Below are 57671 nucleotides of genomic sequence, written 5' to 3' on the forward strand. Positions count from 1 at the left end.
TGGACAACCGTCCATCGCGCCACCGCCGTATCCGCTTACGTTCTTCCCGCTGCGAGTCGCCGGTGCACCGGCGGCCGCCCACCAGGGAGATCGGGGGTGCGTACATTGCGGATCGGACTGCTCACCGACGGCGGTTATCCGTACACGACCGGCGAGTCCAGGCTGTGGTGCGACCGGCTCGTGCGCGGGCTCGCGCGGCACGAGTTCGACATATACGCGCTGAGCCGCTCGGCGGCGCAGGAGGAACGCGGCTGGGTGGCCCTGCCGCCCCAGGTCCGCCGGGTGCGTACGGCCCCACTGTGGGCGGCGCAGGACGGGGGCCGCTTCCGTACGCGCTCCCAGCCGCCCCGCCGCCTCGGCCGCCGCGAACGGGACCGGTTCGCCACCTGTCTGCGCGAGCTGGCGGGAGCGATCTGCATGGCCGGCCCGGGCGGGGCGGACGGCGACGGCGGGCAGCCGGGCGCGCCGACGACCCCGGCCCGCGAGGGGCTGCCGGCAGGTGTCCCCGGGCAGCGGCCGGGCGGCAGCGGGCCGGACAAGGGCGCCGAGGCGCCCGGGCCCGCCGGTCGTGCCGGCGACCCGGACGCGCTGACGGTCGCCTTCGACGCGGCCGCGGCGGGCGGGTCCGTGGCGGGCGGGCCCGACGGCGCCCCCGCGGGCGGCCCGTCGCGGTTCGCGGACGCGCTGTACGGACTGGCAGACCTGGCCAGGGAGTGCGGCGGGCTGTCCGGCGCACTGCGCTCCGAGACGGCCGTACGGGTCCTGGAGGCCGCCTGCCGCACCCCCGGCGCGAGCCGCGCGGTGCAGGCCGCTCGCGTCCCCGACTACCTGGCCTTCGCCGACCTGCTGGAGCGCGCCCTGCGTCCGCTCTCGCTCGACTGGTACGACGCGGCGGGCCTGGGCGACGTCGACCTCTGCCACGCGGCCGGAGGCGGCTGCGCCGCCCTCCCGGGACTGCTGGCCAAACGCTTCTTCGGAGTCCCGCTCCTGGTCACCGAGTACGGGGTGCAGCTGCGCGCGCACTACCTCGCGGCGGGCGACGCGCGCGTGCCGGTCCGGGCGCTGACGGCCGCGTTCCACCGGCGGCTCGCCGCCGAGGTGTACGAGCGGGCCGCGCTCATCACCCCCGGCAACACCCACACCCGCCGCTGGCAGGAGAAGTGCGGCGCCGACCGCGCCAAGCTGCGCACGGTGTACCCGGGCATGGCCGCCGACCGCTTCCAGACGGTCGGCGAGGACACCGGCGGGGGCGACCCGGCCACCCTGGTCTGGGTCGGCCGCGTCGACCCGACCAAGGACCTCATCGCCCTGCTGCACGCCTTCGCGGAGATCCGCCGCGCGGAGCCGGACGCGAGGCTGCGGATCTTCTACGCGGCGCAGGCACCGGGGACCGCCCCCGGCACGCACGCGTACGGCCCGGTGTCGATGCCGTACGGCGACGCGCCGGGTGCGGGGCGCGGTGCGCCGGGGCCGGGCGGGCGTGCCGGCGGCGCTTCGGCTCGCGGCCAGGTGTTCGGTACGGCGGACTTCGACGGGCCCGGCGCGGGCCGTTCCGGCGGAGGCCGTTCCGGTGGAGGCCGTTCCGGTGGTGCGGGCTCGGTGTACGCGGGCGGTCCGGGGCACGGGCCGGGGGCGCCGGGGGCTGGGCGCGCGGGCGGTACGGGGTATGGCGTCGGCGGCGCGGAGAGCGCGTCCGGATCCGGGTACAGGTACCGATCCGGGTTCGGGTCCGGCTCGGGATGCGCGGGCGCTGATCATGGCGTGGGCGGTTCTGGGTCCAGGGGTGACGCGTACGCGTTCGGCGGTTCCGGATATCCGGGCGGTGCGTACGGCACCGGCGGTTCCGGATACGCCGGTGGCGCGTACGGCTTCGGTGGCGCCGGATACGCCGGTGGGGCGTACGCCTTCGGCGCCGGATACCAGGGCGGCGCCGACGGCTTGGGCGCTCCCGGCTCCTCCTTCTCCTCCCTCGCGCCCGAGTCGGCCGCCTATCTCTCCCACTGCCGGGCTCTGGCGGCCCAGCTCTTCCCGGACGAGGCCGTGGACGCGCACGCGGTCGGGGACAACCCGGTCTCCTTCGAGGAGATCGGCGGCCCCGGCGCCCCCGAACTGGCCGACGCGTACGCGTCCGGCAGCGTGGTCGTGCTCTCCAGCGTCGTCGAGGGCTTCCCGGTCAGCCTGGTCGAGGCGATGTTCTGCGGCCGGGCCACGGTGTCGACGGACGCGGGCGCGGTGGTCGAGGTCATCGGCGGCACGGGGCTCGTGGTGCCGCCGCGCAACCCCCGTGCGCTGGCCGACGCGTGCGTGGCGCTGCTGCGCGACCCCGAACGGCGTGAGCGGCTCGGCGCCGCCGCCCGGGCCCGCGCGCTCGAACTCTTCACCGTCGAGCAGAACCTCGCGGCATTTCGCGGCATTTACCTGGAGCTGATGTCCCACTCCCCGGTGCACCGGGAGACCCTGGACGAGAACGGCGCCCCGGTACCGTTCGCCCACCCGGCCGAGGCCCATGTCAGGGGCAGCTGGGCGGCCTTGGCCGCCCCGTCCACGGCGGCCGGGTACGCCCCGAGCTGGGCGGACGCGGGGGCGCGGGGCGAGGCCCGTACGACCGGCCCGGTCGCGGGTCCGGATGTGGCGGACACGCGCGCGTACGGCGGGGGAGCGCCGGGCGCGGACGCGGACCGCACGACCGCCGGGGCGGCGGACCCGGCCCTGACGGAACCGGGCGTGCGCGGCGGCGGAGTGCGGAGCGAGGGCGCGGCCCGTGCGACCGGCCGGCTGGCGGACCTGGCGGACACGGCGGTGGCGGACCGCACGACCGGCCGGGCGGCTGACCTGGCGGACACGGCGGTGGCGGCGCGTGCGACCGGCCACGCGGCGGACCTCGCGGACACGGCCGTGATGGGCCCCGGCGGGTTCGCCGGACCCGGTCGTCGTCCAACTGGCCACTCCAGCCCCTTCCGTACCGCACCTGGGCACTCGGCCCCAGCCGCCTCCGACCCGCCCGGCCTCGGCCGCTCCGGCTCCGCCCACGCAGAGGAGGCGACCCGATGACCCTCCCGCCGACGACCCGGCCCACGGACGGCCCCGCCGACAACGACATCCCGCGCGCCCCGGAGAGCGCGGGCGCCTGGGACATCCGCTCCGAGGCCCTGCTGTCCGACCCGCTCCCGAAGCGCCCCACCGGCGTACGGGGCCAGCGCCTCCCGGTCCAGCGCCCCGACTCGGGGTCGCTGGCGGGGAGTTCGGCGGACGCGGACGGGGCGGGTTCGGCAGGCGGCGGGAGGCCCGGGAACAGGACGAGCCCGCCAGACAGCGCGGGCCCGACGGCCGGTGCGGCGGACAGGCCGGGCCCGAGTCCGGCGGGCGGAGTGAGCCGGACGGCCGAGCCGACGGACAGCGCCGGCCCGACGGCCGCGCGCCCCGCCGCGAACTCCGCCCGCCCCGCCCCCGGTTCCTCCTGGGGCGACGCCCCGGCCACCCACGAGCCCCCCGCCCCGGCCCGGGGGCCCGCGGCCCCGGACCAGCCCTCCGCGACGGCCGCCCGCCCCCGCCGCAGGGGCCCCGCCGACCCCGTCAAGGCGTTGATGCACCGGCACCGGGAGCTGTGCGAGCGGGCCGTCGACCCGTTGGAGATCGCCGCCGGGCTGGAGGCGCACGGCGTGACCGACCGGACCGCCGCGCGCTTCCGCCACCGCGACGTGTTCTCGCTCGCCGAGGAGCTCTACGCGCGCGTGCCGCGCGGCACCGAACCGCCGCGCCACGACCTGGAGCCCGCGCCCCAGCCCGCCGGGCGCCTGTTCCGGGTGCTGCGCGCGCTGCTGCCCGGCGCCCTGTGCGCGCTCACCGTGACGGCGGCCCGGCTCACCGTCGGCGGCGCCCGCCTCGCGGTGATCGCCGCCGGGGCCGCCGCCGTGGGCGCCGCCCTCGCGTACGCCGTCCGCCGCGGCCCCCTGCGCACCGGCCGTGGCGCCGGGCTGCCGTGGACGCTCTGGCTCGCCGGCTACGCCGTCGCGGGCAACGGCCTGCTGGACGCGCTGGTCGCGGGCGGCCCGGACGGCGCCCCCGGCACCCCGGACGGCTGGGCCGCCGACCCGGCGGCAGCGGTCGGCCTCACCCTGGCGCTGGCCCCCGCCACCTGGTGCGCCCGCCTCTTCGCCGTACGCGCCCGGCGCGGCCTCGCCACCAGCCGTGGCCTGGAGGAGTTCGCCGACCGCTCCCGCCCGCTGCTGCTCGGCGCGGTCGCGGTGTTCCTGGGCGCCCTCACCGCAGTCCTGCTGACCGGCCGACTCGTGTACGGGCACGGCTCGTTCGCCTCGGCCGCCGCTCCCGGCGCCCTGCTCTTCCTGGCCCGGCTGCTCACCCTGCACGGCTTCGCCCCGGCCGCCATCGCCGGACTGCGCGCGGCCGCCTGCGCCGAGGCGGCCGCCCTCGCCCTGGTGCTCGCCGGCCGGCTGCCGGGCTGCGCCGCCCTCGCCCGCCCGGTGACCGCCGTGGTCGAGGCGGGCGGCGCGGGAGCCGTCCCGGCCGGTGTCTGCGGCGCCGCCGCCCTCGCCCTGCTCACCCGGGCCACCGCGGTCCTCGCCCGCGCCTCGGCCCACTCCGTACGCCCACCGACCCCCGAACAGCACTACACGCATTGACGCGCGTTGATGCCCGAAGGAGAACGAGACACATGACCGCCCTGCCCCCGGCCTGCTGCCGACCGCACGGAAAGGCCGCGCGATGAGGGTGCTACTGCTCGGTGCCAACGGATATCTGGGCCGTTTCGTCGCCGACCGCCTGCTCGCCGACCCGGCCGTCCAGCTCACCGCGCTCGGGCGCGGCGACGACGCCGACGTACGGTTCGACTTGGCCTCCGGCAGCCCGGGAGCCCTCACCCGCTTCCTGGACGCCGTCCACCCCGGGGTCGTGATCAACTGCGCCGGCGCCACCCGCGGCGGCGCCCGCGAGCTGACCCGGCACAACACGGTCGCCGTCGCCACCGTCTGCGAGGCGCTGCGCCGCAGCGGCTGCGGCGCCCGCCTCGTCCAGCTCGGCTGCGCCTCCGAATACGGGCCCTCCCAGCCGGGCTCGTCCACCGCCGAGGACGCGGTGCCCCGCCCCGGCGGCCCGTACGGCGTGAGCAAGCTCGCCGGGACCGAACTGGTCCTCGGCTCCGGCCTGGACGCCATCGTGCTGCGGGTCTTCTCTCCCGTCGGGCCCGGCACCCCCGCCGGATCCCCGCTCGGCCGTCTCGCCGAGGCGATGCGCCGGGCCATGCAGTCCGGCGACGGGGAGCTGAAGCTGGCCGGGCTCGGGGTGCAGCGCGACTTCGTCGACGTCCGCGACGTGGCCCGCGCCGTGCACGCCGCCTCCCTGTCGGCCGCCCAGGGCGTCGTCAACATCGGCACCGGCCGCTCGGTGAAGCTGCGCGACGCGGCCGCCGTGCTCGCCCGGGTCGCCGGGTACGGCGGCGCGCTGCACGAGCTGGACGCCGGTCCCGGCCTGCGACCGGGTGTCATCGGTGCCCCCCGCCCGTCCGCCGACGCCGTGATGGAACATCTGGCGGCGCCCCCGGCCCCGTACCCCGACGGGTGCGGCAGCTGGCAGCAGGCCGACGTCCGCACCGCGCGCGACAGGCTCGGCTGGCGGCCCCGGATCAACCTGGAGGAGTCGCTGGCCGACATCTGGATGGAGGCGGCGTGCCGCATCTGACCACCACCGGAGCCACGCGCGCGGCGACCTCGGGGCGGCGGCTCGGCTTCGGCGTCCCCGGCTGTGCGCACCCGCTGCTCGCCCCGGTCGAGTGGGCCGAGCTGACCCGCCCGGGCACCCCGCTGCACTGGGCGGTACTGAACGTCGCCGACGGGCCGGGCTGCCGGCCGGACCCGCACTGTCTGGAGGCCGCCGGAAAGCTGCGCAACGCGGGCATCCGGGTCCTCGGCCACCTCGACACCGCGTACGGGACCCGCCCCTTCGGGGAGCAGATCTCCGACGCCCAGCGCTTCCTGGACTGGTACCGCGTCGACGGCTTCCTGCTGGACCGCTGTCCCACGGACCGGGACGCGCTGCCCGAGGTGCGGCGCACGACGGCGACCCTGCGGGCCCTGCGCGAGGGCGCCCACCTGGTCCTCGGCCACGGCGCCCACCCCTACCCCGGCTACGCGGAGACCGCCGACCAACTGGTCACCTTCACCGGCCCGTGGAGCGAGTACCGCTGGTCCCAGGTGGCCGAATGGACCGCGGACCACCCGGCGGAGCGCTTCTGCCACTTCGTCCACGGCGTACCCCGTGGCCATCTCGACGAGGCCCTGCGGATCGCCCGCTGGCAGGGCGCGGGGACGATCTACTTCACCGACCGCGGCGACGCCGGGGGACAGATAAACCCCTTCGAGACACTGCCCGGCTACTGGGACGAAATCGTCTCGCGGATCGGACCAGGTATCTCGGAATGAGAAGTGGCGTGGCAGTGTTACGGGAAGAACAACCGTACTGACATACCGACCGACGGAGATTCCGTGTCGCTGCCACCCTTGGTCGAGCCGGCTGCCGAGCTCACCGTAGACGAGGTCCGCAGGTACTCGCGCCACCTGATCATTCCCGATGTCGGGATGGACGGGCAGAAGCGGCTGAAGAACGCCAAGGTGCTGTGCGTGGGCGCCGGCGGCCTCGGCTCGCCGGCCCTGATGTACCTGGCCGCCGCCGGTGTCGGCACGCTCGGCATCGTCGAGTTCGACGAGGTCGACGAGTCGAACCTGCAGCGCCAGATCATCCACAGCCAGGCCGACATCGGCCGCTCCAAGGCCGAGTCCGCCAAGGACTCGGTGCTGGGGATCAACCCGTACGTGAACGTGGTCCTGCACGAAGAGCGGCTCGAGGCCGAGAACGTGATGGACATCTTCAGCCAGTACGACCTGATCGTCGACGGTACGGACAACTTCGCCACCCGCTACCTCGTCAACGACGCGTGCGTGCTGCTCAACAAGCCGTACGTATGGGGCTCGATCTACCGCTTCGACGGCCAGGCCTCGGTCTTCTGGTCCGAGCACGGCCCCTGCTACCGCTGCCTCTACCCGGAGCCCCCGCCGCCGGGCATGGTCCCCTCCTGCGCCGAGGGCGGCGTGCTCGGCGTGCTCTGCGCGTCCATCGGCTCCATCCAGGTCAACGAGGCCATCAAGCTCCTCGCGGGCATCGGCGAGCCGCTGGTCGGCCGACTGATGATCTACGACGCCCTGGAGATGCAGTACCGCCAGGTGAAGGTCCGCAAGGACCCGAACTGCGCGGTCTGCGGTGAGAACCCGACCGTCACCGAGCTCATCGACTACGAGGCCTTCTGCGGCGTCGTGTCCGAGGAGGCCCAGGAGGCGGCGCTCGGCTCGACCATCACTCCCAAGCAGCTCAAGGAGTGGATCGACGCCGACGAGAAGATCGAGATCATCGACGTCCGCGAGCCGAACGAGTACGAGATCGTCTCCATCCCGGGCGCCAAGCTGATCCCGAAGAATGAGTTCCTGATGGGCAACGCCCTCCAGGACCTGCCGCAGGACAAGCGCATCGTGCTGCACTGCAAGACGGGCGTCCGCTCGGCCGAGGTGCTCGCGGTCCTGAAGTCCGCGGGCTTCGCGGACGCGGTCCACGTCGGCGGCGGTGTGATCGGCTGGGTCCACCAGATCGAGCCGGAGAAGCCCGTCTACTGATCCAGGTGCCGGTCCCGGGCCGTAGGACATTTGTCCTGCCGGACCCGGGACGGTCATCTCTGCCGTGCCCGGTGCCCCCTGAGCGAAGCTCTCTGTTGTCAGCGAGAGAGCGCACGCGAAGGGGGCACTGTGATGAGCGCGGTGGCAGTCGAGAACCAGGTCCGCACGGCCGGAGCCGAGGCCCGGACGGAGACCGCGCCGCCGGCCCCGAGCGCCGCCCGCCCGGAGATCAAGGGCCTGCCCACCTGGTACTTCCCGCTGGTCGGCTGCTTCGCCGGGGTCTTCGACATCGCCCGCGCGTACCCGGTCGTCTACTGGGCGATCCCGGTCGTCGCCGTCGTGAACATCGCCCTCACCCTCACCGTGCTCAGGGCGCGGATGCGCTACATGCGGGCGCTCTGGAAGAACAAGCGCACCCGGGTGCTCGCTCTCGGCCTGCTCGCCCTGCGCTTCGCGGTCCGCTTCGGCCTCAGCCTCGGCGGCCTCGCGATGGGCGCGGCGAGCGGCAGCCTGGTCGTCGGCGTGGTGATGGCGGTACTGGGGACGGCGATGGCCTGGGGCGACCAGTGGCTGATCCTGCGCACCCTCAGGCGCGCCCAGGCCTGACGGCCGCCCGGCCCGGGCGAGGCCAGGCCGCGCCCGCTCGGCTAGGACGAGCAGACGGTTCCGTTCGCCGGGACCTTGCCCTCCAGCAGATACGCGTCGACGGTCCGCGTCACACAGGTGTTGCCCTCGCTGTACGCGCCATGGCCCTCGCCCTTGTTGGTCAGCAGCACCCCCACGCCCGCGCCCAGCTTGTCCGCCATCCGCTTCGCGCCCTCGTACGGCGTCGCCGGGTCGCCGGTGGTGCCCACGACCAGGACCGGGCCCGCTCCCGGAGCGCTCGCCTCCGGCACATCCCGCTCGCCCGGCACCGGCCAGTCGGCACACCAGCCCGCGAGGTCCCAGGCCAGGAACTCCCCGAAGACCGGCGATATCCTCCGGAACTCCGGCAGCAGCGCCCGCGCCTGCGCGGCGGTCGGCCGGGCCTTGCTGTCGTCGCACGAGATCGCCCGCTGCGAGTGGCTCTGCGTGCCGTAGTGCCCGCTCTTGGAGCGGTCGTTGTACGAGTCGGCCATCGCGAGCAGCAGATTGCCGGTGCCGCGCTCCTGGACCTCGCCGAGCGCCTGGGTGAGGTAGGGCCAGCTCTCCTTCGAGTACAGGGGCATGACGATGCCGGTCAGCGCGAGCGTCTGGGTGAGCTTGCGGCCGCCCGCCGTGGGCAGCGGCCGCTCGTCCAGGCGCCCCAGGAGCTTGGCGATCTGCTCGGTGCCCTGCTTCGGGTCCTGGCCGGTCGACTTCAGATAGTCCTCCAGCGCCCGCTGGAAACCGGTGGCCTGGTTGCGGGCGTGGCCCACCGAGTCGGCGGTCGGGTCGACCACCGCGTCCAGCACGGTCCGCCCCACCTGGTGCGGGAACAAGTGGGCGTAGGTGCTGCCCAGTTCGGTTCCGTACGATATTCCGAAGTAGTTGAGCTTCGCGTCGCCGAGGACCTGGCGGAGCAGGTCCATGTCCCGGGCCGCGTTGCTCGTCCCCACATACGGCAGGACCTTCCCGGAGCGGCTGCGGCAGCCCGCCGCGACGGCGGCGCCGTCCTTGAGGAAGGCCGCCTCCTCGGCCGCGGTGTCCGGGGTGGCGTCGATCCGCCGCTCGGCCTCCGCCTGTTCCTTGTCGTCCCGGCAGACCACGCCGGCGCTCTTGGCGACGCCGCGCGGGTCGAAACCGACCAGGTCGTAGCGGGAGTTGAGGGAGGTGAAGGTCTTCGCGGCGCGCGGCAGGATCTCGACGCCCGAGCCGCCGGGGCCGCCGAAGTTGAAGAGCAGCGAGCCGATCCGCTTGTCCTTCTCGCGCGCCTGCTTGCGCACGAGCGCGAGGGAGATGGTGTCACCGGCCGGTTTCGCGTAGTCCAGCGGCACCTTGACCTCGGCGCACTGCCAGCCAGGGCTCTGGCACGAACTCCACCGCGGCCGCTGCCCGGTGAGCACGGCCGGAAGCGCCCGGGCCTTGTCGTCCGCACTAGCCGTCGGCGCGGCGGAGGCCTTGGTGGGGGGCGGGGAGCTCGCGTCCGAGGACTTCCCGCCGGAGTCGCAGCCCGCCAGGAGCCCGGCCGCCAGCACGGCGACGGCGGCCAGCGCTCCTGCCCGTACACGTACAAGTCTGTTCATGGACGCCCCCCACAGGCCCCGCCGCGCACCGGCCGTCAGGCCCGTGCGACCAGCGGGATTCGGATCTGCGAATCAAGTCCCCTCATCGTAGGCGGACCCACTGACAACGGCCCGGCGGGCCCTGTGCACGGGCGCCGGGGCTACTGGCAGACCGTTCCGGCCGCGGGCGTCCTGCCGTCGAGCAGGTACGTGTTCACCGCGTCCTGCACGCACTTGCTGCCGCTGTTGTACGCGCCGTGCCCCTGCCCCTTGTACGTCAGCTCCACCCCGACGCCCGACCCGAGCTTCTCCGCCATGTGCTTGGCGCCCTCGTACGGCGTGGCGGGGTCGCCGGTGTTGCCGACGACCACGATCGGCGCCGCGCCCGGGGCGCTGACGTCCGGCGTGCTCCACTGCCCGGGCACCGGCCAGGCGGTGCAGCTGAGCAGACCCCAGCCGAGGAAGTCGCCGAAGACGGGGGACGCCTTGCGGAACTCGGGCAGCTTGGCCTTCGTTTGGTCCAGTGAGAAGCGGTCCTTGAAATCAGCACAGTTGATGGCGGTGTTGGCCGCCTGGATGTTGCTGTACGTGCCGTCCTTGGCCCGGCCGTTCATCGCGTCGGACAGGGCGAGGAGCAGGGCGCCGTTCCCGCCCTGCGCCTCGTCCACGCCCTGCTCCAAAAGCTGCCAGTACTCCTTGGAGTAGAGGGCCTGGGCGATGCCGTTGGTCGCCTCGGTCTGGGTGAGCATGCGGGTGCCGCTGCCGGGGATGGGCTGCTTGTCGAGGTCGGCGCGGAGTTTGACGATGCCGGCCTCGACCTCCTTCACGTCCGCCCCGGCCAGCTGGCACTTGTCGCCCCGGTTCACGCAGTCCTGGGCGAAGTTGTCGAGGGCGAGCTGGAAGCCCTTGGCCTGGCCGAGCGCGCCCTGTTCGGAGGTGCTGGTGGGGTCGACGACGGCGTCGAAGACGGCCCGGCCGACGTTCTGGGGGAACAGATGGGCGTACACCCCGCCCAGTTCGGTCCCGTAGGAGATGCCGAAGTAGTACAGCTTGTCGTCACCCAGGACCTGGCGCATCAGGTCCATGTCGCGCGCGGCGCTGGTCGTGCCGACATGGGGCAGGACCCGTCCCGAGTTGGACTGGCAGGTCGCCGCGAACGACTTCATGTTGGAGGTGAGGGACTGCTCCTCGGCCGCGTCGTCGGGCGTGAAGTCCAGGGCGAAGTAGCGGTCGAGCTGGCTGTCGCTCTCGCACTGCACGGGTGCGCTGGAGCCCACCCCGCGCGGGTCGAAGCTCACCAGGTCGTAGCGCTCCCTGAGCTTGTCGTAGTCGCCCGCGGCGGCGGGCAGGGTGGTCACCCCGGAGCCGCCGGGCCCGCCGAAGTTGAAGATCAGCGACCCGATGCGCCGGTTCTTGTCGCGGGCCTCGGCCCGGATGAGCGCGAGTTCGGCCGACCCGGCCTTCGGGTTGTCGTAGTCCAGGGGCACGCGCAGGGTGGCGCACTTCCACTCGCCCCCGCCGGGCGGCGGCGAGGGCGCCTCCCCGGTGCCCTCCGCCTGGGAGGGCGCGCCGCACTTCTTCCAGCTCAGCTTCTGGGAGGCGAGCGACGAGGCCTTGGCCGGGGACGACTCCTTGGTCCCGCTGTCGGAGCACCCGGTGGCGGCGAGCAGCAGGGCGGCGGTGGCGAGAGCGGCGGCGCGCGACGCGGCGGGGTTCTCCATGCTCCCCATCGTGGGCCCGTCAGCCGCGCCCCGCGCGAAACCGCAGGCCATGCGGGTGGCAGCGGGCGGGGCGCGGGCCGCTCAGAGCTCGCCCCTGCGGGTCAGGTAGTTGAAGCACAGCCACCCCGGCAGCACCGGAAGCCAGAAGGTGAGCAGCCGGTAGAGCAGCACGGCGGAGGCCGCCGTCTCGGCCGGCAGGCCCGCGATGGTCAGCGCCGTGGAGAGCGCCAGCTCGACCGCGCCGACACCGCCGGGCGTCGGGGCCGCCGAGCCCAGCGCGTTGGCGGTGAGGAAGACCACCGCGACGCTCGCGTAGCTGAGCGTGTTGGCGCCGGATCCGAACGCCCGGATGGACGCGTCCAGGCACATCACGAAGGCGCCGGTGATCAGCAGTATGCCGCCGATGCCGGTGAGCAGCTTCTGGGGGCGCTGGAGCACGTCCAGCATGCGCGGCACCACTCCGGCGAACAGCGACCGGACCCGGGTGACGACGAACTTCCGCAGGAAGGGGATGGCGGTGACCACCAGGATCAGCACCGCCGCCGTCAGCAGCCCGGCGATCACGGTCCGGGACGGCGACAGGTCCGGCGTCTTCTCGGTGCCCGTCACATAGCCGAAGACCAGCAGCAGCGAGATGTGCGAGGCGAGGCCGAACAGCTGGGAGGCGCCCACGCTCGCCACCGCCAGGCCCGGGCGGACCCCGGCGCGCTGGAGGAACCGGGTGTTGAGGGCGACGCCGCCGACCGCCGCGGGGGCGACCAGCTTCACGAACGAGCCCGCCACCTGCGCGATCACGGCCCGCCCGAACGGCACCTTCTCGGGTACGAAGCCCAGCAGGCTCGCCGCCGCCGCCGGATAGGAGAGCGCGGAGAAGAGCACGGCCGCCGCCACCCAGCCCCACTGCGCGTTCGCGACGAGATCGCCGAACTTGATGTGGGTGATCTGCACCAGCAGGTAGTACGCGGCGATCGCACCGGCGACGAACGTCAGCAGCGTCTTGACCTTGATGCGCTCCAGGCGCACCGGCTCCACCGGCGCCTGCGGCCGGATCAGCAGCACCTGGGCGCGGATCTGGGTGAGCAGATCGTCCTCGCGCGCGTTCTCCAGCGCCTCGTCGATGGCCTCCTTCTCGGCCTTCTTCTCGGCCCGCACGGCCTTGTTCTCGGCCCGTCCGGCCTTGCGCTCCTCCCCGGCGGCCGGGGGCGGCTCGACGGGGCTCGACACCTCGGCCTCGCGCTGGCGGGCCAGCGCCGCCTCGGCGGCCCGGGCCTCCTTGGCCGCGAGCGAGGCCTCGATGACGGCCTCGCGCTCGCGCTGCGCCTGCTCGCGCGCCAGGCGCCGCAGCGTCGCGCGCGTGGAGCGGCTCAGCGCGATCGGCTGGAGCAGCGGCAGACTGTCGGCCACGGTGTCCGGGCCCAGTACCTCGACGGCGGCGGCGACCGCGCGCTCGGCGCCGACCCGCAGCCCCAGGGTGACCAGCAGCTGGGCGATGTCCATCCGCAGCACCACGTCGCCGGCCGCGATCTCGCCGCCGCGCAGATCGGTGAGGATCACCGTGCCGGAACGATCCACCAGGATCGCGTCCCCCGCCAGCCGGCGGTGGGCGATGCGCCGCGACTGGAGCGCGCGCACCTGCCGCCAGGCGCTGCGCATCAGGTCGTCGGTGATCTCCTCGTCGCCCAGCGAGTCCAGCGAGCGCCCGCCGGTGTGCTCGTACACCAGCATCACGGCGTCCGGGCCGAGCTCGGAGGTGGCGATGAGCTTCGGCGCGTGGGCCCCGGCGGCGATCGCCGCGTACGCCAGCAGCGCCTCCTGCTCCAGCGCCTGGCGCAGCGACTGGATGGAGCGGCGGGTGGTGATGGAGCGCAGGGTGAGGCGGCGCCAGGCCCGGTAGAAGAAGCCCTGGGCCTGCTGTTCGCGGTCGACGACGGTGACGTCGAGCGGCGGCGCGTCCTCCAGCGTCACGAAGTAGCGCCGGCCCCGGTCGCCCTGCTCCATGGAGTCCGGTACGTCCTCGGCGCGCATCGCGGTCAGCGGCCGGAAGCCCACGTTCCGCAGTCCGGCGAGGAGGGTCTGGCCGGTGGGCCGGACATTGGGCGAGCCCACCGCGTACAGCGTTCCGTACGCGACCGTCCAGCCGATCAGGACCGTCACCAGGATCGAGAAGGCGGTCGTCTGGCCGCCCACGAGCACCGCGAAGGAGTTGAGCAGCAGCACCGCCCACAGGGCGACCCGCCAGCGTGGTCGGCGGGCCATCCCGACGGCCGTCATATAGGCGATGACCGGGGCGAGATAGCCGTGCACCGGATCGGTGAGCCCGCCCGAGCCGGACTGCTGGGTGAGCGCGCTGGTGATCGACTCGGGCGCCGACTTGGCCACCCACAGATCGGTGGCGAGGGCCGCGCCGTGGGCGAGCACGGCCGCGAGCACCCCGTCCGCGATGCGCAGCCCGTCGCGTTTGATCAGCCGCTCGATGGCGAAGGCGACCGGCAGGATCAGCACCGCGATGGAGGAGACCAGACCGGCCAGCCGGATCAGTACGTCCGGCGCCTGGTCGGAGCCCTTGCTGATGTCCTGTTCGAGGCCGGAGGTGGTGTGGTGGGCGATGGCGGCGATGGTGAGCACGATCGCGATGGCCAGCACACCGCTGATCAGCCGTACGAGGTCGGAGGGCCGGTGCACGCGCGCGGGGAGCAGCGGCTCGTCCACCGAGACGCGCTCGATGGACGCAGCGGCCTCACACGCCTCGAAGTCCCCCCGCCCGTGCGGCGCGGAGACGGCCGTGGCGCCGGAGGGCGAGACGGAGGCGGCCCTGCCGCGGGGGGCGGCGGGGGAGTCGGGCGAGGCCGCGGCCTCGGCGCCGGAAGCGGGTGCGTCGGACCGCGCTCCCGTCTCCGGGGAGCTGCCGGCCGCCGCTTCGGGTGGCTGCACGCCCCGCTCCTTCGCCGTCTGGTCCGCTGTCTCGCCGGTCTGGTCTTCGGTCTGCTCTTCGTGCTCTCGTATCACCGGTCACCGCCCGCATGATGGTGGCATGACCGGGCTCCCCGGGGAGCCATCAGGGTGCGTCGAGAGGACGTACGCCGTGCGGCACGCGCCTTGCGGGCGGGGTGCGCGCGGTCGGCGGGAGCCCGCTTTCCGCCGCACTGTCGGTGGCGTACGGCAGGATGGACCGGGTGAGCGATGAGCTGCCGGAACTCCCGGAGTATGCCGAACGGGTGCTGGACGTCGCCGAGCAGATCCCGCCCGGCCGGGTGATGACGTACGGGGACGTCGCCGAATGGCTGGGCGAGGGCGGACCCCGCCAGGTCGGCCGCGTCATGGCGCTGTACGGGGGCGCCGCGCCCTGGTGGCGCGTGGTGCGCGCGGACGGCGCGCTGCTGCCGGGCCACGAGCTGCGCGCCCTCGGCCACTACCGGGACGAGTCCACGCCGCTGCGCGAGGCGAGCCGGGCCGTCGAGGGGCATCTGCCGCGCCTCGACATGCGCCGGGCCCGCTGGGACGGCGGCGCGCGGGCGAGCGAGGAGAGCCGCTCCGCGCGCGCCGGGGACATACCGGCCGCGCGGACGGCGGGCGCGGAACGCGAGGTCGGCGGCGGGGCGGCTCATATCTGACAGCTTCGGCCATCGGGCGTCGCCGGGGGCGGCCGCAGGCCCGTACGGATGACTCGCTGCGTGCCGGGCGCGCTTCGGCGTACCGTCGACAGTCGGCACGGCCCCCGTCCGTACCCCCATCACCAGCACACCCACCAGGACCGGCGATCCACGTGAGCTCCTCCTCCTTCACCGGGCGTACGACGTACCCCCAGGTACGACGGCGGTCCGCCGGCGCGTACCGACTGGTACGTACCCCGCTGAGGCCGGTGGACCCCCCTTTGCTGGACGCGCGCCAGCGGGCGGTGGTTGACCACGGCCAGGGGCCGCTGCTCGTCCTCGCCGGGCCCGGCACCGGCAAGACCACGACGCTCGTCGAGGCGGTCGCGGCCCGCGTGGCCGCCGGGACCGACCCCGAGCGCATCCTGGTCCTCACCTTCAGCCGCAAGGCGGCGGTGGAGCTGCGCGACCGCATGGCGCTGCGGCTCGGCGGCACCCGGGGCCCACAGGCCACCACCTTCCACTCGTACTGCTACGCCCTGGTCCGCGCCCACCAGGACGCCGACCTGTTCGCCGAGCCGCTGCGGCTGCTCTCCGGCCCCGAGCAGGACGTGGCCGTGCGCGATCTGCTGGCCGGGCAGCTCGGCCTGGAGCGCGAGGGGCTCGACTCCGTGCGCTGGCCCGACGAGCTGCGCGCCTGTCTGACCACCCGCGGCTTCGCCGACGAGGTACGCGCGGTGCTCGCCCGCAGCCGCGAGCTGGGCCTGGGGCCGCACGCGCTCGCCGACTTCGCCCGGCGCACCGGCCGCCCCGACTGGCGTGCGGCGGCCGCCTTCTTGGCCGAATATCTCGATGTCCTCGACCTCCAGGGCGTACTGGACTACGCGGAGCTGGTCCACCGGGCGGTGCTGCTCGCCGAGCGCGCCCCGCACGCCGCCTCGTCCCACGTCTCCTCCTCCGCCGGGCCGCACGGGCCCGCTCTGGCCGATGCGTACGACGCGGTGTTCGTGGACGAGTACCAGGACACCGACCCGGCTCAGGTCCGCCTGCTGCGGGCCCTCGCGGGCGGTGGCCGCACGCTGGTCGCCTTCGGCGACCCGGACCAGTCGATCTACGCGTTCCGGGGCGCCGACGTCAACGGGATCCTCGACTTTCCGGACACGTTCCGGCTTGTTGACGGCACTCCGGCGCCGGTCGAGGTGCTCACGACGTCCCGCCGCTCCGGCGAGAAGCTGCTGGCCGCGACCCGGCTGCTGACCCGGCGGATGCCGATGCCGCGCCTGCCGTACGAGAAGGTACGGGCGCACCGCGAGCCGGCGCCGGTCCGCGCGGGCGGGCGCGTCGAGGCGTACACCTATCCGACGGCCTCCACGGAGCTGGAGAACATCGCGGACATCGTCCGGCGCGCCCACCTGGAAGAGGGCGTGCCCTGGCACGACATGGCGGTCCTGACCCGCGCGGGCACCCGCGCCCTGCCGGCCCTGCGCCGCGCCCTGACGGCGGCGGGCGTCCCGGTGGAGGTCGACGGCATGGACATCCCGCTGCGCCACGAGCCCGCGGTGACGCCCCTGCTGGCGGCTCTGCGGGCGGTGGCGACGGCGGCGCTGACCGGGCCGGAGGAGGGCGTCGGCGGGGAGAACGCGGGTGCGGGCGAGGAGGGCGGTGCGCACGAGGAAGGCGGCGCGGGCGAGGAGGGCGGCGCGGGCGAGGAAGGCGGCGGGCACAAGGAAGGCAGTGCGGTCGAGGAAGGCAGCGCGGTCACCCCTGACGCCCCGCCCGCCTGGCTCGATCCCGAGACCGCGCTCGACCTGCTCACCTCGCCCCTCGGCGGCATGGACAGCGCGGACATCCGCCGCCTCGGCCGTGCGCTGCGCGACGAGGAGCGGGCGGCGGGCAACCGGATGCCGCCGCCCTCCGACGTCCTCCTCGCGCGCGTGCTCGCCGAGCCGGAGCGGCTCGTCGCGCACGACCCCGCGTACGCCCGGGGCGCCCAGCGTCTGAGCGCGCTGCTGCGCAAGGCCCGCGAGCTCCTCCAGGGCGGTGGCACCGCCGCCGAGGCCCTGTGGGAGCTGTGGAGCGGCACGCCCTGGCCCCAGCGCCTCGAACGCGCGGCGCTGCGCGGCGGCACGGCCGGACGCAACGCCGACCGCGACCTGGACGCGGTGTGCGCCCTGTTCGACACGGCGGCGCGCGCCGAGGAGCGCACCGGCGGGCGGGGCGCGCTCAATTTCCTGGAGGAGGTCGACGCCCAGGACATCGCCGCCGACACCCTCACCCGCCGCGCCGCGCGCCCCGACGCCGTACGCCTGATGACCGCCCACCGCTCCAAGGGCCTGGAGTGGAGCCTGGTCGTCGTCGCGGGCGTCCAGGAGGGCCTCTGGCCCGACCTGCGCCGCCGCGGCTCGCTCCTGGAGGCCGACCGCATCGGCCGCGACGGTCTCGCCGAACCGCTCACCCCCGGCGCCCTCCTGGCCGAGGAGCGCCGCCTCTTCTACGTCGCCGCCACCCGCGCGCGCGACCGGCTCGTCGTGACCGCCGTCAAGGCCCCGGCCGACGACGGCGACCAGCCCTCCCGCTTCCTCGCCGAGCTCGGCGAGGAGCCGAAGGACGTCACCGGCCGGCCCCGCCGCCCGCTGGCCGTCGCCGCGCTGGTGGCGGAGCTGCGCGCGACCACCGTCGACCCCGAGGCGTCCGAGGCGCTGCGGGACGCCGCCGCCCGCCGCCTCGCCCGCCTCGCCGCCCTCACCGACGACGAGGGTCAGCCGCTCGTCCCCGCGGCCCACCCGTACCGCTGGTGGGGGTTGAACGAGCCGACGCGCTCGGCGGTTCCCCTGCGCGACCGCGATCACCCGGTCGTGCTCTCCGGCAGCGCCCTGGACCAGCTCGCCAACACCTGCGCCCTGCAATGGTTCCTGGGCCGCGAGGTGAAGGCCGACGCGCCCGCGACCGCCGCGCAGGGCTTCGGCAATGTGGTGCACGTGCTGGCGGACGAGGTCGCCTCCGGGCGGACGCCCGCCGATCTGGCCGTGCTGATGGAGCGGCTGGACTCGGTGTGGGACGCGCTGGCCTTCGACGCGCCCTGGAAGTCGGTCCAGGAGAAGAACAACGCGCGCGTGGCGCTGGAGCGGTTCCTGCGCTGGCACACCCTGGACCGGGCGGGCCGTACCCCCGTCGCCACCGAGCACGACTTCGACGTCACCCTGGAGGCGGGCGACTACGAGGTCCGCATCCGCGGCTCCATGGACCGGGTGGAGCGCGACGAGGCGGGCCGCGCCTACGTGGTCGACTTCAAGACCGGCAAGCAGGCGCCCACCGCCGGCGAGGTCGCCGCGCATCCGCAGCTGGCCGTGTACCAGCTGGCGGTCGAGCGGGGCGCGGTCGACGAGGCGTTCGCGGGCGAGCGCCCCGAGCCCGGCGGCGCCGAGCTGGTCCATCTGCGCCAGGCCGCCCCCAAGAAGGAGGGCGGCGAGGCGTACCCGAAGGTGCAGGCGCAGCAGCCGCTGGTGGGGGAGTGGGTGGGCGACCTCCTCGCCACGGCGGCGGGCCGCGTCCTGGACGAGCACTTCACCCCGAATCCGGGCCAGCACTGCACGAACTGCACCTTCCGTACGTCCTGCTCGGCCCAGCCGGAGGGGCGGCAGGTGCTGGAGTGACAGTTTGAGGCTGGGGGCCGCTGTATTGGCGGGGGCACGACAGTCGCATGATGTCTCCGGTTCACCAGTCGTGAGGAGAGACGGATGCGGGTCAGTCGGAAGGTTCTGGTCGGGGCGGTGGTCTGCACGACCGCTGTCGCCGGTCTTGCGGGATGCGGCAAGGGCGGTGACACCAAGGCCAAGGGCGTCTCCGAGGCGAAGAAGCCGTCCGCCGCGGCCTCCGCGACACCCGCGGACCCGTTCGCGGGGCTGACCCCGGACGCGATCGCCGAGAAGGCGGTCGGTGTCACCAAGGCGTCGAACAGCGTCAAGGTGGCCGGGTCTGGCATATCGGACGGTGAGCACATGGCCCTGGAGGTCAGCGTCACCCGGGTGGGCAACTGCTCCGGCAGCGTGACCGTCAAGGGCGGCACGGCCCGCCTGCTCAAGGCCGATGCCAAGTCCTTCTACATGCAGGGCGACGAGAAGTTCTACCGGGCCCTGGCCAAGGAGGACGGCACTCCGAAGCGGCAGGCCGACGCCATGATCGAGGTTCTCAAGGGCCGCTGGATGAAGATGCCGACGGACACCCCGTCGACGTCCAAGAAGCGCCACGGCAAGACCTCCGGCGACGACCTGAGCCAGTTCTGTGTGCTCTCCGAGCTCGTCTCCGGAATGGACGACGACAAGGGCGACCGCACCGGGATGACCCAGGGCCCCGACACCGTGGTCGCCGGTGTGCCCGCCGTCACGCTCACCAAGGACAGGGGCGACGGCTCCACCGTGACGATGTACGTCGCCAAGCAGGGGCCGGCCCGTCTGCTGAAGGTCGCCGAGAACGGTGGCGATGAGCCGGGCACCGTCACCTTCAGCGACTACGACAAGCCGGTGACGATCACCGCTCCGCCCGCCGACCAGGTCATGGACCTGGAGAAGCTCGGCGTGAAGCCGGGCGGAGGCTCGGGTTCCGGAGGGACCGGCGGGCTGAAGGTCTGACGGACGGGCTGCGGGACGCGGGGGTAGTGGGCCGCCTTCAACCCTGGGGACGCGTCACGCCGTCCGCGTCACACCAGCCGGTCGGGTCGCGTCACACCGGCCGGTCCGGTCGCGTCACACCGGCGTGCGGGTCGCGTCACACCGTCCCCGCTGGGGGCCACTGTTGTCAGTGGCCCCCGTTAGCCTCTCTGGGGTGCCCCTCCTCACCGACCCCGAAGAGCTCAAGGAGCTCCTCGGCATCCCGTTCACCCCGGAGCAGACGGCGTGCATCACCGCCCCGCCCGCCCCGCAGGTCGTCGTGGCCGGCGCCGGGTCCGGGAAGACCACCGTGATGGCGGCCCGGGTGGTCTGGCTGGTCGGCACCGGGCAGGTCGCCCCCGAGCAGGTCCTGGGCCTGACCTTCACCAACAAGGCCGCGGGGGAGCTCGCCGAGCGGGTGCGGACGGCGCTGGTCCGCGCGGGCATCACCGACCCGGACGCGATCGACCCGGACAACCCGCCGGGCGAGCCGCGCATCTCGACGTACCACGCGTTCGCCGGGCAGCTCCTGACCGACCACGGGCTGCGGATAGGGCTCGAACCCACCTCCCGGCTGCTCGCCGACGCCACCCGCTACCAGCTCGCCGCCAAGGTGCTGCGCGAGGCGCCCGGGCCCTACCCCGCGCTGACCAAGTCCTTCGCCACCCTGGTCAGCGACCTGCTGGCGCTGGACGCGGAGCTCGCCGAGCACCTCGTACGTCCCGAGGAGCTGCGGGCGTACGACCGCGACCTGCTCCGGACGCTGGAGGGGGCAAAGCTCAGCAACGCGGATCTGCGCAAGGTCCCCGAAGCGGCCCAGGGCCGGCTGGAACTCCTCGACCTCACCGTCCGTTACCGGGATGCCAAGAAGTCCCGTGACCTGCTCGACTTCGGTGATCAGATCGCGCTCTCCGCCGAGCTCGCCCTCACCCGCCCCGAGGTCGGCCGGATCCTGCGCGAAGAGTTCCGCGTCGTGCTGCTCGACGAGTACCAGGACACGTCGGTCGCCCAGCGCCGGCTGCTCGCCGCCCTGTTCGGCGAGGGCACCGGACACGCGGTGACCGCCGTGGGCGACCCCTGCCAGGCCATCTACGGCTGGCGCGGCGCCTCGGTGGCCAACCTCGACGACTTCCCCCGCCACTTCCCGTACGAGGACGGCCGCCCCGCCACCCGCCACTCGCTCAGCGAGAACCGCCGCAGCGGCGGCCGGCTGCTCGACCTCGCCAACGCGCTGGCCGCGCCGCTGCGCGCGATGCACGCGGGCGTGGAGGCGCTGCGCCCCGCCCCCGGCGCCGAGCGCGACGGCACCGTCCGCATCGCGCTGCTCGACACCCACCAGGAGGAGATCGACTGGCTGGCCGACTCCCTCGCGCACCTGGTGCGCACCGGCAAGGAGCCCGGTGAGATCGCCGTCCTGTGCCGGACGGCGGGCGACTTCCCGCGGATCCAGGGCGCGCTCGTCGCGCGCGACATCCCCGTCGAGGTCGTCGGTCTGTCCGGGCTGCTCCACCTGCCCGAGGTCGCCGACCTCGTGGCGGTCTGCGAGGTCCTCCAGGACCCGGGCGCCAACGCCTCCCTCGTCCGCGTCCTGACCGGCCCGCGCTGGCGCATCGGCCCGCGCGACCTGGCCCTGCTCGGCCGCCGCGCCCGCCGTCTCGTACGGCGGGAGCGAGCCGGGTCCGACGACCCGGACCAGCGGCTCGCGGACGCCGTGGAGGGCGTGGACCCGGCCGAGGTGATTTCCCTGGCGGACGCGCTCGACACCTTCCTGGAGTCGGGCGACGACGAGGACGACGGACTGCCGTTCTCGGCCGAGGCCCGCGTCCGCTTCGCCCGGCTCGCCGCCGAGCTGCGTGAGCTGCGCCGCTCGCTCGCCGACTCGCTCATGGACGTGCTGCACCGGGTGCTCACCACCACCGGTCTGGAGGTCGAGCTCTCGGCCTCGCCGCACGCGCTGGCCGCCCGCCGCCGCGAGACCCTCGGCAACTTCCTGGACATCGCGGCCGGGTTCGCGGCCCTCGACGGTGAGGCCTCGCTCCTCGCCTTCCTCGGTTTCCTGCGCACCGCCGCGCAGTACGAAAAGGGCCTGGACAACGCCCTGCCCGGCGGCGAGAACACGGTGAAGGTGCTCACCGCGCACAAGTCCAAGGGACTTGAGTGGGACGTGGTCGCCGTCCCCGGTCTGGTCGACGGAACCTTCCCCTCCACCCAGTCGCGCGACGCCTGGACGGCCCAGGCCAAGGTCCTGCCGCACGCCCTGCGCGGCGATGCCCCGACCCTGCCCGCCACTCCGGAGTGGGACGCCAAGGGCCTCAAGGCCTTCAAGGAGGAGCTGAAGGAGCACCAGCACACCGAGGAACTGCGCCTGGGGTACGTGACGTTCACGCGCCCCCGCTCCCTGCTGCTGGGTTCGGGGCACTGGTGGGGCCCGAGCCAGAAGAAGCCGCGCGGACCGTCCGCGTTCCTGCACGCGCTGTACGCCCACTGCGAGGCGGGCCACGGCGAGATCGAGGCCTGGGCCGACGCGCCCGCCGAGGACGCCGAGAACCCCGCCCTGGGGGAGTCGGCCGCCACGCACGCGTGGCCGCTCCCGCTCGACCCCACGTCCCTGGCCCGCCGACGGGCGGCGGCGGAGACGGTCCTGGCGTACCTGGACGCGGAGGGAGCGGGCGGTCCGGAGGAGCCGCGCCACGCGCGCGAGGCGGCGGCCCCGTCGCATCTGCCGTACGAGGACGGGTTCTTCGACGACGGGTTCTCCGACGGCGCTCCTTCCTTCTCCGACGTCTCCGACTTCCCCGACGACGCTCCCTTCGGCTTCGAAGAGGACGAGTTCTTCCCTCCGGAGGAGCATTTCGACGAGCCCTTCGACGAGCCCTTCGAGGGGCCGTCGGACGCGCCGCGCCCCGGTCTCACCGACCCCGACACCCTTGACGACGACGTCTCCCTCCTGGCGGACGGCTGGGACACCCTCCCGACCCAGCGCCCGGCCCCCGTGGACGAAGTCCCCGTCCAGCACACCCGCCCCGACGAGCCCCGCACCGCGCGCGAGCGTGCCCTCACCCCCGAGGAGCGCCGGGCCATCGCCTCCTGGGACCGCGACATGGAAGCGCTCACCACCGAGCTCCGCCGCGCGCGTGCCACCAGCCGCGAGGTCCAGGTGCCGCCCTCGCTCACCGCCTCGGACCTGCTGCGGCTCGCCGCCGACCCGGACGGCTTCGCCCAGGAGCTGGCCCGCCCCATGCCGAAGCCGCCGCAGCCCGCCGCCCGCCGGGGCACCCGCTTCCACGCCTGGGTGGAGTCCCGCTTCGAGGAGCTGCCGCTGCCCATGCTCGGCCCCGAGGAGCTCCCCGGAGGCGACGAGAGCGACGCCGACATCGCGGACGAGCGCGACCTCGCCGCCCTCAAGGAGGCGTTCGAGCGCTCCCCGTACGCCCGGCGCACCCCGCTCCGCACCGAAGCGCCGGTCCAGCTCACCCTGGCGGGCCGGGTGATCCGCGGCCGTATCGACGCGGTGTACCGGGGTGAGCGGCCGGGCACGTACGAGATCGTCGACTGGAAGACCGGCCGCGGCGCCACCGGTGACCCCCTCCAGCTCGCCGTCTACCGCCTCGCCTGGGCCGAGCAGCACGGTGTCCCGCTGGAGGCCGTGACGGCCGCCTTCCTCTACGTACGCACCGGGGAGACGGTCCGCCCGGCCCGCCTCCCGGGCCGCGCCGAGCTGGAGCGGATCCTGCTGGGGGAGCGCGACGGCGGGGCCGAGCGCGGCCACGCGCGCGAGGCGGCGGCCGCCGCTCCCCGCCCGAGCCCGGCCGGGACACCGGCGGACATGCCACCACCAGCGGCCGGATAGGCTCAATGGCATGAGCGAGACCCCGGACAGCGCCGTCCAGACCGCGGCCGACGACACCGTGCGCGCGTACATCGAGCAGCACCGCGCCGCCTTCCTCGACGACCTCGCGGAGTGGCTGCGGATCCCGTCCGTGTCGGCCCAGCCCGAACACGACGGCGACGTACGGCGCAGCGCCGACTGGCTGGCCGCCAAGCTCAAGGAGACCGGCTTCCCGGTCACCGAGGTCCTCGCGACCCCCGGCGCCCCGGCTGTCTACGCGGAGTGGCCCTCCGGCGACCCCGACGCCCCCACCGTGCTGGTCTACGGCCACCACGACGTGCAGCCCGCCGCGCGCGAGGACGGCTGGCACACCGAGCCCTTCGAGCCCGAGCTGCGCGACGGGCGGCTGTACGGACGGGGCGCGGCCGACGACAAGGGCCAGGTGTTCTTCCACACCCTGGGCGTACGGGCGCACCTCGCCGCCACCGGCCGCACCGCGCCCGCCGTCAACCTCAAGCTCCTGGTCGAGGGCGAGGAGGAGTCCGGCTCGCCGCACTTCCGCGCCCTGGTCGAGGCGCACGCCGACCGCCTGGCCGCGGACGCCGTGATCGTCTCCGACACCGGTATGTGGTCGGAGACGACGCCCACGGTCTGCACCGGCATGCGCGGCCTCGCCGAGTGCGAGATCCGGCTGTACGGACCGGACCAGGACATCCACTCCGGCTCCTTCGGCGGCGCCGTGCCCAACCCGGCCACCGCCGCCGCCCGCCTGGTCGCGGCGCTGCACGACGCCGACGAGCGGGTCGCCGTGCCCGGCTTCTACGAGGGCATCGCCGAGCTCACGGACGCCGAGCGCGAGCTCGTCGCCGAGCTGCCCTTCGACGAGGCCGAGTGGCTGCGTACCGCCAAGTCCCGCGCCCCGCACGGCGAGGCCGGTTACTCGACGCTGGAGCGGGTGTGGGCGCGGCCGACTGCCGAGGTCAACGGCATCGGCGGCGGCTACCAGGGCCCCGGCGGCAAGACGATCATCCCCTCGTCGGCGATGGTGAAGCTGTCGTTCCGGCTGGTCGCCGGACAGGACCCGGACCGGATCGAGAAGCTGGTCACGGCCTGGGTCGCCACCCAGGTGCCGGACGGCATCCGGCACGAGATCTCCTTCAGCGCGGGCACCCGCCCCTGTCTGACGCCGCTGGACCACCCGGCGCTTCAGTCGGTCGTCCGGGCCATGGGCCGCGCCTTCGGCCAGAAGATCCGTTTCACCCGCGAGGGCGGCTCGGGACCTGCCGCCGACCTCCAGGACGTGCTCGGCGCACCCGTGCTCTTCCTGGGGATCTCCGTCCCGTCCGACGGCTGGCACGCGCCCAACGAGAAGGTCGAGGTCGACCTCCTCCTCAAGGGCGTCGAGACCACCGCCCACCTGTGGGGCGACCTCGGCGCCGCGGGCCGGTGACGGGCCGCGCGCCCGCCCCGCGGCCCAGCCGCCGAACGAACACCGCTGAACCCATCCACCCGGGGGAGTTGGAAGCACCTGTGAGCACCACCAGCACCACCAGCAGTGACGCCACCGCGGACCGGCCGATCGGCCTCGCCACACCCATCAGCCTCACCGAGCCGAGCGGCGTCGACCGCGCGGCCCACCACCGTCTGGACGAGGCCTGGCTGGCGGCGGCCTGGAGCCACCCGACCACCAGGGTCTTCGTGGTCTCCGGTGGGCAGGTCCTGATCGACGACACCGCCGACGGCCGTACGGAACTGGTCATGACCCCGGCCTTCGAGGCCCCGGTCACCGAGACCCACCGCTACTTCCTGGGCACCGACGACGACGGCGTCAGCTACTTCGCCCTCCAGAAGGACACCCTGCCGGGCCGGATGGACCAGTCCGCGCGCGCGGCGGGGCTGCGGGAGGCCGGGCTGCTGCTGTCGCCCCGGGACGTGGGCCTGATGGTGCACGCGGTCGCCCTGGAGAACTGGCAGCGGCTGCACCGCTTCTGCTCCCGCTGCGGCGAGCGCACGGTCATCGCGGCCGCCGGCCACATCCGCCGCTGCCAGGCGTGCGGCGCCGAGCACTACCCGCGCACCGACCCGGCCGTGATCATGCTGGTCACGGACGAGCAGGACCGCGCGCTGCTGGGCCGCCAGGTGCACTGGCCGGAGGGCCGCTTCTCCACGCTGGCGGGCTTCGTCGAGCCCGGTGAGTCCATCGAGCAGTCGGTGCGCCGCGAGGTCTTCGAGGAAGCGGGCGTCACGGTCGGCGAGGTCGAGTACGTCGCCAGCCAGCCCTGGCCCTTCCCGTCCAGCCTGATGCTCGGCTTCATGGCGCACGCCACGTCGTCCGAGATCAACGTGGACGGCGAGGAGATCCACGAGGCCCGCTGGTTCTCCCGCGAGGACCTGCGCGCCGCCTTCGAGTCCGGCGAGATCCTGCCGCCGTACGGCATCTCGATCGCGGCCCGTCTGATCGAGCTCTGGTACGGCAAGCCGCTGCCGAAGCCCACGCACTGAGGCCACGCCGCCCCGCGTGCCACGCCGCCCCGTGTACGCGAAAAGGCCCCCACCGCGCCGGTGGGGGCCTTCGTACGCGCGCGTGGCGGCGAAGCGGCGTGGATCAGACGCCGATCTTCTGCTTGACCTGGGCGAGCGAGGGGTTCGTCAGGGTCGAGCCGTCGGCGAAGAGCACGGTCGGAACCGTCTGGTTGCCACCGTTGGCCTTCTCGACGAAGGCCGCCGACTCCGGGTCCTGCTCGATGTTGATCTCGTTGTACGCGATGCCCTCGCGGTCCATCTGGCTCTTCAGCCGGCGGCAGTAGCCGCACCAGGTGGTGCTGTACATCGTCACAGTGCCCGGCATGCTCTCGCACTCCTCATGTTCGGCTGGATGGGTGAACCAAGGGATTGAACGTACGCGATCGAGCGGCCATTCCCGCGTTAGTACGACGAATCTCACCCCCTGTGGACAACGAGTCCCGTCCGCCTCCGCCGACCTGGCAGCATGGCGGGGTGACATCAGCAACGCACTCCTCTCTCTTCCCACAGGTCCCCGAGTCGGCGGACGCGGTGCTCGACGGCCTCGACCCCGAGCAGCGCGAGGTCGCCACGGCCCTGCACGGACCGGTGTGCGTGCTGGCCGGCGCCGGGACGGGCAAGACCCGGGCGATCACCCACCGGATCGCCTACGGGGTGCGGGCCGGGATCCTGCACCCGAGCAGTGTGCTGGCCGTCACGTTCACCAACCGCGCGGCGGGAGAGATGCGCGGCCGGCTGCGCCAGCTCGGTGCGGGCGGCGTCCAGGCGCGCACCTTCCACTCGGCCGCCCTGCGCCAGCTCCAGTACTTCTGGCCCAAGGCCGTCGGCGGCGAGCTGCCCCGCCTGGTCGAGCGCAAGGTCCAGCTGGTCGCGGAGGCGGGCGCGCGCTGCCGGGTCCGCCTCGACCGCGGCGAGCTGCGGGATGTCACGGGCGAGATCGAATGGGCGAAGGTCACCCAGACCGTCCCCGCGGACTACCCGGCGGCGGTCGCCAAGTCGCTGCGCGACGCCCCGCGCGACCCCGCCGAGATCTCCCAGATCTACGGGGCGTACGAGGAGCTCAAGCGCGACCGGGGAATGATCGACTTCGAGGACGTGCTGCTGCTCACCGTGGGCGTGCTCCAGGACCGGCACGACATCGCCGAGCAGATCCGCGCCCAGTACCAGCACTTCGTGGTCGACGAGTACCAGGACGTCAGCCCCCTCCAGCAGCGTCTCCTGGAGCTGTGGCTCGGCGACCGCGACAGCCTCTGCGTCGTCGGCGACGCCAGCCAGACGATCTACTCGTTCACCGGCGCCACCCCCGACCACCTGCTGAACTTCCGCACCCGCCACCCCCAGGCGACCGTCGTCAAGCTGGTCCGGGACTACCGCTCGACCCCTCAGGTGGTGCACCTCGCCAACGGCCTGCTGGCCCAGGCGCGCGGCCGCGCCGCCGACCACCGCCTCGAACTGGTCTCCCAGCGCGAGGCGGGCCCCGAGCCGGTCTATACGGAGTACGGGGACGAGCCCGCCGAGGCCGAGGGCGTAGCCCGGCGCATCCGCGACCTCATCGCCTCCGGGGTGTCGGCCGGCGAGATCGCCGTGCTCTACCGGATCAACGCCCAGTCGGAGGTCTACGAGCAGGCCCTGGCCGACGCGGGCGTGCCCTACCAGCTGCGCGGCGCCGAGCGCTTCTTCGAGCGGCCCGAGGTCAGGGAGGCGGGCATCGCCCTGCGCGGCGCCGCCCGCGCGGGCGGCAACGACTCCCTCCTCGACGACGCCGTGGACCTCCCCTCCCAGGTCCGGGCGGTCCTCGGCACCAAGGGCTGGTCCTCCGCGCCCCCGGCCGGTGCCGGCGCGGTCCGCGACCGCTGGGAGTCGCTGGCGGCGCTGGTCCGGCTGGCGGAGGACTTCGCGCGTGCCAAGCCCGGCGCGACGCTCTCCGACCTGGTGGCCGAGCTCGACGAGCGCGCGGCCGCCCAGCACGCGCCGACGGTCGAGGGCGTCACCCTGGCCTCGCTGCACGCCGCGAAGGGTCTGGAGTGGGACGCGGTCTTCGTGGTCGGCCTCACCGAGGGCATGATGCCGATCACATATGCGAAGACCGACGAGCAGGTCGAGGAGGAGCGCCGGCTGCTGTACGTGGGCGTCACCCGCGCCCGGGTGCACCTGGCGCTGTCCTGGTCGCTCTCGCGGTCTCCGGGCGGGCGGCCCTCCCGCCGCCCCAGCCGCTTCCTGAACGGCCTGCGGCCGGGCTCCGCAGCCCTCGGCGCCCGCGCCTCCTCGTCGGGCGGCACGGGCGGGGTCGAGCGCGGCGCCGCCCGCAGAAGGACCCGGCGCGGCCCGGTGCTGTGCCGGGTGTGCGGAAAGACGCTCACCGAGGCCGGCGAGATGAAGCTGATGCGCTGCGAGGACTGCCCCTCCGACATGGACGAGGGACTGTACGAGCGGCTGCGCGACTGGCGTGCGGGCCAGGCGAGCCGGCTGGGCCAGCCGCCGTACTGCGTCTTCACCGACAAGACCCTGATGGCGATCGCGGAGGCGGTGCCGGCCAGCGGCGGGGAGCTCGCGGTGATCTCCGGCGTCGGCGCCCGCAAGCTGGACCGCTTCGGCACCGATGTCCTGGCCATCTGCGCAGGCCAGGAGGTTGACGCAAGCGAGGAGGAGCCCTCTTGAAAACTCGTGGGAAAAATAGTTTGCGCCCGCCCCAGGAATCCCCATAGGTTCTTAACCACGGAGACAGCGGCTTCTCAGAGGCCCTGCGTCCGTGCTCTACTTGCTGTACTTATCCGAATACGCATGGGATCAAGGCCCCCGGGCCCCAGCTCCCCGAGACGCCGAGAGGAGGCGAGACCAGTGACCAGCTTCATGAACTCCACCAGCACCAGCACCACCAAAGTGACCGATCGCTCGGTCGTCGCCACCTGCCTGCTCGGCTCCTCTTTCCAGGGCACCGGTCTGTCCGCCGGCGTCTCCGGTCTGCTCGGCCTCTCGGCCGTCATTCCGTCCTCCCTGGCGAGCTTCCCCGTGCGCAACGGCAATGAGCGACCGACCCAGGCACCGGAAGCAGTGGTGGCGAAGGGACAGGCCCAGGCCTATGCCTTTGCGGCGGCCGGTGCCGGAGCCGAGAAGCAGACGACGCAGCACCACACGATGTGGGCCTTCCGTGGGCTCGAACCCTGGAGTGATCCAGCCTGATCCAGGATCAGGCAGGCGCCTTCAGGGCCGCGGAACCCCACCAGGGATCCGCGGCCCTTCTGTTTGTCCCCGAACGGGGATGGCAGCGCGAAGGGGTCGCGGTACCAGCCGAAACCCGGCCGACCGGCCGGACCGACAACAAAGACGAGGAAGAAAACACCGTGCAACTCGAAGCGCACGCCCCGTCCGTACCGCCCGCCCAGACGATCCCCCCGCCCGGTCTCACGGAGGACCCCGCCTTGACTCCCCTCACCGCGCTCACCGCGCTCGACGACGCCATCGAGAACCTCGGCGTACCCGTCCCCTGCCGCTCGTACGACCCGGAGGTCTTCTTCGCGGAGTCCCCGGCAGACGTCGAGTACGCCAAGTCCCTCTGCCGTACCTGTCCGCTGGTCGAGGCCTGCCTCGCCGGGGCCAAGGAGCGGCGCGAGCCCTGGGGCGTCTGGGGCGGCGAGCTCTTCGTCCAGGGTGTGGTCGTAGCCCGCAAGCGGCCCCGTGGCCGCCCGCGCAAGAACCCGGTCGCGGCATGAACCGCCCGGGAACCATCGACCGCCCCCTCACGAACGACCCCCAGAAGCAGGCCCCGATGACGACGTCCGCCAGCGAGCCCATGGGCTCCGCGACCCCAGACTTCACCACCACCGGCGCGAACGCCTCGCGTCAGAACAGGACCCTCGAAATGCAACTCATGCCAGAAGCCCTCGCCCGTGCCCATATGCACGAGCGCATGCGGGAAGCCGAGGCCGAGCGTCAGGCCATGCGCCTGATCGCCGCCCGGCGTATGCAACGCCGCGCCGAGCGCGTGTCGATGCGTGCCCGCCGCGCCCTGGCCATGGCCGTCATGCAGTAATGACGGCCACCGCCTGCCGCGCGAAGTGACGAATCAGCCCACGGGGGCCGGTCCGAACGGACCGGCCCCCGCGGTGCGTTGTGCCCGCAACCACCGGCCGCGGCGGTATCGTCACGAAATGGACGACCCGACTCAGCCGGCTGCCGAGACCGTTGTGTGCTCGCGCTGCGGCACTCCCGCCGAGAGCACTCCGCCGACCTGGACCTACTCCGTCGAGAACGGCCGCCGTCTCTACTTCTGCGACGACTGTGCGCGCGCCAACATCCGGGCGATCGAGAGCAGACTCGACTCCGTGTGGTGGTGACCCGGCCGGGGCGCGGACCCGCCCCGGCGGATCTCACGCCCCCGCGGGCTGCTCGTCCTCCTCGTTCGCCTCGTTCTCCGGCTCCCCGGCCGCCAGGACCGTCACGTTCTCCAGCTCTGCGAGCTCCTCGTCCACGGGCAGGAACCCGGGCACCCAGGTCTCCAGTTCGTCCCGCAGCCGGACCGTCGCGTCCAGCTGGCAGAGCACTCCGATGGTGGAGAGCGTCACCCGGTGTATCAGCAGATACGCGGGCGGCAGGTTGAGCTGCTTGCCCAGCTGGTGCGCGGGGGAGCGCGGGTCGGCGATCCGCGCCGCCTGCCCGCGCATCCAGGCCCTGGTGAAGGTGAACTCGTCCGCCTGCGCGGGCTCGATGATGGGCAGCAGATAGTCCAGGACCGCGTCCGGGTCGAGGTCTATGGACTCCTTCACGAAGCCCTCCTCGCACAGCAGCGCGTAGACCGCTTCGGCGTCGCCGTCGAGCGTCATCCGCAGCGAGTCGCCGATCGTCCGGGGCAGCCCGCCGGGCAGCCGGTCCACCGTCCCGAAGTCCAGCACCCCCAGCCGCCGGGGCCCGCCCTCCTTCTCCGGTGGCAGCAGCCGGAAGTTGCCCGGGTGCGGGTCGGCGTGCAGCAGCCCGGTCCGCGCCGGACCCGAGAAGAGGAAGCGCGCGAGGAGCTGGCCCGCCCGGTCGCGCTCCTCCTCCGTACCGTCCGCGATCACCTCGGAGAGCGGGGTCCCGTCGATCCACTCGGTCACCAGGACCTGGTCGCACTGGTGCACCACATCGGGCACCACCACGTCCGGGTCGTCCGCGAACTCCGCCGCGTGCTCCCGCTGGGCCCGGGCCTCCAGCTCGTAGTCCAGCTCCTCGGAGACCCGGTCGCGCAGCTCCGAGATGAGCGGCTTGATGTCCATACCCGGGATCAGCGGCCCGAGCAGCCGGGCGAACCGGCTCAGCTGGGTGAGGTCCGAGAGCAGCGCCTCCCCGGCTCCCGGGTACTGCACCTTGACCGCGACCTCGCGCCCGTCGTGCCAGACCGCCCGGTGCACCTGCCCGATCGAGGCCGCCGCGGCGGGCTTCTCCTCGAACTCCAGGAACAGCTCGCGCCACTCCTGCCCGAGCCGCTCGGCGAGCACCGAGTGCACCGTACGCGTCGGCATGGGCGGCGCCGCCTCCTGGAGCTTGGTCAGCGCGGCCCGGTAGGGCCCGGCGATCTCCTCGGGCAGCGCGGACTCGAAGACGGACATGGCCTGCCCGAACTTCATCGCCCCGCCCTTCAGCTCGCCCAGGACCTTGAAGAGCTGCTCGGCGGTGCGCTGCTGGAGCTCGCGGCCCACGATCTCCGCGGACTTGCCGCCGATCCGCTTGCCCAGGCCCCAGGTGGCACGCCCGGCGAAACCCAGTGGCAGCGCGGCCAACTTGGCGGTCCGGGTGACCGCCTTCCGGGGAAGATCAGACATGCGCCCCTCCAATTCCCAGCCGGCCGTGCCGCGCGCCTCGCGGCAGTGCGTCGTCGACAGCGGTTACCGGGCCATTGTGTCCTGCGACCGGGCGCTCCCCGAGGTGTGCTCCCCCTCACTTTTCCCACCAGCGCCGCAGGGGCAGTCGAGCCGGGGCGCCAGACGCCGGGGCCGCCAGCCGAGCGAGGGCAGCGACGCCTCCCACCGCGTGCCCGTGCTCGCCGGGAGATCGCCGTCCAGGAAGGCCAGCGCGTGCCCCGCGGCCAGCCCGGCCACGGCGGTCGCGAGGGCGAGGTCACAGGGGGGCACGGCGCTCTGGCGGCGGCCGGAGCGCCACTGCGCCAGCATCCGGGGCCAGCCGGGATCGCGCTCGGCGCGCTCCAGCGCCAGACAGCCCGCGCACCCGGTGCCCCCGGGCAGGACCAGCGGCCCCACCAGCCCGGTCGTCTCCACAACTCCCGCGTACAGATGGGGGATGCCCGCCGCCACCCACTCCCCGCCGGTCACCGGATCCGGTGCGTGGACATCGAGGCCGTCCCTGGGGGCCACCACGATCAGTGACAGCCCCGTCGGCCCGTCCGCCTCGCCGGCCCGGGGCGGCCGGTCCGGCGCCGCACCCCGCACCAGCTGCCGCGCGGCCGGGCCCCGCCGCTCACCGACCGCCCGCTCGGGCAGCCCGCCGGGCGCCACGTCCCACGGCCGCACCGTCCCGCCGTCCAGCACCTCCACCCGCCCCACCCCGGACGCGGCGAGGACCGAGGCGATCGTCGCCCCCACCCGCCCCGCGCCCCGCACCTGCACCTTCAGCGACCGGCGGGCGGCCAATCGCCGTGCCCCCTCGCCCGGTTCGGGGTGGACCAGACTGAGCGAGGCCAGATCGGACCTGGTCCGGTCGAAGGCCGCGGCCCGTCCGCGCAGCTCCTGGGCCGCCGGGCCGCCGCCCGTCGGATCGTCGACCACCCCGGCCTCGGTCAACCGCTCCACCAGCGCGTCCACTTGGCCGGGCGAGAGGTCCAGGGCCCTCGCCTCCTCGTACAGCAGGGGCAGGCCGCGGGTGCCGTCGAGGAGTTCCAGGAAGCTCCCCGTCGCCGTGTCCACGGGCGAGACCACCACCGCCCGCGCCGGTGACACCCCGAACTGCACGGTCTGCCGGTCCCGCCACGCCCGGCGCAGTGCCGGCTTGAGCATCGGATGCATCTCGACCCCCCGTTCTCTCCGTGCGCACACGAGCAGTCCGTGTGCACACGGCCCGTCCGCGCGCACACGACCCGTCCGCCGGTCCGCGGCCGGACGTGAGCCGTCCGGTCGCGATCCCTCGTGCGATCCGTTGCCAGAATGCCGGGTGCGCCGAACCCGTGCGGAAAGTTGTCCACAGGCACGGCCATTAGTCATTCAAATGGTGCCCGCCGCGAATGGATCATGGGCCAACCCTCCCGGAGGCGGGACTTCCCCCACTGACAGCGGGTAACGTCGGGGCGTGCCCGCCGACCCACTGCAGAGTGCCGGAAGCCCGCCCCGCAGTCCCACAAGTCCGCCGCCCCGCGGTCATGCGACGAGCGCGGTCGAGGTGCGCAGGAGCGCCCGGCGCAACAGGACGGTCTCGGCGTACCGCGAGGGCGACCGCACCATCGTGCTGATCCCGGCCCGGATGTCCGAGGCCGAGGAGCAGCGCTGGGTGAACGTGATGCTCGACAAGCTCGCCGCCCAGGAGAGCAAGCGGATGCTGGGCGACGCGGAACTGACCGAGCGCGCCGAGCGGTTGTCCGACCTGTACTTCGAGGGCCGGGCGCGCCCCGCCTCGGTGCGCTGGGTGACCAACCAGAACACCCGCTGGGGCTCGTGCACCCCGGCGGAGGGCAGCATCCGCCTGTCGCACCGGTTGCAGGGCATGCCCGAGTACGTCGTCGACTACGTGCTGGTCCACGAGCTGGCGCACCTGCTGGTGCCGGGCCATGGGCCGCGCTTCTGGCGGCTGCTGGAGGCCTATCCCCGGACGGAACGCGCGCGTGGATACCTCGAAGGGGTGGTGGCGGCCGAACGGCTGCCGCACCTGCCCGCCGCACGCGGAGAGTGATCTTTGCGATCGTGTACCGAAAGCGTACCGGTGCGTCCCGGCTTGGCCGATTGTCGCAGGCAGCCGTTAGCCTGGCGCGACCAATCACACTCGGGATGGGGGACGGTCGTTTCGCATGGCCAGGGAATTCCAACGCGGCCACAAGGCCAAGATCAGTGACCTGACAGCGGGAATGGATCTGTATGTAGGCGTGCAGATCGGCGCCCCCGGACTGTCCTTCGACATCAGCTGCTTCGGCCTCGACGCGAACGAGCAGCTGTCGGACGACCGGTACTTCATCTTCTTCAACCAGCCCAAGTCGCCCGAGGAGTCCATCCAGCTCCTCGGCGCCCAGGCCGGGGACACCGAGTCGTTCCGCGTCACGCTGGACCGGGTCCCGGCCCACATCCACAAGCTCTCGTTCACCGCGACGATCGACGGCGCGGGCCAGATGTCGCAGGTCGGGCCCGGGTACATCAGAGTCGTCGCCGGTGGCGAGGAAGTCGTCAGATACGCCTTCACGGGCGCCGAGTTCAGCACAGAGCGGGCGGTGATGCTGGGCGACTTCTACCTCAAGGACGTCTGGCGCTTCGCGGCCGTGGGCCAGGGCTTCGACGGCGGCCTGGAGGCGCTGCTGAAGAACTTCGGCGGCGAGGTCCTGGAGGAGGAGCCCGCGGCGCCGCAGCAGCCGCAGGGCGCCGCCCCGGGCTTCGCCCCGCCCCCGCAGGCCGCCCCCGCGCCCCAGTTCGGCGCGCCGGCCGCGCCGCGACAGCCCCAGCCCCCGCAGCCGGCCCCCCAGTTCGGCGCTCCCGCCCCGGCCCCCGCGCAGCACTACGCGCCGCCGCCGCCCGGGTCCACGCCGCCTCCGGCGCCCGCGCCCAGCCCGCAGATCCACGCGGCGCCGACGCTCGCTGCGCCGCTGACCATGCCGCCGGGCACCGTCCCGCCCCCGGCCGCCCCGGCCGCCCCGTACGGACAGCCGCCCCAGCAGCCCTCGTACGGCCAGGTGCCGGGTCAGTACCCCGGCCAGGTCCCGCCGCCCGGCGCGCCCGCCCCGTACGGCCGGCCCGCGCCCTACGGTCAGCCGGCTCCCTACGGCCACCCCGCCCCGTACGGCGGGCAGCCCGGTGCCCCGCAGGGGATGCCGCCCGGCGGCGGCCTCGCGGGCGCCATCCAGCAGTACAAGGAGCTGCCCACCGGACAGCGCTGGACCCCGCAGAACAAGCAGCTCGTCCGGGTCGACCTGGGCGTCGGCGGCTCCCCGGTGCTGGCCCGCCAGGGCAGCATGGTGATGTACCAGGGCAAGGTCGACTTCGGCTACAAGGGCGCCGGGTTCGCCGGCCGGATCGTCGGCAACGCGACCGGCCAGGAGATGCAGCTGATGCGCTGCAGCGGCCGCGGCCAGGTCTTCCTCGCCGAGAACAGCGCCCATCTGCACCCCATCGAGCTCCAGGGCGACGGCATCTGCGTCTCCGCCGAGCACGTGCTGGCCTTCGACGAGTCGCTCCAGTACGAGGTCCGCCGTATCGAGGGCCACGGGATCCCCGGCGGCGCGCTGTTCACCATGCTGTTCCAGGGCACCGGCACGCTCGTGGTGATGACCCACGGCACCCCGGTCGTCCTGCCGGTCACCCCGACCACGTTCGCGGACAGCGACGCGATCGTGGCGTGGTCGTCCGCCTCGCAGGTGATCGTCTCCAGCCAGGTCCGGCTGCGCCGCAACGCCTACCCGGGCCACAGCGGCGAGTCCGTCAACCTGCAGTTCCGCGGCGCGCCCGGGAACTTCATCGTCGTCCAGCCGTACGAGGTCTGAGGGAGCCCGGACAATGAACCAGCAGCTCGCGGGCTATGCCCCCACCCCCGTCGCCGCCCGGATGGAGAACCACGGCAGCGCCATGCTCAAGGTGGCCATGGCCACCGGACAGGACCTCTTCGCGCGCGTGGGCTCGATGGTCGCCTACGAGGGCTTCATCCAGTACGAGCCCAACCCGCCGGCCGTGCGCCAGATCGCCCGCGACTGGATCACCGGCGAGGGCGCCCCGCTGATGAAGTGCACCGGCGACGGACTGCTCTACCTCGCCGACTACGGCGCCAATGTCGTCGTCGTCCAGCTCAACAACGACGCGCTGTCCGTCAACGGCACCAATGTGCTCGCCTTCGACGCGAGCCTCCAGTGGGGCGTCGAGCGGGTCAAGGGCCTCGCCAAGTTCGCCGGCCAGGGGCTGTTCAACGTGAAGATCTCCGGCACCGGCTGGGTCGCCCTGACCTCGCGCGGCACACCGGTCGTCGTCGACTGCGGCAGCGGCGAGGACGAGACGTACGTCGACCCGGACGCGCTGGTGGCCTGGTCCCCGAACCTCAAGGTGAAGGGCAAGCGCAGCTTCAAGGCGTCCTCGCTGATCGGCCGGGGCAGCGGAGAGGCGTACCAGATGGCCTTCTCGGGCCAGGGGATCGTCGTCGTACAGCCGAGTGAGGACAGCACCGACCGCCTGCGGGCCCGGGGCTGAGGGGGAGCGAGAACATCATGCAGAGCCCGCTTTTCAGCTACACCGAGCAGCAGTCCCAGGAGCGCTACAGCGCGCAGAACCCGCAGCTGCTGCGGGTCGTGCTCAGCGGCCACGACGACATCCTGGCCCGCAAGGGCTCGATGGTCGCCTACCAGGGGCTGATGGAGTTCGACGGCGAGTACCAGTCGCGGGGCCACCAGAACGCGCGCGCCCACACCGGCGAGGGCCTGGACCTGATGCGCGTCTCCGGCCAGGGCACCGTCTACTTCGCCAACCTCGCCCAGTACGTGCACGTGGTGGACGTCGACCGGGACGGGCTGACCGTGGACAGCGGCTACGTCCTGGCGATGGACTCCTCGCTGCACTACGAGGTCGTCGCGGTGGACAGCCAGTACGGCATTTCCGGCACCGGCAAGTTCCAGCTCAACATCACCGGCACCGGCAAGGTCGTCCTGATGACCTCGGGCCAGCCGCTGGTGCTCCAGGTCACCCCGGACAAGTACGTCAACGCCGACGCCGACGCGATCGTGGCCTGGTCCACCTCGCTGCGGGTGCAGATGCAGGCGCAGACGCACTCCACGGGCGTGTGGCGGCGCCGGGGCAACACCGGCGAGGGCTGGGAGCTCAGCTTCCTCGGCCAGGGCTTCGCGCTCGTCCAGCCCAGCGAGGTGCTGCCGCCGCAGAACGCGGTGATCGGCCAGGGCCTGCGGGCCCAGTACGGCATGGGCCAGCAGGGGGCCCACGCGCAGAACCAGGGCAACGCCTGGAGCTGACCGGGTGCCGGTAACCGATAAGCGGTAGGCGGTAAGAGGTAAGGGGCGGTCGCCATGGGCGACCGCCCCTTACGTCGTCGCTCTTTCTCAGCCCGTCACAGCCGGGCCCGCGCGGCCTCCATCAGCCGCACCACCGAGTCGTCGGCGACCTCGGCCACCTCGTCGTACCCGAACCAGCGCAGGTCCAGCGACTCGTCGCTGATCGCCTCGACCGCGCCGGCCGGGGCCAGCGCCGCGTACTGGACGTCCAGGTGCCAGTTGCAGGGCGAGGGGATCGGGTGCCGGTCGAGCCGGACGGGGCCGCCCGGCAGCAGGGTGAGACCCGGCACACCGGACTCCTCGGTCGCCTCGCGCAGGGCGGCGGCCGTCAGCGAGACGTCCTGCGGCTCGCAGTGGCCGCCCATCTGCAGCCACATGTTCAGCTTGCGGTGCAGCGTCAGCAGCACCTGGCCGCGCTCCGGGGCGATCACCAGCGCGCTCGCCGTGAGGTGGCCGGCCTCGCAGGCCTTCCACATCCCGTCCGGGTGCGCCGAGAGATGGTCCAGATAGGTCCGGCGCAGCTCGGGCTGGTCCTCGTACGTCTTCAGTACGAGGACCGCGTCTTCGTGCAGGCTCACTTGCCGTCGTCGCCCTTGCTGTCGTCGTCCTTGCCGTCCTCGCCCTTGGCCCCGGGCTCGTCCGTCGGCCCGTCCTTGCGGGAGGCCGCCTCGCCGAGCATCTTGTCGAGCTCTGAGAAGTCCAGCTGCTCGTGGTGGACAAAGCCGTCCGGGTCGTCCAGGTCGGAGGCGGTCGGCAGCATGTCCGGGTGCTCCCACAGGCCGTCGCGGCCGTCGACCCCGCGCGCGTCCGTGAGCGAGGCCCACAGGCGCGAGGCGTCCCGCAGCCGGCGCGGGCGCAGCTGGAGGCCGATCAGGGTGGCGAAGGTCTGCTCGGCCGGGCCGCCGCTCGCCCGGCGCCGTCGCAGCGTCTCGCGCAGTGCGTCGGCCGAGGTCAGGCGCGGCTTGGCGGCCTCGTGCACCACCGCGTCCACCCAGCCCTCGACGAGCGCCAGGGCCGTCTCCAGACGCGCCAGGGCGGCCTTCTGCTCCGGGGTGTCCTCGGGCTGGAACATGCCCTGCTGAAGGGCTTCCTGGAGCTGCTCGGGGTTGGACACGTCGAGCTGGCCGACCGCGTCCTCCAGCTTCGCGGTGTCGACCTTGATCCCGCGCGCGTAGCCCTCGACCGCGCCGAACAGGTGCGAGCGCAGCCACGGCACATGGGCGAAGAGGCGGTGGTGAGCCGCCTCGCGCAGCGCCAGATAGAGCCTGACCTCGTCCTTCGGGACGCCCAGGTCCTTGCCGAACGCCTCGATGTTCAGCGGCAGCAGCGCGGCTTTGCCGGCCGGGCCGAGCGGCAGGCCGATGTCGGTCGAGCCGACGACCTCGCCCGCCAGGACGCCCACGGCCTGGCCGATCTGCTGGCCGAACATGGCGCCGCCCATCGAGCGCATCATGCCGATCAGCGGGCCCGCCATGGCCTGCATCTCCTCGGGCAGCACGCCGCCCATGGCCGCGCCGACGCGCTCGGCGACCGGGTCGACGAGCTCCTTCCAGGCCGGCTGGGTCGCCTCGACCCACTCCGCGCGGCTCCACGCCACGGCCGTGGAGGCGCCCGAGGGCAGCGACGTCACCCCGTCCAGCCACAGGTCGGCGAGGCGCACGGCCTCCTCGACGGCGGCGCGCTCGGCGGGGCCGACGCTCTCGTCCCTGGTGCCGTCGGCGGTGCCCTGGGCGACCGTCTGACGCGCGATCTGCTTGGCCATGTCCCAGTTCACGGGACCGCCCTCGTAGCTGAGCATCTGGCCGAGCTGCTGGAAGGCCGCTCCCAGGTCGTTCGGGTTCAGCGAGCCGAACATGGCCGCGAACGGGTTGTCCGCACCGCCGGCCCCGCCGCCGAACCCGAACGGATTCGCCGGGCCGCCCTGGTTGCCCTTGCCCTTCTCCTTGCCCTCGTCGCCGTTCTCCGGCTCCTCCGGCGGAAGGCCGAATCCGAATGGGTTGTCACTCACGGGTTTCCTCGGCTCCTAGGGCCGCCGGCTTCCTGCCGACGGCGACTGCCCACGAACACCACCAGCGTAGACATCCGCGCCGGATAAGGGCTCGGTGCTCCGCCGACTCCTGGCCTGCGGCAGGATGGACGTCACCTGGTCCGTACGCGGTCATTCGTGTACGTACTGAAGACAACCGCTGGAGACGCCCGGTGAGTTCCCCAGATCCGCAGGTTCGCGCAGCGCGAAACCATTCCCCCTCAGCAGCGCGGGGTCCCGTCGTCGCGGTCACCGGTGCCGCGGCCGGGATCGGCGCGCTGCTCACCGCGCGGCTCGCCGCATCCGAGGAGATCAAGCAGGTCATCGCCATCGACGAGCGCCGGGGGGAGGTGACCGAGGCCACCTGGCACATCCTGGACGTGCGCGACCCGGCGATCGCCGAGAAGCTGCGCGGCGCCGACGTCGTCGTCCACCTGGCGCTCGACCTCGACCTGGAGACCGACGCCGCCGCCCGTACGGCCTACAACGTCCGCGGCACGCAGACGGTGCTGACCGCCGCCGCCGCGGCCGGGGTGCACCGGGTCGTGCTGTGCACCTCGGCCATGGTCTACGGGGCGCTGCCCGACAACGACATCCCCCTCTCCGAGGACGCCGAGCTGCGCGCCACCGCCGAGGCGACCGGCGTCGGCGACCTGCTGGAGATCGAGCGCCTGGGCCGCCGCGCCCCGCGCGCCCACCCCGGTCTCAACGTCACGGTGGTAAGACCCGCCGTCCTGGTGGGCGGTACTGACACCGCCCTCACCCGGTACTTCGAGTCGCCCCGCCTCCTGGTGGTCGCCGGATCCCGTCCGACCTGGCAGTTCTGCCATGTCGAGGACCTGTGCAGCGCTCTGGAGTACGCGGCGCTCGGCAAGGTCGACGGCGAGTTCGCGGTCGGCTGCGACGGCTGGCTCGAACAGGAGGAGGTCGAGGAGCTCAGCGGCATCCGGCGGATGGAGCTGCCCTCGGCGGTAGCGCTCGGCGCCGCCGCCCGGCTGCACCGGATCGGCCTCACCCCGTCCCCGGCGGGCGACCTGGCGTACACGATGCACCCCTGGGTGGTCAGCGTGGGGCGGCTGCACGACGCGGGCTGGCGGCCGCAGTGGACCAACGAGGAGGTCCTCGCCGAGCTCCTGGAGGAGGCCGCGGGCCGGCACACCGTGGCGGGCCGCCGGCTGGGCCGCAAGGACGCGACGGCCGCCGGGGCCGCCGGTGCGACGGTCGCGCTGCTCGGAGCGGCCGCCGTGGTCCGCAGGGCCCGCAAGCGGCGGGGGCTGTAGGACCCTCCTACGGAGGACGTCGGTGACGGGGTGAAAGAGCTATACCGCGATGTCAGTGCGGTACGGCACGATGGGTCCATGGCACAGACCCACCCCGATCACCCCGGCGAGCAGGCGGCGGACGACCCAATCCGGCTGCTCGAGATCCGTGACACCCCGCTCTCCCTGGACGAGGTGTTCCGCGCCGTGGGCGACCCCTCGGCGGGCGGCACCGCCCTCTTCGTCGGCACCGTGCGCGACCACGACGGCGGCGCCGACGTCTCGGCGCTCGGGTACTCGTGCCATCCGACGGCCGAGGCGGAGATGCGCCGAGTGGCCGACAAGGTGGTCGCCGAGTTCCCGGTCCGCGCGCTGGCGGCCGTCCACCGGGTGGGCGAACTGGGCGTGGGCGATCTGGCGGTCGTCGTGGCGGTCTCCTGCGCGCACCGGGGCGAGGCCTTCGCGGCCTGCCGCAAGCTGATCGACGACCTGAAACACGAGGTCCCGATCTGGAAGCACCAGCGGTTCTCGGACGGCACGGACGAATGGGTCGGCGCCTGCTGACCCTTCCCGGCCGCCTCCAACGGGTGAACGGGCCGCCTGATCAGGGTGTCTGAAACCCTGTCGGGGGGATCCGCCCCGATTTGCGTAACCGCACCCCTGCCCCGAGCGTTGATCTCGCAGATGGTTAATCTGCTGATCTGTCAGTTGCGGTAGCTCATCTGGGGACGGGAGGACGGAATGGCTGCACTCACCTGGCTGCTGATTCCGCTTTTCGCTGCTGTCGGCGCGGCGATATGGGCGAGCTGGGCAGCCCGCAATCGTACGACCGGCGACATCGCGGAACTCGACGGCTACAGCCGGTTCCGCGAGGCCATGGAGAAGTCCCAGGCCGGAACCGAGCCCGCCTGACCTCCTTCGGCACCCTCCCCGCGCCCCTTTCGGTACGTGGCTGCCCACCCTCCTCGTACGGACCGGCCCCGGCGGTGCACTGACAGGCACGTCCCGTACTGTCGTTCCATGCCACGCCGCACCGCGACGATGCTCGCCTCCACCTTGATCCTGATCGCGCTGCTCTGCGCAGGCGTCCTCATCAAAGTGCCGTACTCGGAGATGTCGCCCGGCCCCACGGTGAACACCCTCGGCGAGGCGCGTGGCGAGCCCGTGCTGCAGATCTCCGGGCACAAGACCTACCCGACGACCGGCCACCTCAACATGACGACGGTCAGGGTCACCGGTGCGGACTACAAGATGAACCTCGTGGAGGCCGTCTACGGCTGGCTGGCCCACGACAACAAGGTCGTCCCGCACGACACGCTCTACCCGGACGGCAAGACCGAGGAGCAGTCCTCGCAGGAGAACGCCGAGGAGTTCAGCCAGTCCCAGGAGAGCGCCAAGGTCGCGGCCCTCAAGGAGCTGAAGATCCCGGTGAAGTCGCGGGTCGTGGTGGCGTCCGTGGTCAAGGCCAGCCCGGCCGAGAACAAGCTGCACGCGGGCGATGTGATCAGGTCCGTCGACGGCTCGCCGGTCAAGGAGCCGGGGGACGTGGCCAAGCTGGTCACCAAGCACCGCCCGGGCCAGAACGTCGTCTTCTCCGTCGTCCCGGCCAAGGACGCGGCCGCGGCCGAGAAGGCGGGCAAGGAGCCCGAGGGCGCCGAGAACGTCACGATCACCACCGAGAAGGCCAAGGACGGCGACCGGGCGATCGTCGGCATCCAGGCCGGGACCGACCACACCTTCCCGTTCTCCATCGACATCAAGCTCGCCGACGTCGGCGGCCCGAGCGCGGGGCTGATGTTCGCCCTCGGCATCGTCGACAAGCTGACGCCCGGCGATCTGACCGGCGGGAAGTTCATCGCCGGTACGGGGACGATCGACGACGCGGGCAAGGTCGGCCCGATCGGCGGCATCGAGATGAAGCTGATCGGTGCGCGCGGCGCGGGCGCCCGCTACTTCCTGACGCCCGCGGAGAACTGCGCGGCGGCCGCCTCGGACACGCCCGGTGGGCTGACCCTGGTGAAGGTCTCCACCATCGACGACGCGACCAAGGCACTGGAGAAGATCCGCAAGGGGGACACGGCCGGTCTGCCGAGCTGCTCGGCGAAGTGACCGGCCGCGCCCCACGCGCGCGTGACGCGGTACCGGGTCAGTCGGCGAAGGTCGCGGCCAGCGCCTCGGCGAGGCCCGGGACCAGGCCGGCGCCGGTGAGCACCTCGGTCGGCGAGTCCTTCTCGCGCAGCCGTACGGCCGAGTCGCGGGCGCCGTCGCGCAGCACCGCCACGGTCATCCGGACCTCCTGGCGGTCGGGGTGCTTGGCCACCCACTTCGCCAGCTGCTTGTCGTTCATGCCCTCGGGCACGGACGCCTCGGCCGACGGCGGCAGCATCAGCCGCTCCACGGTCAGCGCGCAGCCGACCACCGCGTCCGGCCAGGCGATGGTGCCGAGGAACTCGTCGAGCGCCTGGCCGGCCGGGATCTCGTCCTGCTCGATCGGGGTCAGCGGGGCGGCCGTGTCGCCCTGGTCGAGGCCGAGCTGGGCGGCGAGTCCCGGCTCCTGGGTACGGAGCTTGGCGGTGTCGACGAGGGCGAACAGCCGGGCCGGCTGGTCCCAGCCGAGACCGGCGGCGTACTCGTCGATTTCCAGCACTGCGCGGGTGAGGGGGCTCGCGGCCATCGGGGGGCCGGAGGGGGAAACGTTGGACATGACCAACATCCTGCCCTCTTTCACCCCCGGATCGGGAACTGAGTAAAGCCTCAGTAAGTTGCATGAGTGGGCTCTACGATCGCGGGGCCTGCTCAATCGACAGCGAACTTCGAGGTGCGCACCTTGGCTTTCCAGATGCCGGACCGCGGCGGAGGCCCGTCCGGGCCACGGATCAGAGTCGGCCGGCCGTCCCGCCGGGTCCGGACCCTGCTCATGACACTGGGCATCCTGGCCATGCTGGCCATGGTGTTCGTCATGTTCGCCGGGTTCTGGACGGACTGGCTCTGGTACCGCTCGGTGCACTATTCGTCCGTCTTCACCACCACCCTGTGGACCAAGATCGGCCTGTTCTCGTTCTTCGGCGTGCTGATGGCCGTGGCCGTCGGGCTGAACATCTGGCTGGCCCACCGGCTGCGGCCGCCGCTCAGCGCGATGTCGCTGGAGCAGCAGAGCCTGGACCGCTACCGGATGGGCATCGCCCCGTTCAAGAAGTGGCTGCTCCTGGGCATCACCGCGCTCGTCGGCCTGATCGCCGGCGCCTCCGCCTCCGGGCAGTGGCGCACCTGGCTGCTGTGGGTCAACGGGGTGCCGTTCGGGCAGAAGGACCCCCAGTTCCACCTGGACGTGTCGTTCTACGCCTTCGACCTGCCCTGGTACCGGTTCCTGGTCGGCTTCGGCTTCGCGGCGACCGTCCTCTCCCTGATCGCCGCCGCCCTCACGCACTATCTGTACGGCGGACTGCGGATCACCAGCCCCGGCGCGCGCGCCACGGGCGCCGCCACCGGGCACCTGTCGGTGCTGCTCGGCGTCTTCGTCGCCCTGAAGGCCGTGGCGTACTGGCTGGACAGGTATGGCCTGGCGGTGAAGTCCAGCGACTTCAAGGCCAGCAGCAACTGGACGGGCCTGCGGTATGTGGACGCCAACGCCTATCTCCCGGCGAAGACGATCCTCTTCTGCATCGCGGTCATCTGCGCGCTGCTCTTCTTCGCGACGCTGTGGCGCCGCACCTGGCAGCTGCCGGTGATCGGCTTCGGTCTGATGGTCCTCTCGGCGATCCTGATCGGCGGGCTCTACCCGGCGATCGTGCAGAAGTTCCAGGTCCAGCCGAACGAGCAGGCCAAGGAAGCGCCGTACATCCAGAAGAACATCGACGCCACGCGCATGGCGTACGGCATCGACAAGACCGAGGTCGACGACTACAAGGGGACGACGGCCGCGGAGGACAACGCCAAGCTGCGTTCCGACGCGGACACGGCCGCCAGCTACCGGCTGATCGACCCCAACGTGGTCACGCCCGCGTTCCAGCAGCTCCAGCAGGAGCGCAAGTACTACCAGTTCGCCGTACCGCTGGACGTGGACCGCTACACGGACAAGAACGGCAAGGAGCAGGACACGGTCGTCGGTCTGCGCGAGCTGAACCTCAACGGGATCGACAAGCGCAACTGGATCAACGACCACTTCACCTACACCCACGGCTACGGCATGATCGCGGCCAAGGGCACCAGCGTGGACTCCACGGGCTCCCCGGACTTCACCGAGTCCGGACTGCCCACCAAGGGCCAGTTCGACAAGGACCAGTACGAGCAGCGGATCTACTACGGCGAGAAGACCGAGCAGTACTCGATCGTCGGCGGTCCGCAGAAGGAGCTCGACTACGAGGCCGAGGGCAAGGGCCAGAAGACCACGAGCTTCCAGGGCAAGGGCGGCGTCAGCCTCTCCAACCCCTTCAACCGCGCGGCCTACGCGGTGGCCTTCAGCGAGCCGCAGATCCTGTACTCGGGAGCCATCGGCGAGGGCTCGAAGATCCTCTACAACCGCACCCCGAAGCAGCGCGTGGAGGCGGTCGCCCCCTGGCTGACCATCGACGGCGACCCGTACCCGGCCAAGATCGGCAAGCGGATCCAGTGGGTGGTGGACGCCTACACCACGACCAACGGCTACCCCTACGCCTCGCGCACGACGCTGGGTGAGACCACGGCCGACTCGCTGACCACCCGCCAGCGCGCGGTCGTGGCCCAGCAGAACCAGGTCAACTACATCCGCAACTCGGTCAAGGCCACCGTCGACGCGTACGACGGCACGGTCACGCTGTACCAGTGGGACACCAAGGACCCGGTCCTCAAGACCTGGATGAAGGCGTTCCCGGGCACGGTGAAGGCGAAGGCCGACATCCCCGAGGAGCTGCTGGCCCATCTGCGCTACCCGCAGGACATGTTCAAGGTCCAGCGCGAGCTGCTGACGCGGTACCACGTCACCGACCCGGTGCAGTTCTACAGCGGCAGTGACGCCTGGCAGGTGCCGGACGACCCGACCAACAAGGACGGCGTCGCGGTCCCGCCGTACTACCTGTCGATGAAGATGCCGGGCGCCGAGAAGCAGGGCAACAAGTTCTCCCTGACCACGACGTTCACGCCGAACGGACGGCCCAACCTGGGCGGGTTCATGGCGATCGACGCGGACGCGGCCAGCAAGGACTACGGCACGATCAGACTGCTCAGGGTCACGGACAACGTCCAGGGCCCGCAGCAGGTGCAGAGCAAGCTGAACGGTCTGCCGGAGGTCGCCGAGTTCGTACGGAACCTGCGCGGCAGCGACTCCGAGATCGACTACGGCAATCTGCTGACCGTGCCGCTCGGCGGCGGGTTCCTGTACATCGAGCCGGTGTACGCGCGCGGTGGCTCCGCCAACTACCCGCTCCTGAAGAAGGTCGGCGTCTCCTACGGGGACAAGACCGTCTTCAAGGACACCCTGGCGCAGGCGCTGAACGCGGTCTTCGGAGTCGACGGGGCCGAACCGCCGCCTCCGGCCAAGCCGCCGACGGACACCACCAAGCCGCCGTCCACCGGGACGAACGCCACGGTGGAGCAGGCCATCAAGGACGCCCAGAAGGCGTACGACGACGGCCAGAAGGCGTTGCAGAAGGGCGACTTCGCGGCGTACGGCAAGGCCCAGCAGGAGCTTCAGGCGGCGCTCCAGCGGGCCGCCGACGCCGAGGCGAAGGCGAAGGGGTCCTCGGGAGGCGCCGCGGCCGGCGGCTCCACCGGGGGAGGGGGCGGCTGACCACCGGCCCGGGCTCTGACCGGCGATGATGCCGGTCAGAGCCCGGGCGGCCGGTAATCCGGTCGGGCTCCGTTCCGCGTCGTGATACGTTGTATTCACCGACGCGGGGTGGAGCAGCTCGGTAGCTCGCTGGGCTCATAACCCAGAGGTCGCAGGTTCAAATCCTGTCCCCGCTACTCACCGACGAGGGCCCGGATCCATCAGGATCCGGGCCCTCGTCGATTTGCGCTGTCCGGATGTACCCCTGCTGCGTTTGGCTTATCTCTCTGTGGGCATGTCGACAAAACGCTGAAGTGACCTCACTGGCTGCGGTATACCAGGTGTACGCGGGTAGCGGGTGGTGCGACGATGGTATTTATGGGGGACAGGGCAACTCTGTTGGAGACAGGGCGGTTTGCGCAGATGCGCTCCGATGACGCCGCCGATGCCGAGACCGAGGCACGGCACCGGCGTGCTGCCGACAGCGGCGACGCCGCGTCCATGAGCGTTCTCGGATCCCTGCTGCTGCGCCGCGGCGACCTCGACAGCGCCGAGCCCTATCTGCGCGGCGCGACCGCGGAGGGCGACCGGGCCGCGGCCAACAACCTGGGCGTCCTGCTGCACCAGCGCGGATACGCGGACGAGGCGGCCGGCTGGTGGCGTATCGCCGCCGTCGCGGGCTCCGCCGCCGCCGCGCACGCGCTGGGCCGGCACTACCGCGAGCGCGGCGACGAGCCGGCCGCCGAGTACTGGCTGCGCCAGTCCGCCGAGCAGGGCCACGCGCTGGGGGCGTACGCCCTGGCCGACCTGCTGGAGCACCGCAGCGACGTGGGCGCCGAGCGCTGGCTGCGCGCCGCCGCGGAGCAGGGCCACCGGGAGGCCGCCTACCGCCTCGCCCGGCTGATCGACCAGCGCGGCGAGCGCGAGGGAGAGCCTGACATCGCTGTCGAGGCCGAGCCGGACACCGAGGCCAGGAGCGCCGAGGCGGAGCAGTGGTACCGCCAGGCCGCCGCGCGCGGCCACCGGCGCGCCGCGCTGCACCTCGGGGCGATCCTGGAGAAGCGCGGCGAGCTGAAGGAGGCCGGGCGCTGGTACCTCACCTCGGCCAAGGACGGCGAGGCCAAGGCCGCCTGCGCGCTCGGCTTCCTGCTCAAGGACGCGGGCGACGAGGAGAGCGCGGCCGTGTGGTGGCTGCGGGCCGCCCAGGACGGCGACGGCAACGCCGCCAACGCGCTCGGCGCGCTGCACGCGGCCCGGGGCGAGACGCAGACCGCCGAGCGCTGGTACCGCGCCGCGATGGACGCCGGGGACGACAACGGGGCGTACAACCTGGCGCTGCTCTGCGCCGCCCAGGAGCGGACGGCGCAGGCCGAGCAGTGGTACCGGCGCGCGGCCTACGCGGGCCACCGCGAGGCGGCCAACGCGCTCGCCGTACTGCTGCTCCAGGCCGGCGACGCGACCGGCGCCGAGCCGTGGTTCTCCAAGGCGGCCGAGGCGGGCAGCGTCGACGCGGCCTTCAACCTGGGCATCCTCTTCGCCAGCCGGGACGAGGACCGCGCCGCGCTGAAGTGGTACGAGCGGGCGGCCGCGGCCGGGCACACCGAGGCGGCCCTCCAGGTCGGCATGGCGCTGCTCAGGGACGGCGAGGAGGCCGCCGCCGAGCGGCATCTGCGGTGCGCGGCGGGCGGCGGCAGCGCGGAGGCGGCGTTCCGCCTCGCCACCGTGCTCGACGCGCGCCAGCCGCCGCCGGGCGCGCCGGTGCTCGGCGAGCCGGTGGCCGAGAAGACGGAGTGCGAGGAGTGGTACGAGCGGGCCGCCGCCCAGGGGCACCGGCGCGCCCAGGTGCGGGTGGGCATGCTCGCGGCGGCGCGGGGCGACCAGGAGGGCGCGGCGCGCTGGTACCGGGAGGCGGCCGAGGCGGGCAGCCGCAACGGCGCCTTCAACCTCGGGCTGCTGCTCGCCCGCGAGGGCCGCGAGCGCGAGGCCGCCCTGTGGTGGACCCGGGCCGCCAACGCCGGGCACGGCCGGGCCGCGCTGCGGCTCGCGCTGCTCGCCGCGCGGTGCGGGGAGCTGGCGGAGGGCCAGCGCTGGTGCGCGCGGGCGGTGGAGCTGGGACCCGCCGAGGTGGCGGAGCGGGCGGCGCGGCTGCGCGAGGCGCTGCACCAGGAGCTGACGGCGTAGGCGCCGCGTAGGCGGGGGGTGCGTCAGAGCGCCGCTCTCCTGAAGCGGGTGTCGCAGGCGTAGGCGCCGCGCAAGCCGGGGTGCGCCGATCGGGTTTGCGCTGCTCTGCGGGGTGACGTACTGTTGTGTTCACCGACGCGGGGTGGAGCAGCTCGGTAGCTCGCTGGGCTCATAACCCAGAGGTCGCAGGTTCAAATCCTGTCCCCGCTACCAAGTATTCAGGGCCTGGATCCGAATGGATCCGGGCCCTGTTTCGTATGTCCGTGCGGCCCGGTGGGTGGTTTGTGCCCACCCGTTCCGCCCTTTGCGGAACGCATGCCCACAAACCACCGGGGGACGGAAGGTGCGGCGTGATCGCGTCCCGCCGGCCGCCCTAGGCCTTCGCGCAGTCCGGGCAGATGCCCCGGTACGTGACCTCGACATCCGACACGGTGAACCCGAACCGTTCCGCCGCGGGCAGATCCGCCAGCGGGTTCCCGGTCGGGTGGACGTCCCGGATCGCCCCGCACAGGGCGCACACCAGGTGCTGGTGGGGCTGGTGCGCGTTCGGGTCGTACCGCTTCGCGCGCCGGTCCGTGGAGACCTCGATGACCTCACCGAGGGTCACCATCTCGCCCAGCGTGTTGTAGACGGTCGCGCGCGAGATCTCCGGCAGCTTCGCCACCGCGCGCGCGTGGACCTCGTCCGCCGTCAGATGCATGTGGTCGCCGTCGAGGACCTCGGCCACGACGCGCCGCTGTGCGGTCATGCGCCAGCCACGGCCGCGAAGTCGTTCCAGGAGGTCACTCATGGGAGCCAGCCTAACAGTCGGGGGAGTCGAATCCCGAACGGGTGTGACTTTGGATGGGCGCTTGACTTAGACAGTGTCCATTGTAGGATCGGAACCGGCATACGCCAAGGGACAGGACTCGCAGGGAATGACGCAGGAGGCGCACGTGACGCAGGGACCGCTCACCACGGAGGCCGGTGCGCCGGTGGCCGACAACCAGAACAGCGAGACCGCCGGGTTCGGCGGCCCGGTGCTCCTCCAGGACCAGTCGCTCCTGGAGAAGCTCGCGCACTTCAACCGGGAGCGCATCCCGGAGCGCATAGTCCACGCGCGCGGTGCGGGTGCGTACGGCACGTTCACGGTGACCCGGGACGTCACGCAGTGGACGCGGGCGAAGTTCCTCTCCGAGGTCGGCAAGCAGACCGAGACGTTCCTGCGCTTCTCCACCGTGGCCGGCAACCTCGGCTCGGCCGACGCCGTGCGCGACCCGCGCGGCTTCGCGCTGAAGTTCTACACGGAGGAGGGGAACTACGACCTGGTCGGCAACAACACGCCCGTCTTCTTCATCCGGGACGCCATCAAGTTCCCCGACTTCATCCACACCCAGAAGCGCGACCCGTACACGGGCTCCCAGGAGGCCGACAACGTCTGGGACTTCTGGGGTCTGAGCCCCGAGTCGACGCACCAGGTCACCTGGCTCTTCGGCGACCGCGGCATCCCGGCCACGCTGCGCCACATGAACGGGTACGGCTCGCACACGTACCAGTGGAACAACGAGGCGGGCGAGGTCTTCTGGGTCAAGTACCACTTCAAGACCGACCAGGGGATCAAGAACCTCACCCAGGCCGAGGCCAACAAGCTCGCCGGTGAGGACCCCGACAGCCACCAGCGCGACCTGCGCGAGGCCATCGAGCGCGGCGACTTCCCGAGCTGGACCGTGCAGGTCCAGATCATGCCGGCGGCGGACGCGGCGACCTACCGCTTCAACCCGTTCGACCTCACCAAGGTGTGGCCGCACGCGGACTACCCGCCGATCGAGATCGGCAAGCTGGAGCTCAACCGCAACCCGGAGAACATCTTCGCCGAGGTCGAGCAGTCGGTCTTCAGCCCGGCGCACTTCGTGCCCGGCATCGGCCCGTCCCCGGACAAGATGCTCCAGGGCCGCCTCTTCGCGTACGGCGACGCGCACCGCTACCGCGTCGGCATCAACGCCGACCACCTGCCGGTGAACCGCCCGCACGCCACCGAGGCGCGCACCAACTCCCGCGACGGCTACCTCTACGACGGCCGCCACAAGGGCGCGAAGAACTACGAGCCGAACAGCTTCGGCGGCCCGCAGCAGACCGGCCGCCCGCTGTGGCAGCCGGTCCCGGTCGCCGACGCGACGGGCAACCACCCGACCCCGCTGCACGCCGAGGACGACGACTTCGTCCAGGCGGGCAACCTCTACCGGCTCTACTCGGAGGACGAGAAGACCCGGCTGATCGAGAACCTGTCCGGCTTCATCGCCAAGGTCTCGCGCGACGACATCGCCGAGCGCGCGATCGAGAACTTCCGCAAGGCGGACGAGGACTTCGGCAAGCGGCTGGAGGCCGCGGTCCAGGCCCTGCGCGGCTGAACAGCACTGGATCGCTTGCCGTAGGCAGTCAGAGGGCCGGTTCCCCGCGGGGAGCCGGCCCTCTGCGCATGCCGGGGCGGCTCAGCCCACCAGTTCGGCCGGGTGGCGGCGGGTGGGGGCCCAGCAGCGGATGATGTCGCGGACCGAGACCACGCCGACCGGCCCGGCCCCGTCGAGGACGATCAGATGGCGGAAGCCGCCGTGCGACATCGCGTCGGCGGCCTCGTCCAGGGTCCAGCCCGGCGCCGCGAACACGACGTCGGTGGTGGTGTGGGTGCTCGCGGTCTCCCGGTCCGGGTCCTGGCCCTGGCCGAGGGAGTTGAGGATGTCGCGCTCGGTGAGGATGCCGAGCCCGCTGGTGTCGGGGTCGAGGACGACGGCCGCTCCGACGCGGCGCGCGGCCATCAGCCGGGCCGCCTGGCGGAGGGTGTGCGCGGGTCCGATGGTGAGGACCACCGTGCTCATGGCGTCACGGACGAGCATGGATGGAGCCACCTCCTTGGTGAACCCCCGTGGCCCCGTACGGGAGTACGGGGAACGAGAACGGATTCACAAGTTCACAAGTGGGGGGACTCCTAGAGTCGCACCACGGCGGGCGCGTCAACAAGGGGGTGGTAGAGGCCAGTTGAGGGGCGCGTAAAAGTACGAACCACGCCCCTCTCGCGCCCCAGCGGCCGGGCCGAGCCGGACCGCGACCGGCGGCGGTTTCTCAGTCCGCCGTGCCCACGTGGTTCAACAGCTCGTCGTGGAGCAGGCCGTTGGAGGCCGCCGCGTTGCCGCTGTGCGGGCCCTCCTGGCCGTCCAGACCCGTGAAGACGCCACCCGCCTCCTGCACCACGATCACGTTCGCGGCCATGTCCCACAGCGACAGCTCCGGCTCGGCGCAGATGTCCACCGACCCCTCGGCGACCATCATGTACGGCCAGAAGTCGCCGTACGCGCGCGTGCGCCAGCACGCCCGGGTCAGATCCAGGAAGTCGTCCAGCTTGCCGCGCTCCTCCCAGCCGCTCAGCGAGGAGTACGCGAACGAGGCGTCCGCGAGCCGGGAGACGCTGGAGACCCGCAGCCTGCTCGCCTGCGACAGACTGCGGCCGGTGTAGGCGCCATGCCCCTTCGCCGCCCACCAGCGCCGGTTGAGCGCGGGCGCCGACACCACGCCGACCACCGGCCGGTAGCCGCCCTCGCCCGCCTCCATCAGCGCGATCAGCGTCGCCCAGACCGGTACTCCGCGCACATAGTTCTTCGTCCCGTCGATCGGGTCGATCACCCAGCGGCGCGGACCCGTGCCCTCCAGGCCGTACTCCTCGCCCAGGATCGCGTCCCGCGGCCGTGCCCGCTGGAGGTGGCCGCGGATCAGCTCCTCGGCGGCCTTGTCGGCCTCGCTCACCGGCGTCATGTCCGGCTTGGTCTCGACCTTGAGGTCGAGCGCCTTGAACCGGTCCATCGTGGCGGCGTCGGCGGCGTCCGCGAGGACGTGGGCGAGACGCAGATCATCGTGGTAGTCGGGCATGGCCACCACCGTATCGACCAGCACCTCCGGCGACCACATGGCCCGGGATGCGGACGGCCCGGCGCGGCCGTACCGCCCGCCACGGCTATTGACAGTGCGGGGGCGCCCGTCAACTCTGAGGACGGCCCGCTCGCACGGCCCTGGGAGGCGCGATGCCCACAGCGCGGGAAGCCCTACTGGACGCCGCACTCTCGGCGCTCACCGCACGGCCCTGGTCGGCGGTGCGGATGGTGGACGTCGCCTCGGCCGCGGGGGTGTCCCGGCAGACGCTCTACAACGAGTTCGGCAGCAAGGACGGGCTGGCCCGCGCGCTGGTGCGGCGCGAGGCCGACGTCTATCTGCGCGGGGTCGACCGGGTCCTCGCCGAGCGGGTGGCGGCGGCCGACCGGCTGGTCGCGCTCGCCGAGTGGACCGTGCGCTCGGCCCGTACCAGCGCGCTGATCCGGGCGCTGCTCACCGGCTGCTGGGGAGAGCGGCTGCCCGCCCCACGCGCCCGCCGCACGCTGGGCGCGCACTCTCCCGTACCGGCGCAACGGCGCGCGGACGCAGGGGTTCCGGGGCCGTCGGAGCTGGTGGCGACGGTACGGGACCGCTCGCTCGCGGTGCTGGAGAAGGAGCTGCCCGCCGTGGAGCCGGTGGAGCTCGCGCGCTGCTGCGAGACGGTGGTGCGGCTCGCCCTGTCCTATGTGCTGGCGCCGGATCCGGGGCCGCCGGGAGTCTCCGGCGCCGGCGGGCACGCGGCCCATGTGCGGGCGGTGCTGGCCCGTGCGGCGATCCGGTCGGTGTCCTGAACCAGGGCTCGCGGCGGTGCGCAGGCCCCGTTGCTCAGTGCGCCGAGCCCGAGATCTGAAGGCCGATCACGCCCACGATCACCAGCGAGATCGACACCAGTTTCAGCGTGGAGACCACGTCGTCCAGGAAGACCATGCCGTAGATCGCGGTGCCCGCCGCGCCGATGCCGGTCCACACCGCGTACGCCGGACCCACGTCCAGCTTGCGCAGGGAGAGGGTCAGCAGGCCGAACGAGCCGAGCGCGAAGGCCGCGAAGGCGATGGTCGGGGCGATCCGGGTGAAGCCGTGCGACAGTTTCAGACAGACGGCGAACCCCGTCTCCAGGATTCCGGCGACCACCACCAGCAGCCACGCCATGTCCAAGCCCTCCCGCAACGCATAGGTGACTGCTCGTCAACGCTAGACGCGATTATGCACTCGGCGCCGGTCAGTCGCCCTCGTGGCGCTCCCGGGTGGCCAGCAGCCGGCGCAGCGAGTAGAGCCGGGCCGGGTCGGCGTGCCCCTGCTCGACCCAGGCGTCCAGCGCGCAGTCCGGCTCGTCGTGGCTGCACGCGCGCGGGCAGTTCTCGGTGCCGGGCACCAGATCGGGGAAGGCCAGGATCACCCGGGACGGGTCCACGTGGTGCAGGCCGAACGACCGGACGCCAGGGGTGTCGATCACCCAGCCGCCGTTGCTGCTCGCCAGCGGGAGCGCCAGCGCCGAGGTGGTGGTGTGCCGGCCGCGGCCGGTGACCGCGTTGACATGGCCGGTGACCCGCCGCCGGTCCTCCGGGACCAGGGCGTTGACCAGCGTCGTCTTGCCCACGCCGGAGTGGCCGACGAACGCGGTGACCTTGCCGTCCAGGTGCGCGCGCACCCGCTCGGCCGCGCCGCCGCCGTAGAGCTCCTCGCGCGAGGTCACCACGTGCGGGACGCCGAGCGTCCCGTACATCTCCAGCAGGTCGTCCGCCGGGGCCAGGTCCGACTTGGTGAGCACCAGCAGCGGCGAGAGCCCCGCGTCGTACGCGGCGACCAGACAGCGGTCGATCATCCGCGGGCGCGGCTCGGGGTCCGCCAGCGCCGTGACGATCGCCAGCTGGTCGGCGTTGGCGACGATCACCCGCTCGAACGGGTCGTCGTCGTCCGCCGTGCGGCGCAGCACCGAACTGCGCTCCTGGATGCGCACGATGCGCGCCAGCGTGTCCTTGTCGCCCGAGAGATCGCCGACGATCATCACCCGGTCGCCCACCACCGCGGCCTTGCGGCCCAGCTCGCGGGCCTTCATCGCGGTGACCGTACGGTCCTCGACGAGACAGGTCAGCCGTCCCCGGTCCACGGTGAGGACCATGCCCTCCGAGGCGTCCTCGTGCTTGGGGCGGATGTTGGTGCGGGGACGGTTGCCCTTGCGGTTGGGGCGGACCCGGATGTCGTCCTCGTCGGGGTTCTTGCCGTAGCGGCGCATCTGCTCAGGCCCCGCTCAGTTTCCGGCCCCGGTCAGCATGTCGGTCCACATCCGCGGGAAGTCGGGCAGGGTCTTGGCGGTCGTCGCCACGTTCTCGATCTGGACGCCCTCCACGGCGAGGCCGATGATCGAGCCGGCCGTCGCCATCCGGTGGTCGTCGTACGTGTGGAAGATGCCGCCGTGCAGCCGGCGCGGGCGGATGTGCAGCCCGTCGGCGGTCTCGGTGACATCGCCGCCGAGCTCGTTGATCTCCTTGGTGAGCGCGGCCAGCCGGTCCGTCTCGTGCAGCCGCAGATGCGCGACGCCGCGCAGGGTGGAGGGCGAGTCGGCGAGCGCCGCGACCGCCGCGATGCCCGGGGTGAGCTCGCCGACCTCGCTCAGGTCCACGTCGATGCCGTGGATCGAGCCGGAGCCGGTGAAGACCAGGCCCCGCTCGGTGAGCTCGCAGGAACCGCCCATCTCGGTGAAGATCCGCCGCAGCTGGTCGCCCGGCTGGGTGGTGCGCTCGGGCCAGTCCGGGATGGTCACCTTGCCGCCGGTGATCAGGGCGGCGGCCAGGAACGGCTGGGCGTTGGACAGGTCCGGCTCGACGGTCAGATCGCGGCCGAGCAGCGCGGACGGCGAGACCCGCCACACGTTCGGCTCGCCGCCGGTCTCGGGTTCGTCCACCTGCGCCCCGACCGAGCGCAGCATGTCGACCGTCATCCGGATGTGCGGCATGGAGGGCAGGGTGGCGCCGGTGTGCCGCACCTCCACGCCCTGGTTGAAGCGGGGCGCGGAGAGCAGCAGGGCGGAGACGAACTGGGACGAGGAGGACGCGTCGATCCGGACCCGGCCGCCGTCGAGGGCGCCGCCGCCGTGCACGGTCAGCGGGAGCGCGCCCCGGCCGTCGTCGTCGATCCGGGCGCCGAGCGCGCGCAGCGCGTCGATCACACCGTTCAGCGGCCGTTCGTAGGAGCGGGGGTCGCCGTCGAAGCGGATGGGGCCGTCGGCCAGCGCGGCGACGGGGGGCAGGAAGCGCATCACCGTACCGGCGTTGCCCACGTCGATCGTGGCGGGGCCGTGCAAACCGGCCGGGATGACCCGCCAGGCCTCGCCGGAGGCGTCGGGGCCCCCCGCGACGGAGGAGCTCGACGACACGGTCTCCTCGATGCCCACGCCGAGGGCGCGCAGCGCCTCGGCCATCAGCAGGGTGTCGCGGGAGCGCAGCGGGCGGCGCAGCCAGCCGGGCTCGGCGGCCAGGGAGGCCAGCACCAGCGCCCGGTTGGTGACCGATTTCGATCCGGGCACGGTGACCGTCGCGTCGACGGCTCCGCTAGCGACGGGGGCGGGCCAGAGGGCGGGGTGCACGGGCGTTTCGGTCATGGCCCTCACTTTAGTGGGGGACGAACCTAGAGTCCGAGCAGCCACCGTCCGCCGCCGATGAGCGAGCAGATCGAGACGGCGTGGAAGAGGAAGAGCCAGAGCGCCGGTGGTACGGAGGTGAGCCGCGCCAGCTGGTCGGCGTCGGAGTCCCCGCTGTTGTGCCTGCGGCGCTTGGCCTGGAGCTCGAAGGCCGGCCGTACGCCCCCCAGCAGCAGGAACCACACCACCGCGTACGCGAACGCCGACTGCACATCGGGCGAGGTCAGCCAGGACACCAGCAGGAAGGCGGCGCCGCTGAGGACCACGGTGAGCACGCCGTACGCGTTGCGGATCATCACCAGCATCGCCAGCAGCAGGGCGGTGGCGAGCCAGAGCAGCAGGGTGACGTGGTGGGCGGCGAGCAGCCAGGCGCCGCCGAGGCCGAGCAGCGGGGGAGCGGTGTAGCCCGCGGCGGCGGTCAGGATCATGCCGAGGCCGGTCGGGCGGCCCCGGCTCACGGTGAGGCCGCTGGTGTCCGAGTGCAGCCGGATCCCGTCGAGGCGGCGGCCCGTGAGCAGCGCGACCAGGCCGTGGCCGCCCTCGTGGGCGATGGTGATCGCGTTGCGGGACAGCCGCCAGACGCCGTGCGGGAGTACGGCGGCGAGGGCGGCCACCGCGGTGACGACGACCAGCCACTGGGCGGGTGCGGCCTGGGTGCCGAAGATGTGCAGGTCGGGCATTTCGTCGGCCATTTCCGGGACGGCTCCTCTTTCGTCGGCTGCCGCGTGGCAGGGTTGCGGTCATGTGTGGGAGGTATGCGGCGAGTCGTGGCCCCGAGGATCTCGCGGCCGTCTTCGAGATAGAGAAGTGGGACCCCGATCCGGGCGAGGCACTGGCCCCCGACTGGAACGTGGCCCCGACCAAAGAGGTCTACGCGGTCCTGGAGCGCCCACTGAAAGACGCGGACGACCGCCGTCCGGTTCGCCAGCTGCGCAAGCTGCGGTGGGGCCTGGTGCCGTCCTGGGCGAAATCGCCGGACGGGGCGGCGCGGATGATCAACGCGCGGGCGGAGACGGTCCACGAGAAGCCCTCCTTCCGGCGGCCCTTCGCGGCCCGCCGCTGCATCATTCCGGCGGACGGGTACTACGAGTGGGTCACGGGCGTGGACGAGCGCGATCTGGAGGTCGAGGGGAGGAAGAAGCGGCCGCGCAAGCAGCCGTACTTCATCTCGCGGGCCGACGGTTCGGTGCTGGCCATGGCCGGGCTGTACGAGTTCTGGCGGGACCGGACGCTGCCGGAGGACCACCCGGGGGCGTGGTGGGCGACGTGTTCGGTGATCACGACGGAGGCGGAGACGGGGCCGCTGGGGGTGGCCCCCGAGGAGGGCCCGTCCTCTCTCCACTCGATCCATCCCCGGATGCCGCTGATGCTGCCGCCGTCCCGGTGGGATGCGTGGCTGTCGCCGCAGACGACGGAGGTGGAGGAGCTCCGGGGGCTGCTGGCCCCGCCGCCGGAGGGGTTGATGCGGGCGTACGCGGTGTCGACGGCGGTCAGCAATGTGCGCAACAACGGGCCGGAGCTGTTGAAGGAACTGGCGGGGCCGGAGGAGGCCACGCTGTTCTAGGCGGCCGGAGGCGACTTCCCCGGGGGCTG

45 protein-coding genes, 2 tRNA genes and 1 pseudogene are annotated in these 57671 nt (G+C 72.9%); 32 read left to right on the forward strand and 16 right to left on the reverse strand.

Features of this window, described 5'->3' with window-relative positions:
- Positions 1 to 105 precede the first annotated feature (105 nt).
- From ABD236_RS20270 to ABD236_RS20295, 6 genes and pseudogenes are all read left to right on the forward strand, one after another.
- Positions 106 to 2418 (forward strand): annotated as a pseudogene (locus tag ABD236_RS20270) (DUF3492 domain-containing protein); the annotation flags it as partial.
- Positions 2419 to 3047: 629 nt separating this feature from the next.
- Positions 3048 to 4640 (forward strand): hypothetical protein, encoded by a 1593-nt coding sequence (locus ABD236_RS20275; protein ID WP_344075202.1) that lies wholly within the window; start codon positions 3048 to 3050, stop codon positions 4638 to 4640.
- An 82-nt stretch (positions 4641 to 4722) separates the two neighbouring features.
- Positions 4723 to 5694 (forward strand): NAD-dependent epimerase/dehydratase family protein, encoded by a 972-nt coding sequence (locus tag ABD236_RS20280; RefSeq protein WP_344075203.1) that lies wholly within the window; start codon positions 4723 to 4725, stop codon positions 5692 to 5694.
- Positions 5682 to 6434 (forward strand): spherulation-specific family 4 protein, encoded by a 753-nt coding sequence (locus ABD236_RS20285; protein WP_344075204.1) that lies wholly within the window; start codon positions 5682 to 5684, stop codon positions 6432 to 6434. Before ABD236_RS20280 ends, ABD236_RS20285 begins: the two co-directional genes overlap by 13 nt.
- Before the next feature lie 63 nt (positions 6435 to 6497).
- Positions 6498 to 7676, forward strand: a complete 1179-nt coding sequence (gene moeZ / locus ABD236_RS20290; protein WP_344075205.1) for an adenylyltransferase/sulfurtransferase MoeZ — start codon at positions 6498 to 6500, stop codon at positions 7674 to 7676.
- Between the two features lie 132 nt (positions 7677 to 7808).
- The gene (locus ABD236_RS20295; RefSeq protein ID WP_344075206.1) at positions 7809 to 8282 is read left to right on the forward strand and encodes a hypothetical protein; all 474 of its coding nucleotides are present in this window, start codon (positions 7809 to 7811) and stop codon (positions 8280 to 8282) included.
- Positions 8283 to 8323: 41 nt separating this feature from the next.
- Here the strand turns inward: ABD236_RS20295 and ABD236_RS20300 are convergent, their stop codons facing one another.
- The 3 genes from ABD236_RS20300 to ABD236_RS20310 all read right to left on the reverse strand — a co-directional run bounded on the left by ABD236_RS20300 (position 8324) and on the right by ABD236_RS20310 (position 14511).
- A complete protein-coding gene (locus tag ABD236_RS20300; RefSeq protein WP_344075207.1) occupies positions 8324 to 9880 on the reverse strand; it encodes an alpha/beta hydrolase in 1557 nt (518 codons plus the stop codon).
- 140 nt (positions 9881 to 10020) lie between these two features.
- On the reverse strand, positions 10021 to 11580 hold the full coding sequence (locus tag ABD236_RS20305; protein ID WP_344075208.1) for an alpha/beta hydrolase: 1560 nt from the start codon (positions 11578 to 11580) through the stop codon (positions 10021 to 10023).
- Between the two features lie 81 nt (positions 11581 to 11661).
- Positions 11662 to 14511, reverse strand: coding sequence for a lysylphosphatidylglycerol synthase transmembrane domain-containing protein (locus ABD236_RS20310; RefSeq protein ID WP_425543911.1), 2850 nt, complete (start codon positions 14509 to 14511; stop codon positions 11662 to 11664).
- Positions 14512 to 14744: 233 nt separating this feature from the next.
- On the opposite strand from ABD236_RS20310, the gene ABD236_RS20315 reads away from it, so the two are divergent.
- The 6 genes from ABD236_RS20315 to nudC all read left to right on the forward strand — a co-directional run bounded on the left by ABD236_RS20315 (position 14745) and on the right by nudC (position 26147).
- A complete protein-coding gene (locus ABD236_RS20315; protein WP_344075261.1) occupies positions 14745 to 15191 on the forward strand; it encodes an MGMT family protein in 447 nt (148 codons plus the stop codon).
- A gap of 152 nt (positions 15192 to 15343) precedes the next feature.
- Positions 15344 to 18823: an ATP-dependent helicase gene (locus ABD236_RS20320; protein WP_344075210.1), complete on the forward strand. Its 3480-nt coding sequence runs from the start codon at positions 15344 to 15346 to the stop codon at positions 18821 to 18823.
- A gap of 84 nt (positions 18824 to 18907) precedes the next feature.
- Positions 18908 to 19798, forward strand: a complete 891-nt coding sequence (locus ABD236_RS20325; protein WP_344075211.1) for a hypothetical protein — start codon at positions 18908 to 18910, stop codon at positions 19796 to 19798.
- Positions 19799 to 19991: 193 nt separating this feature from the next.
- Positions 19992 to 23666, forward strand: a complete 3675-nt coding sequence (locus tag ABD236_RS20330; protein ID WP_344075212.1) for an ATP-dependent helicase — start codon at positions 19992 to 19994, stop codon at positions 23664 to 23666.
- 10 nt (positions 23667 to 23676) lie between these two features.
- Positions 23677 to 25095, forward strand: coding sequence for a dipeptidase (locus ABD236_RS20335; RefSeq protein ID WP_344075213.1), 1419 nt, complete (start codon positions 23677 to 23679; stop codon positions 25093 to 25095).
- A gap of 80 nt (positions 25096 to 25175) precedes the next feature.
- The gene (gene nudC / locus ABD236_RS20340; protein WP_344075214.1) at positions 25176 to 26147 is read left to right on the forward strand and encodes an NAD(+) diphosphatase; all 972 of its coding nucleotides are present in this window, start codon (positions 25176 to 25178) and stop codon (positions 26145 to 26147) included.
- Positions 26148 to 26250: 103 nt separating this feature from the next.
- On the opposite strand, the gene ABD236_RS20345 is transcribed toward nudC, so the two are convergent.
- Positions 26251 to 26493 (reverse strand): mycoredoxin, encoded by a 243-nt coding sequence (locus ABD236_RS20345; protein WP_329401603.1) that lies wholly within the window; start codon positions 26491 to 26493, stop codon positions 26251 to 26253.
- Positions 26494 to 26594: 101 nt separating this feature from the next.
- On the opposite strand from ABD236_RS20345, the gene ABD236_RS20350 reads away from it, so the two are divergent.
- The 5 genes from ABD236_RS20350 to ABD236_RS20370 all read left to right on the forward strand — a co-directional run bounded on the left by ABD236_RS20350 (position 26595) and on the right by ABD236_RS20370 (position 30502).
- Positions 26595 to 28826 carry an ATP-dependent DNA helicase UvrD2 gene (locus tag ABD236_RS20350; RefSeq protein WP_425543912.1) on the forward strand — a complete coding sequence of 744 codons (2232 nt, stop codon included), beginning with the start codon at positions 26595 to 26597 and terminating at the stop codon, positions 28824 to 28826.
- A gap of 180 nt (positions 28827 to 29006) precedes the next feature.
- Positions 29007 to 29348 (forward strand): hypothetical protein, encoded by a 342-nt coding sequence (locus ABD236_RS20355; protein ID WP_425543913.1) that lies wholly within the window; start codon positions 29007 to 29009, stop codon positions 29346 to 29348.
- Positions 29349 to 29509: 161 nt separating this feature from the next.
- Complete coding sequence (locus tag ABD236_RS20360) at positions 29510 to 29878, forward strand: WhiB family transcriptional regulator (RefSeq protein ID WP_067163768.1); 369 nt, start codon at positions 29510 to 29512, stop codon at positions 29876 to 29878.
- Entirely contained in the window at positions 29875 to 30198 is a 324-nt protein-coding gene (locus tag ABD236_RS20365) for a hypothetical protein (protein ID WP_344075216.1), read from the forward strand. The genes ABD236_RS20360 and ABD236_RS20365 overlap by 4 nt, the downstream gene beginning before the upstream one ends.
- 118 nt (positions 30199 to 30316) lie before the next feature.
- Positions 30317 to 30502 carry a hypothetical protein gene (locus ABD236_RS20370; RefSeq protein ID WP_344075217.1) on the forward strand — a complete coding sequence of 62 codons (186 nt, stop codon included), beginning with the start codon at positions 30317 to 30319 and terminating at the stop codon, positions 30500 to 30502.
- 33 nt (positions 30503 to 30535) lie between these two features.
- On the opposite strand, the gene ABD236_RS20375 is transcribed toward ABD236_RS20370, so the two are convergent.
- On the reverse strand, positions 30536 to 31963 hold the full coding sequence (locus ABD236_RS20375; RefSeq protein ID WP_344075218.1) for an ABC1 kinase family protein: 1428 nt from the start codon (positions 31961 to 31963) through the stop codon (positions 30536 to 30538).
- 63 nt (positions 31964 to 32026) lie between these two features.
- A complete protein-coding gene (locus ABD236_RS20380) occupies positions 32027 to 33160 on the reverse strand; it encodes a ThiF family adenylyltransferase (RefSeq protein WP_344075219.1) in 1134 nt (377 codons plus the stop codon).
- 280 nt (positions 33161 to 33440) lie between these two features.
- Between ABD236_RS20380 and ABD236_RS20385 the strand changes: the two genes are divergently transcribed.
- The 4 genes from ABD236_RS20385 (at position 33441) to ABD236_RS20400 (ending at position 37296) form a co-directional block, all read left to right on the forward strand.
- A complete protein-coding gene (locus ABD236_RS20385) occupies positions 33441 to 34037 on the forward strand; it encodes a M48 metallopeptidase family protein (RefSeq protein WP_344075220.1) in 597 nt (198 codons plus the stop codon).
- Between the two features lie 115 nt (positions 34038 to 34152).
- A complete protein-coding gene (locus ABD236_RS20390) occupies positions 34153 to 35829 on the forward strand; it encodes a TerD family protein (protein ID WP_344075221.1) in 1677 nt (558 codons plus the stop codon).
- Between the two features lie 13 nt (positions 35830 to 35842).
- Positions 35843 to 36523, forward strand: coding sequence for an AIM24 family protein (locus ABD236_RS20395; protein ID WP_067163775.1), 681 nt, complete (start codon positions 35843 to 35845; stop codon positions 36521 to 36523).
- Between the two features lie 17 nt (positions 36524 to 36540).
- Positions 36541 to 37296 carry an AIM24 family protein gene (locus tag ABD236_RS20400; RefSeq protein WP_344075222.1) on the forward strand — a complete coding sequence of 252 codons (756 nt, stop codon included), beginning with the start codon at positions 36541 to 36543 and terminating at the stop codon, positions 37294 to 37296.
- 95 nt (positions 37297 to 37391) lie between these two features.
- Here the strand turns inward: ABD236_RS20400 and ABD236_RS20405 are convergent, their stop codons facing one another.
- Complete coding sequence (locus ABD236_RS20405; protein ID WP_344075224.1) at positions 37392 to 37913, reverse strand: NUDIX hydrolase; 522 nt, start codon at positions 37911 to 37913, stop codon at positions 37392 to 37394.
- Positions 37910 to 39343 carry a zinc-dependent metalloprotease gene (locus ABD236_RS20410; protein ID WP_344075225.1) on the reverse strand — a complete coding sequence of 478 codons (1434 nt, stop codon included), beginning with the start codon at positions 39341 to 39343 and terminating at the stop codon, positions 37910 to 37912. Before ABD236_RS20410 ends, ABD236_RS20405 begins: the two co-directional genes overlap by 4 nt.
- 191 nt (positions 39344 to 39534) lie before the next feature.
- Here ABD236_RS20410 and ABD236_RS20415 point away from each other — a divergent pair, with 191 nt between their 5' ends.
- The 4 genes from ABD236_RS20415 to ABD236_RS20430 all read left to right on the forward strand — a co-directional run bounded on the left by ABD236_RS20415 (position 39535) and on the right by ABD236_RS20430 (position 42729).
- Complete coding sequence (locus tag ABD236_RS20415) at positions 39535 to 40641, forward strand: SDR family oxidoreductase (RefSeq protein WP_344075226.1); 1107 nt, start codon at positions 39535 to 39537, stop codon at positions 40639 to 40641.
- Between the two features lie 78 nt (positions 40642 to 40719).
- Positions 40720 to 41184, forward strand: a complete 465-nt coding sequence (locus ABD236_RS20420; protein ID WP_344075227.1) for a molybdenum cofactor biosynthesis protein MoaE — start codon at positions 40720 to 40722, stop codon at positions 41182 to 41184.
- A 177-nt stretch (positions 41185 to 41361) separates the two neighbouring features.
- A complete protein-coding gene (locus ABD236_RS20425) occupies positions 41362 to 41532 on the forward strand; it encodes a hypothetical protein (RefSeq protein WP_344075228.1) in 171 nt (56 codons plus the stop codon).
- A gap of 108 nt (positions 41533 to 41640) precedes the next feature.
- A complete protein-coding gene (locus ABD236_RS20430) occupies positions 41641 to 42729 on the forward strand; it encodes a YlbL family protein (RefSeq protein WP_344075229.1) in 1089 nt (362 codons plus the stop codon).
- 37 nt (positions 42730 to 42766) lie between these two features.
- On the opposite strand, the gene ABD236_RS20435 is transcribed toward ABD236_RS20430, so the two are convergent.
- On the reverse strand, positions 42767 to 43333 hold the full coding sequence (locus tag ABD236_RS20435; protein WP_344075230.1) for a PPA1309 family protein: 567 nt from the start codon (positions 43331 to 43333) through the stop codon (positions 42767 to 42769).
- 126 nt (positions 43334 to 43459) lie between these two features.
- Here ABD236_RS20435 and ABD236_RS20440 point away from each other — a divergent pair, with 126 nt between their 5' ends.
- The 4 genes from ABD236_RS20440 to ABD236_RS20455 all read left to right on the forward strand — a co-directional run bounded on the left by ABD236_RS20440 (position 43460) and on the right by ABD236_RS20455 (position 48757).
- Entirely contained in the window at positions 43460 to 46384 is a 2925-nt protein-coding gene (locus ABD236_RS20440; protein WP_344075263.1) for a UPF0182 family membrane protein, read from the forward strand.
- Between the two features lie 102 nt (positions 46385 to 46486).
- Positions 46487 to 46560: transfer RNA gene (locus ABD236_RS20445), tRNA-Met, on the forward strand.
- 172 nt (positions 46561 to 46732) lie between these two features.
- The gene (locus ABD236_RS20450) at positions 46733 to 48544 is read left to right on the forward strand and encodes an SEL1-like repeat protein (protein ID WP_344075231.1); all 1812 of its coding nucleotides are present in this window, start codon (positions 46733 to 46735) and stop codon (positions 48542 to 48544) included.
- A 136-nt stretch (positions 48545 to 48680) separates the two neighbouring features.
- Positions 48681 to 48757, forward strand: a tRNA-Met gene (locus ABD236_RS20455).
- Between the two features lie 160 nt (positions 48758 to 48917).
- Here the strand turns inward: ABD236_RS20455 and ABD236_RS20460 are convergent.
- Positions 48918 to 49334 carry a Fur family transcriptional regulator gene (locus tag ABD236_RS20460; protein WP_344075232.1) on the reverse strand — a complete coding sequence of 139 codons (417 nt, stop codon included), beginning with the start codon at positions 49332 to 49334 and terminating at the stop codon, positions 48918 to 48920.
- A gap of 127 nt (positions 49335 to 49461) precedes the next feature.
- On the opposite strand from ABD236_RS20460, the gene ABD236_RS20465 reads away from it, so the two are divergent.
- A complete protein-coding gene (locus ABD236_RS20465) occupies positions 49462 to 50931 on the forward strand; it encodes a catalase (protein WP_344075233.1) in 1470 nt (489 codons plus the stop codon).
- 81 nt (positions 50932 to 51012) lie between these two features.
- On the opposite strand, the gene ABD236_RS20470 is transcribed toward ABD236_RS20465, so the two are convergent.
- Together ABD236_RS20470 and hisN are read right to left on the reverse strand one after the other, a co-directional pair.
- Positions 51013 to 51414 carry a CBS domain-containing protein gene (locus tag ABD236_RS20470; protein ID WP_190090052.1) on the reverse strand — a complete coding sequence of 134 codons (402 nt, stop codon included), beginning with the start codon at positions 51412 to 51414 and terminating at the stop codon, positions 51013 to 51015.
- Positions 51415 to 51640: 226 nt separating this feature from the next.
- Positions 51641 to 52441 carry a histidinol-phosphatase gene (gene hisN / locus ABD236_RS20475; RefSeq protein WP_344075235.1) on the reverse strand — a complete coding sequence of 267 codons (801 nt, stop codon included), beginning with the start codon at positions 52439 to 52441 and terminating at the stop codon, positions 51641 to 51643.
- A 152-nt stretch (positions 52442 to 52593) separates the two neighbouring features.
- Between hisN and ABD236_RS20480 the strand changes: the two genes are divergently transcribed.
- Positions 52594 to 53232, forward strand: a complete 639-nt coding sequence (locus ABD236_RS20480) for a TetR/AcrR family transcriptional regulator (RefSeq protein WP_344075237.1) — start codon at positions 52594 to 52596, stop codon at positions 53230 to 53232.
- A 34-nt stretch (positions 53233 to 53266) separates the two neighbouring features.
- Here ABD236_RS20480 and ABD236_RS20485 read toward each other — a convergent pair whose 3' ends face one another.
- The 4 genes from ABD236_RS20485 to ABD236_RS20500 all read right to left on the reverse strand — a co-directional run bounded on the left by ABD236_RS20485 (position 53267) and on the right by ABD236_RS20500 (position 56770).
- Complete coding sequence (locus ABD236_RS20485; RefSeq protein WP_344075238.1) at positions 53267 to 53590, reverse strand: DMT family transporter; 324 nt, start codon at positions 53588 to 53590, stop codon at positions 53267 to 53269.
- Between the two features lie 70 nt (positions 53591 to 53660).
- Positions 53661 to 54674 (reverse strand): ribosome small subunit-dependent GTPase A, encoded by a 1014-nt coding sequence (gene rsgA, locus ABD236_RS20490; protein ID WP_344075239.1) that lies wholly within the window; start codon positions 54672 to 54674, stop codon positions 53661 to 53663.
- A 15-nt stretch (positions 54675 to 54689) separates the two neighbouring features.
- The gene (aroA, locus tag ABD236_RS20495; protein WP_344075240.1) at positions 54690 to 56039 is read right to left on the reverse strand and encodes a 3-phosphoshikimate 1-carboxyvinyltransferase; all 1350 of its coding nucleotides are present in this window, start codon (positions 56037 to 56039) and stop codon (positions 54690 to 54692) included.
- Positions 56040 to 56065: 26 nt separating this feature from the next.
- A complete protein-coding gene (locus tag ABD236_RS20500) occupies positions 56066 to 56770 on the reverse strand; it encodes a M50 family metallopeptidase (RefSeq protein WP_344075241.1) in 705 nt (234 codons plus the stop codon).
- Positions 56771 to 56820: 50 nt separating this feature from the next.
- On the opposite strand from ABD236_RS20500, the gene ABD236_RS20505 reads away from it, so the two are divergent.
- Positions 56821 to 57642 carry an SOS response-associated peptidase gene (locus ABD236_RS20505; protein ID WP_344075242.1) on the forward strand — a complete coding sequence of 274 codons (822 nt, stop codon included), beginning with the start codon at positions 56821 to 56823 and terminating at the stop codon, positions 57640 to 57642.
- The last annotated feature ends 29 nt before the right edge of the window (positions 57643 to 57671 follow it).

The organism is Streptomyces crystallinus (genome assembly GCF_039521265.1).
Classification (GTDB): Bacteria; Actinomycetota; Actinomycetes; order Streptomycetales; family Streptomycetaceae; genus Streptomyces; species Streptomyces crystallinus.

Excerpts from the sequence above, each read along its gene's own strand:
- ABD236_RS20275 (WP_344075202.1), top strand. The coding sequence starts at position 3,048 with ATGACCCTCCCGCCGACGACCCGGCCCACGGACGGCCCCGCCGACAAC.
- ABD236_RS20280 (WP_344075203.1), top strand. The coding sequence starts at position 4,723 with ATGAGGGTGCTACTGCTCGGTGCCAACGGATATCTGGGCCGTTTCGTC.
- ABD236_RS20295 (WP_344075206.1), top strand. The coding sequence starts at position 7,809 with ATGAGCGCGGTGGCAGTCGAGAACCAGGTCCGCACGGCCGGAGCCGAG.
- ABD236_RS20300 (WP_344075207.1), bottom strand. The coding sequence starts at position 9,880 with ATGAACAGACTTGTACGTGTACGGGCAGGAGCGCTGGCCGCCGTCGCC.
- ABD236_RS20305 (WP_344075208.1), bottom strand. The coding sequence starts at position 11,580 with ATGGAGAACCCCGCCGCGTCGCGCGCCGCCGCTCTCGCCACCGCCGCC.
- ABD236_RS20315 (WP_344075261.1), top strand. The coding sequence starts at position 14,745 with ATGGACCGGGTGAGCGATGAGCTGCCGGAACTCCCGGAGTATGCCGAA.
- ABD236_RS20325 (WP_344075211.1), top strand. The coding sequence starts at position 18,908 with ATGCGGGTCAGTCGGAAGGTTCTGGTCGGGGCGGTGGTCTGCACGACC.
- ABD236_RS20335 (WP_344075213.1), top strand. The coding sequence starts at position 23,677 with ATGAGCGAGACCCCGGACAGCGCCGTCCAGACCGCGGCCGACGACACC.
- ABD236_RS20345 (WP_329401603.1), bottom strand. The coding sequence starts at position 26,493 with ATGCCGGGCACTGTGACGATGTACAGCACCACCTGGTGCGGCTACTGC.
- ABD236_RS20365 (WP_344075216.1), top strand. The coding sequence starts at position 29,875 with ATGAACCGCCCGGGAACCATCGACCGCCCCCTCACGAACGACCCCCAG.
- ABD236_RS20370 (WP_344075217.1), top strand. The coding sequence starts at position 30,317 with ATGGACGACCCGACTCAGCCGGCTGCCGAGACCGTTGTGTGCTCGCGC.
- ABD236_RS20375 (WP_344075218.1), bottom strand. The coding sequence starts at position 31,963 with ATGTCTGATCTTCCCCGGAAGGCGGTCACCCGGACCGCCAAGTTGGCC.
- ABD236_RS20380 (WP_344075219.1), bottom strand. The coding sequence starts at position 33,160 with ATGCATCCGATGCTCAAGCCGGCACTGCGCCGGGCGTGGCGGGACCGG.
- ABD236_RS20390 (WP_344075221.1), top strand. The coding sequence starts at position 34,153 with ATGGCCAGGGAATTCCAACGCGGCCACAAGGCCAAGATCAGTGACCTG.
- ABD236_RS20395 (WP_067163775.1), top strand. The coding sequence starts at position 35,843 with ATGAACCAGCAGCTCGCGGGCTATGCCCCCACCCCCGTCGCCGCCCGG.
- ABD236_RS20400 (WP_344075222.1), top strand. The coding sequence starts at position 36,541 with ATGCAGAGCCCGCTTTTCAGCTACACCGAGCAGCAGTCCCAGGAGCGC.
- ABD236_RS20420 (WP_344075227.1), top strand. The coding sequence starts at position 40,720 with ATGGCACAGACCCACCCCGATCACCCCGGCGAGCAGGCGGCGGACGAC.
- ABD236_RS20425 (WP_344075228.1), top strand. The coding sequence starts at position 41,362 with ATGGCTGCACTCACCTGGCTGCTGATTCCGCTTTTCGCTGCTGTCGGC.
- ABD236_RS20430 (WP_344075229.1), top strand. The coding sequence starts at position 41,641 with ATGCCACGCCGCACCGCGACGATGCTCGCCTCCACCTTGATCCTGATC.
- ABD236_RS20435 (WP_344075230.1), bottom strand. The coding sequence starts at position 43,333 with ATGTTGGTCATGTCCAACGTTTCCCCCTCCGGCCCCCCGATGGCCGCG.
- ABD236_RS20440 (WP_344075263.1), top strand. The coding sequence starts at position 43,460 with ATGCCGGACCGCGGCGGAGGCCCGTCCGGGCCACGGATCAGAGTCGGC.
- ABD236_RS20450 (WP_344075231.1), top strand. The coding sequence starts at position 46,733 with ATGGTATTTATGGGGGACAGGGCAACTCTGTTGGAGACAGGGCGGTTT.
- ABD236_RS20460 (WP_344075232.1), bottom strand. The coding sequence starts at position 49,334 with ATGAGTGACCTCCTGGAACGACTTCGCGGCCGTGGCTGGCGCATGACC.
- ABD236_RS20465 (WP_344075233.1), top strand. The coding sequence starts at position 49,462 with ATGACGCAGGAGGCGCACGTGACGCAGGGACCGCTCACCACGGAGGCC.
- ABD236_RS20470 (WP_190090052.1), bottom strand. The coding sequence starts at position 51,414 with ATGCTCGTCCGTGACGCCATGAGCACGGTGGTCCTCACCATCGGACCC.
- hisN (WP_344075235.1), bottom strand. The coding sequence starts at position 52,441 with ATGCCCGACTACCACGATGATCTGCGTCTCGCCCACGTCCTCGCGGAC.
- ABD236_RS20480 (WP_344075237.1), top strand. The coding sequence starts at position 52,594 with ATGCCCACAGCGCGGGAAGCCCTACTGGACGCCGCACTCTCGGCGCTC.
- ABD236_RS20485 (WP_344075238.1), bottom strand. The coding sequence starts at position 53,590 with ATGGCGTGGCTGCTGGTGGTGGTCGCCGGAATCCTGGAGACGGGGTTC.
- rsgA (WP_344075239.1), bottom strand. The coding sequence starts at position 54,674 with ATGCGCCGCTACGGCAAGAACCCCGACGAGGACGACATCCGGGTCCGC.
- aroA (WP_344075240.1), bottom strand. The coding sequence starts at position 56,039 with ATGACCGAAACGCCCGTGCACCCCGCCCTCTGGCCCGCCCCCGTCGCT.
- ABD236_RS20500 (WP_344075241.1), bottom strand. The coding sequence starts at position 56,770 with ATGGCCGACGAAATGCCCGACCTGCACATCTTCGGCACCCAGGCCGCA.
- ABD236_RS20505 (WP_344075242.1), top strand. The coding sequence starts at position 56,821 with ATGTGTGGGAGGTATGCGGCGAGTCGTGGCCCCGAGGATCTCGCGGCC.